Origin of the sequence: Streptomyces sp. QH1-20, from assembly GCF_041283565.1 — a bacterium.
GTDB lineage: Bacteria > Actinomycetota > Actinomycetes > Streptomycetales > Streptomycetaceae > Streptomyces > Streptomyces syringius.
On the sequence record NZ_CP166300.1, the window covers coordinates 230,305 to 282,920 of the forward strand.

At 69.4% G+C, this 52,616-nt stretch carries 68 protein-coding genes, 5 pseudogenes and 1 CRISPR repeat array (1 of these 74 running past the window's edge); of the genes and pseudogenes, 32 read left to right on the forward strand and 41 right to left on the reverse strand.

The window, feature by feature from the left end:
- Nucleotides 1–339 carry the 3' end of an ATP/GTP-binding protein gene (locus tag AB8O64_RS36455; RefSeq protein ID WP_370424256.1) on the forward strand. The gene continues 2,343 nt to the left of window position 1, outside the view, so the window shows 339 of its 2,682 coding nt (coding positions 2,344–2,682); its start codon lies beyond the left edge, outside the window; it ends in the stop codon at nt 337–339.
- Between the two features lie 36 nt (nt 340–375).
- Here AB8O64_RS36455 and AB8O64_RS36460 read toward each other — a convergent pair whose 3' ends face one another.
- From AB8O64_RS36460 to AB8O64_RS36480, 5 genes are all read right to left on the reverse strand, one after another.
- Nucleotides 376–1,263 (reverse strand): hypothetical protein, encoded by an 888-nt coding sequence (locus AB8O64_RS36460; protein ID WP_370424257.1) that lies wholly within the window; start codon nt 1,261–1,263, stop codon nt 376–378.
- Nucleotides 1,264–1,362: 99 nt separating this feature from the next.
- Nucleotides 1,363–1,569: a hypothetical protein gene (locus AB8O64_RS36465; protein ID WP_370424258.1), complete on the reverse strand. Its 207-nt coding sequence runs from the start codon at nt 1,567–1,569 to the stop codon at nt 1,363–1,365.
- Nucleotides 1,570–1,574: 5 nt separating this feature from the next.
- Nucleotides 1,575–1,874, reverse strand: a complete 300-nt coding sequence (locus tag AB8O64_RS36470; protein WP_370424259.1) for a hypothetical protein — start codon at nt 1,872–1,874, stop codon at nt 1,575–1,577.
- A gap of 243 nt (nt 1,875–2,117) precedes the next feature.
- On the reverse strand, nt 2,118–2,441 hold the full coding sequence (locus tag AB8O64_RS36475; RefSeq protein WP_370424260.1) for a hypothetical protein: 324 nt from the start codon (nt 2,439–2,441) through the stop codon (nt 2,118–2,120).
- Nucleotides 2,438–2,737 carry a hypothetical protein gene (locus AB8O64_RS36480; RefSeq protein WP_370424261.1) on the reverse strand — a complete coding sequence of 100 codons (300 nt, stop codon included), beginning with the start codon at nt 2,735–2,737 and terminating at the stop codon, nt 2,438–2,440. Before AB8O64_RS36480 ends, AB8O64_RS36475 begins: the two co-directional genes overlap by 4 nt.
- Before the next feature lie 786 nt (nt 2,738–3,523).
- Here AB8O64_RS36480 and AB8O64_RS36485 point away from each other — a divergent pair.
- Complete coding sequence (locus tag AB8O64_RS36485; protein ID WP_370424262.1) at nt 3,524–4,474, forward strand: hypothetical protein; 951 nt, start codon at nt 3,524–3,526, stop codon at nt 4,472–4,474.
- A gap of 55 nt (nt 4,475–4,529) precedes the next feature.
- Complete coding sequence (locus AB8O64_RS36490) at nt 4,530–4,832, forward strand: hypothetical protein (protein WP_370424263.1); 303 nt, start codon at nt 4,530–4,532, stop codon at nt 4,830–4,832.
- Nucleotides 4,833–5,161: 329 nt separating this feature from the next.
- Here the strand turns inward: AB8O64_RS36490 and AB8O64_RS36495 are convergent.
- The 7 genes and pseudogenes from AB8O64_RS36495 to AB8O64_RS36525 all read right to left on the reverse strand — a co-directional run bounded on the left by AB8O64_RS36495 (nt 5,162) and on the right by AB8O64_RS36525 (nt 11,159).
- Nucleotides 5,162–5,824, reverse strand: a pseudogene (locus tag AB8O64_RS36495) (HNH endonuclease family protein).
- A gap of 202 nt (nt 5,825–6,026) precedes the next feature.
- Nucleotides 6,027–7,130 carry a helix-turn-helix domain-containing protein gene (locus tag AB8O64_RS36500; RefSeq protein ID WP_370424264.1) on the reverse strand — a complete coding sequence of 368 codons (1,104 nt, stop codon included), beginning with the start codon at nt 7,128–7,130 and terminating at the stop codon, nt 6,027–6,029.
- Nucleotides 7,131–7,372: 242 nt separating this feature from the next.
- Nucleotides 7,373–7,672 (reverse strand): hypothetical protein, encoded by a 300-nt coding sequence (locus AB8O64_RS36505; RefSeq protein WP_370424265.1) that lies wholly within the window; start codon nt 7,670–7,672, stop codon nt 7,373–7,375.
- Nucleotides 7,673–8,231: 559 nt separating this feature from the next.
- On the reverse strand, nt 8,232–8,915 hold the full coding sequence (locus AB8O64_RS36510; RefSeq protein ID WP_370424266.1) for a DUF6518 family protein: 684 nt from the start codon (nt 8,913–8,915) through the stop codon (nt 8,232–8,234).
- Nucleotides 8,916–8,969: 54 nt separating this feature from the next.
- Nucleotides 8,970–10,043, reverse strand: coding sequence for a cytochrome P450 (locus AB8O64_RS36515; RefSeq protein WP_370424267.1), 1,074 nt, complete (start codon nt 10,041–10,043; stop codon nt 8,970–8,972).
- Between the two features lie 499 nt (nt 10,044–10,542).
- Nucleotides 10,543–10,920 carry a fic family toxin-antitoxin system, toxin component gene (locus AB8O64_RS36520; protein WP_370424268.1) on the reverse strand — a complete coding sequence of 126 codons (378 nt, stop codon included), beginning with the start codon at nt 10,918–10,920 and terminating at the stop codon, nt 10,543–10,545.
- Nucleotides 10,920–11,159, reverse strand: coding sequence for a hypothetical protein (locus AB8O64_RS36525; protein ID WP_370424269.1), 240 nt, complete (start codon nt 11,157–11,159; stop codon nt 10,920–10,922). Before AB8O64_RS36525 ends, AB8O64_RS36520 begins: the two co-directional genes overlap by 1 nt.
- Before the next feature lie 87 nt (nt 11,160–11,246).
- Here AB8O64_RS36525 and AB8O64_RS36530 point away from each other — a divergent pair, with 87 nt between their 5' ends.
- Nucleotides 11,247–11,762 (forward strand): hypothetical protein, encoded by a 516-nt coding sequence (locus tag AB8O64_RS36530; RefSeq protein ID WP_370424270.1) that lies wholly within the window; start codon nt 11,247–11,249, stop codon nt 11,760–11,762.
- 11 nt (nt 11,763–11,773) lie between these two features.
- Here AB8O64_RS36530 and AB8O64_RS36535 read toward each other — a convergent pair whose 3' ends face one another.
- Nucleotides 11,774–12,025: a hypothetical protein gene (locus tag AB8O64_RS36535; RefSeq protein ID WP_370424271.1), complete on the reverse strand. Its 252-nt coding sequence runs from the start codon at nt 12,023–12,025 to the stop codon at nt 11,774–11,776.
- Between the two features lie 1,128 nt (nt 12,026–13,153).
- Here AB8O64_RS36535 and AB8O64_RS36540 point away from each other — a divergent pair.
- The 5 genes and pseudogenes from AB8O64_RS36540 to AB8O64_RS36560 all read left to right on the forward strand — a co-directional run.
- Entirely contained in the window at nt 13,154–13,312 is a 159-nt protein-coding gene (locus tag AB8O64_RS36540) for a hypothetical protein (RefSeq protein WP_370424272.1), read from the forward strand.
- Nucleotides 13,309–14,046, forward strand: a complete 738-nt coding sequence (locus AB8O64_RS36545) for an RNA polymerase sigma factor (RefSeq protein WP_370424273.1) — start codon at nt 13,309–13,311, stop codon at nt 14,044–14,046. The genes AB8O64_RS36540 and AB8O64_RS36545 overlap by 4 nt, the downstream gene beginning before the upstream one ends.
- Before the next feature lie 3 nt (nt 14,047–14,049).
- Nucleotides 14,050–15,420: a M48 family metalloprotease gene (locus tag AB8O64_RS36550; protein WP_370424275.1), complete on the forward strand. Its 1,371-nt coding sequence runs from the start codon at nt 14,050–14,052 to the stop codon at nt 15,418–15,420.
- Nucleotides 15,421–15,486: 66 nt separating this feature from the next.
- Nucleotides 15,487–15,900, forward strand: coding sequence for a hypothetical protein (locus tag AB8O64_RS36555; RefSeq protein WP_370424277.1), 414 nt, complete (start codon nt 15,487–15,489; stop codon nt 15,898–15,900).
- Nucleotides 15,901–16,056: 156 nt separating this feature from the next.
- A pseudogene (locus tag AB8O64_RS36560) lies at nt 16,057–16,470 on the forward strand (pyridoxal-phosphate dependent enzyme); the annotation flags it as partial.
- Nucleotides 16,471–16,630: 160 nt separating this feature from the next.
- On the opposite strand, the gene AB8O64_RS36565 reads toward AB8O64_RS36560, so the two are convergent.
- Complete coding sequence (locus AB8O64_RS36565) at nt 16,631–17,032, reverse strand: hypothetical protein (protein ID WP_370424278.1); 402 nt, start codon at nt 17,030–17,032, stop codon at nt 16,631–16,633.
- A gap of 60 nt (nt 17,033–17,092) precedes the next feature.
- Here AB8O64_RS36565 and AB8O64_RS36570 point away from each other — a divergent pair, with 60 nt between their 5' ends.
- Nucleotides 17,093–17,308: an e9imm peptide gene (locus AB8O64_RS36570; RefSeq protein ID WP_370424279.1), complete on the forward strand. Its 216-nt coding sequence runs from the start codon at nt 17,093–17,095 to the stop codon at nt 17,306–17,308.
- 132 nt (nt 17,309–17,440) lie between these two features.
- Here the strand turns inward: AB8O64_RS36570 and AB8O64_RS36575 are convergent, their stop codons facing one another.
- The 4 genes from AB8O64_RS36575 to AB8O64_RS36590 all read right to left on the reverse strand — a co-directional run bounded on the left by AB8O64_RS36575 (nt 17,441) and on the right by AB8O64_RS36590 (nt 20,233).
- Nucleotides 17,441–17,605 carry a hypothetical protein gene (locus tag AB8O64_RS36575; RefSeq protein WP_370424280.1) on the reverse strand — a complete coding sequence of 55 codons (165 nt, stop codon included), beginning with the start codon at nt 17,603–17,605 and terminating at the stop codon, nt 17,441–17,443.
- 268 nt (nt 17,606–17,873) lie between these two features.
- The gene (locus tag AB8O64_RS36580; RefSeq protein ID WP_370424281.1) at nt 17,874–18,554 is read right to left on the reverse strand and encodes a hypothetical protein; all 681 of its coding nucleotides are present in this window, start codon (nt 18,552–18,554) and stop codon (nt 17,874–17,876) included.
- Complete coding sequence (locus AB8O64_RS36585; protein ID WP_370424283.1) at nt 18,551–19,165, reverse strand: sigma-70 family RNA polymerase sigma factor; 615 nt, start codon at nt 19,163–19,165, stop codon at nt 18,551–18,553. Before AB8O64_RS36585 ends, AB8O64_RS36580 begins: the two co-directional genes overlap by 4 nt.
- A 576-nt stretch (nt 19,166–19,741) precedes the next feature.
- A complete protein-coding gene (locus tag AB8O64_RS36590; protein WP_370424284.1) occupies nt 19,742–20,233 on the reverse strand; it encodes a hypothetical protein in 492 nt (163 codons plus the stop codon).
- A 535-nt stretch (nt 20,234–20,768) separates the two neighbouring features.
- Here AB8O64_RS36590 and AB8O64_RS36595 point away from each other — a divergent pair.
- Entirely contained in the window at nt 20,769–21,110 is a 342-nt protein-coding gene (locus AB8O64_RS36595) for a lamin tail domain-containing protein (RefSeq protein ID WP_370424285.1), read from the forward strand.
- Nucleotides 21,111–21,310: 200 nt separating this feature from the next.
- On the opposite strand, the gene AB8O64_RS36600 is transcribed toward AB8O64_RS36595, so the two are convergent.
- Nucleotides 21,311–21,757, reverse strand: coding sequence for a hypothetical protein (locus AB8O64_RS36600; protein WP_370424287.1), 447 nt, complete (start codon nt 21,755–21,757; stop codon nt 21,311–21,313).
- A gap of 261 nt (nt 21,758–22,018) precedes the next feature.
- Here AB8O64_RS36600 and AB8O64_RS36605 point away from each other — a divergent pair, with 261 nt between their 5' ends.
- Together AB8O64_RS36605 and AB8O64_RS36610 are read left to right on the forward strand one after the other, a co-directional pair.
- Entirely contained in the window at nt 22,019–22,246 is a 228-nt protein-coding gene (locus AB8O64_RS36605; RefSeq protein WP_370424386.1) for a MafI family immunity protein, read from the forward strand.
- A 39-nt stretch (nt 22,247–22,285) separates the two neighbouring features.
- Nucleotides 22,286–23,054, forward strand: a pseudogene (locus tag AB8O64_RS36610) (transposase).
- A gap of 178 nt (nt 23,055–23,232) precedes the next feature.
- Here AB8O64_RS36610 and AB8O64_RS36615 read toward each other — a convergent pair.
- On the reverse strand, nt 23,233–23,856 hold the full coding sequence (locus tag AB8O64_RS36615; RefSeq protein WP_370424288.1) for a restriction endonuclease: 624 nt from the start codon (nt 23,854–23,856) through the stop codon (nt 23,233–23,235).
- A 185-nt stretch (nt 23,857–24,041) separates the two neighbouring features.
- Here AB8O64_RS36615 and AB8O64_RS36620 point away from each other — a divergent pair, with 185 nt between their 5' ends.
- On the forward strand, nt 24,042–24,278 hold the full coding sequence (locus tag AB8O64_RS36620; RefSeq protein ID WP_370424289.1) for a hypothetical protein: 237 nt from the start codon (nt 24,042–24,044) through the stop codon (nt 24,276–24,278).
- A gap of 17 nt (nt 24,279–24,295) precedes the next feature.
- On the opposite strand, the pseudogene AB8O64_RS36625 reads toward AB8O64_RS36620, so the two are convergent.
- Together AB8O64_RS36625 and AB8O64_RS36630 are read right to left on the reverse strand one after the other, a co-directional pair.
- Nucleotides 24,296–24,667, reverse strand: a pseudogene (locus tag AB8O64_RS36625) (transposase); the annotation flags it as partial.
- Between the two features lie 698 nt (nt 24,668–25,365).
- A CRISPR array of direct repeats spans nt 25,366–25,879; the repeat unit is 29 nt; unit sequence GGGACCACCCGTGTGCGCGCGGGCCGGAC.
- Nucleotides 25,880–26,461: 582 nt separating this feature from the next.
- On the reverse strand, nt 26,462–28,042 hold the full coding sequence (locus AB8O64_RS36630; protein WP_370424290.1) for an RNA-guided endonuclease TnpB family protein: 1,581 nt from the start codon (nt 28,040–28,042) through the stop codon (nt 26,462–26,464).
- 1,153 nt (nt 28,043–29,195) lie between these two features.
- Here AB8O64_RS36630 and AB8O64_RS36635 point away from each other — a divergent pair.
- A complete protein-coding gene (locus tag AB8O64_RS36635; RefSeq protein WP_356453582.1) occupies nt 29,196–29,369 on the forward strand; it encodes a hypothetical protein in 174 nt (57 codons plus the stop codon).
- Between the two features lie 117 nt (nt 29,370–29,486).
- On the opposite strand, the gene AB8O64_RS36640 is transcribed toward AB8O64_RS36635, so the two are convergent.
- A complete protein-coding gene (locus AB8O64_RS36640) occupies nt 29,487–29,864 on the reverse strand; it encodes a toxin Doc (RefSeq protein ID WP_370424387.1) in 378 nt (125 codons plus the stop codon).
- A gap of 150 nt (nt 29,865–30,014) precedes the next feature.
- Between AB8O64_RS36640 and AB8O64_RS36645 the strand changes: the two genes are divergently transcribed.
- On the forward strand, nt 30,015–30,239 hold the full coding sequence (locus AB8O64_RS36645; protein ID WP_356453623.1) for a hypothetical protein: 225 nt from the start codon (nt 30,015–30,017) through the stop codon (nt 30,237–30,239).
- Nucleotides 30,240–30,249: 10 nt separating this feature from the next.
- Complete coding sequence (locus tag AB8O64_RS36650) at nt 30,250–30,621, forward strand: fic family toxin-antitoxin system, toxin component (protein ID WP_370424291.1); 372 nt, start codon at nt 30,250–30,252, stop codon at nt 30,619–30,621.
- Between the two features lie 138 nt (nt 30,622–30,759).
- Here the strand turns inward: AB8O64_RS36650 and AB8O64_RS36655 are convergent, their stop codons facing one another.
- Nucleotides 30,760–31,314, reverse strand: coding sequence for a hypothetical protein (locus tag AB8O64_RS36655; protein ID WP_370424292.1), 555 nt, complete (start codon nt 31,312–31,314; stop codon nt 30,760–30,762).
- 118 nt (nt 31,315–31,432) lie between these two features.
- Between AB8O64_RS36655 and AB8O64_RS36660 the strand changes: the two genes are divergently transcribed.
- From AB8O64_RS36660 to AB8O64_RS36670, 3 genes are read left to right on the forward strand one after another with little or no spacing between them, the layout of a single operon-like run.
- Nucleotides 31,433–31,591, forward strand: a complete 159-nt coding sequence (locus AB8O64_RS36660) for a hypothetical protein (RefSeq protein WP_370424293.1) — start codon at nt 31,433–31,435, stop codon at nt 31,589–31,591.
- Entirely contained in the window at nt 31,588–31,842 is a 255-nt protein-coding gene (locus AB8O64_RS36665) for a hypothetical protein (protein WP_370424294.1), read from the forward strand. Before AB8O64_RS36660 ends, AB8O64_RS36665 begins: the two co-directional genes overlap by 4 nt.
- The gene (locus tag AB8O64_RS36670) at nt 31,839–32,027 is read left to right on the forward strand and encodes a hypothetical protein (protein WP_370424295.1); all 189 of its coding nucleotides are present in this window, start codon (nt 31,839–31,841) and stop codon (nt 32,025–32,027) included. The genes AB8O64_RS36665 and AB8O64_RS36670 overlap by 4 nt, the downstream gene beginning before the upstream one ends.
- Nucleotides 32,028–32,145: 118 nt before the next feature.
- Here the strand turns inward: AB8O64_RS36670 and AB8O64_RS36675 are convergent, their stop codons facing one another.
- From AB8O64_RS36675 to AB8O64_RS36685, 3 genes are all read right to left on the reverse strand, one after another.
- The gene (locus AB8O64_RS36675) at nt 32,146–32,526 is read right to left on the reverse strand and encodes a hypothetical protein (RefSeq protein WP_370424296.1); all 381 of its coding nucleotides are present in this window, start codon (nt 32,524–32,526) and stop codon (nt 32,146–32,148) included.
- Nucleotides 32,523–32,777: a hypothetical protein gene (locus AB8O64_RS36680; protein ID WP_370424297.1), complete on the reverse strand. Its 255-nt coding sequence runs from the start codon at nt 32,775–32,777 to the stop codon at nt 32,523–32,525. Before AB8O64_RS36680 ends, AB8O64_RS36675 begins: the two co-directional genes overlap by 4 nt.
- Before the next feature lie 314 nt (nt 32,778–33,091).
- A complete protein-coding gene (locus tag AB8O64_RS36685; protein ID WP_370424299.1) occupies nt 33,092–33,244 on the reverse strand; it encodes a hypothetical protein in 153 nt (50 codons plus the stop codon).
- A gap of 67 nt (nt 33,245–33,311) precedes the next feature.
- Between AB8O64_RS36685 and AB8O64_RS36690 the strand changes: the two genes are divergently transcribed.
- Nucleotides 33,312–33,572, forward strand: coding sequence for a hypothetical protein (locus AB8O64_RS36690; RefSeq protein ID WP_370424300.1), 261 nt, complete (start codon nt 33,312–33,314; stop codon nt 33,570–33,572).
- 26 nt (nt 33,573–33,598) lie between these two features.
- On the opposite strand, the gene AB8O64_RS36695 is transcribed toward AB8O64_RS36690, so the two are convergent.
- The 6 genes from AB8O64_RS36695 to AB8O64_RS36720 form a co-directional block, all read right to left on the reverse strand.
- Entirely contained in the window at nt 33,599–33,802 is a 204-nt protein-coding gene (locus tag AB8O64_RS36695; protein WP_370424301.1) for a hypothetical protein, read from the reverse strand.
- Nucleotides 33,803–33,839: 37 nt separating this feature from the next.
- Entirely contained in the window at nt 33,840–35,756 is a 1,917-nt protein-coding gene (locus tag AB8O64_RS36700) for a hypothetical protein (protein ID WP_370424303.1), read from the reverse strand.
- Nucleotides 35,757–36,158: 402 nt separating this feature from the next.
- Nucleotides 36,159–36,374 (reverse strand): hypothetical protein, encoded by a 216-nt coding sequence (locus AB8O64_RS36705; protein ID WP_370424305.1) that lies wholly within the window; start codon nt 36,372–36,374, stop codon nt 36,159–36,161.
- Nucleotides 36,371–36,808, reverse strand: coding sequence for a hypothetical protein (locus AB8O64_RS36710; protein WP_370424306.1), 438 nt, complete (start codon nt 36,806–36,808; stop codon nt 36,371–36,373). Before AB8O64_RS36710 ends, AB8O64_RS36705 begins: the two co-directional genes overlap by 4 nt.
- A gap of 151 nt (nt 36,809–36,959) precedes the next feature.
- Complete coding sequence (locus tag AB8O64_RS36715; RefSeq protein WP_370424307.1) at nt 36,960–37,478, reverse strand: DciA family protein; 519 nt, start codon at nt 37,476–37,478, stop codon at nt 36,960–36,962.
- On the reverse strand, nt 37,475–39,487 hold the full coding sequence (locus AB8O64_RS36720; protein WP_370424308.1) for a hypothetical protein: 2,013 nt from the start codon (nt 39,485–39,487) through the stop codon (nt 37,475–37,477). Before AB8O64_RS36720 ends, AB8O64_RS36715 begins: the two co-directional genes overlap by 4 nt.
- A gap of 263 nt (nt 39,488–39,750) precedes the next feature.
- Here AB8O64_RS36720 and AB8O64_RS36725 point away from each other — a divergent pair, with 263 nt between their 5' ends.
- Nucleotides 39,751–40,278: a hypothetical protein gene (locus AB8O64_RS36725; protein ID WP_370424309.1), complete on the forward strand. Its 528-nt coding sequence runs from the start codon at nt 39,751–39,753 to the stop codon at nt 40,276–40,278.
- A 976-nt stretch (nt 40,279–41,254) separates the two neighbouring features.
- Here AB8O64_RS36725 and AB8O64_RS36730 read toward each other — a convergent pair.
- From AB8O64_RS36730 to AB8O64_RS36765, 8 genes and pseudogenes are all read right to left on the reverse strand, one after another.
- Nucleotides 41,255–41,560 carry a helix-turn-helix transcriptional regulator gene (locus AB8O64_RS36730; RefSeq protein ID WP_370424310.1) on the reverse strand — a complete coding sequence of 102 codons (306 nt, stop codon included), beginning with the start codon at nt 41,558–41,560 and terminating at the stop codon, nt 41,255–41,257.
- Nucleotides 41,561–41,669: 109 nt separating this feature from the next.
- On the reverse strand, nt 41,670–42,200 hold the full coding sequence (locus AB8O64_RS36735; protein WP_370424311.1) for a GIY-YIG nuclease family protein: 531 nt from the start codon (nt 42,198–42,200) through the stop codon (nt 41,670–41,672).
- Nucleotides 42,197–42,664 carry a deaminase gene (locus AB8O64_RS36740; protein WP_370424312.1) on the reverse strand — a complete coding sequence of 156 codons (468 nt, stop codon included), beginning with the start codon at nt 42,662–42,664 and terminating at the stop codon, nt 42,197–42,199. Before AB8O64_RS36740 ends, AB8O64_RS36735 begins: the two co-directional genes overlap by 4 nt.
- Nucleotides 42,664–43,344 (reverse strand): RibD family protein, encoded by a 681-nt coding sequence (locus tag AB8O64_RS36745; protein ID WP_370424388.1) that lies wholly within the window; start codon nt 43,342–43,344, stop codon nt 42,664–42,666. The genes AB8O64_RS36740 and AB8O64_RS36745 overlap by 1 nt, the downstream gene beginning before the upstream one ends.
- 4 nt (nt 43,345–43,348) lie before the next feature.
- Complete coding sequence (locus tag AB8O64_RS36750) at nt 43,349–44,389, reverse strand: DNA-binding protein (RefSeq protein WP_370424389.1); 1,041 nt, start codon at nt 44,387–44,389, stop codon at nt 43,349–43,351.
- 222 nt (nt 44,390–44,611) lie between these two features.
- Nucleotides 44,612–44,782 (reverse strand): annotated as a pseudogene (locus AB8O64_RS36755) (helix-turn-helix domain-containing protein); the annotation flags it as partial.
- A 116-nt stretch (nt 44,783–44,898) separates the two neighbouring features.
- Nucleotides 44,899–45,486, reverse strand: a complete 588-nt coding sequence (locus AB8O64_RS36760; RefSeq protein WP_370424313.1) for an AAA family ATPase — start codon at nt 45,484–45,486, stop codon at nt 44,899–44,901.
- On the reverse strand, nt 45,483–46,232 hold the full coding sequence (locus tag AB8O64_RS36765; RefSeq protein WP_370424314.1) for a GntR family transcriptional regulator: 750 nt from the start codon (nt 46,230–46,232) through the stop codon (nt 45,483–45,485). Before AB8O64_RS36765 ends, AB8O64_RS36760 begins: the two co-directional genes overlap by 4 nt.
- Nucleotides 46,233–46,586: 354 nt before the next feature.
- Here AB8O64_RS36765 and AB8O64_RS36770 point away from each other — a divergent pair, with 354 nt between their 5' ends.
- From AB8O64_RS36770 to AB8O64_RS36815, 10 genes are all read left to right on the forward strand, one after another.
- The gene (locus AB8O64_RS36770) at nt 46,587–47,447 is read left to right on the forward strand and encodes a hypothetical protein (RefSeq protein WP_370424315.1); all 861 of its coding nucleotides are present in this window, start codon (nt 46,587–46,589) and stop codon (nt 47,445–47,447) included.
- Nucleotides 47,448–47,554: 107 nt separating this feature from the next.
- Nucleotides 47,555–47,686 carry a hypothetical protein gene (locus AB8O64_RS36775; RefSeq protein ID WP_370424316.1) on the forward strand — a complete coding sequence of 44 codons (132 nt, stop codon included), beginning with the start codon at nt 47,555–47,557 and terminating at the stop codon, nt 47,684–47,686.
- 171 nt (nt 47,687–47,857) lie between these two features.
- Nucleotides 47,858–48,292 (forward strand): hypothetical protein, encoded by a 435-nt coding sequence (locus AB8O64_RS36780; protein WP_370424317.1) that lies wholly within the window; start codon nt 47,858–47,860, stop codon nt 48,290–48,292.
- 5 nt (nt 48,293–48,297) lie between these two features.
- On the forward strand, nt 48,298–48,555 hold the full coding sequence (locus tag AB8O64_RS36785; protein ID WP_370424318.1) for a WhiB family transcriptional regulator: 258 nt from the start codon (nt 48,298–48,300) through the stop codon (nt 48,553–48,555).
- 75 nt (nt 48,556–48,630) lie between these two features.
- On the forward strand, nt 48,631–48,804 hold the full coding sequence (locus AB8O64_RS36790) for a hypothetical protein (RefSeq protein ID WP_370424319.1): 174 nt from the start codon (nt 48,631–48,633) through the stop codon (nt 48,802–48,804).
- A gap of 141 nt (nt 48,805–48,945) precedes the next feature.
- The gene (locus tag AB8O64_RS36795; protein WP_370424320.1) at nt 48,946–49,149 is read left to right on the forward strand and encodes a hypothetical protein; all 204 of its coding nucleotides are present in this window, start codon (nt 48,946–48,948) and stop codon (nt 49,147–49,149) included.
- A 100-nt stretch (nt 49,150–49,249) separates the two neighbouring features.
- A complete protein-coding gene (locus tag AB8O64_RS36800; RefSeq protein WP_370424321.1) occupies nt 49,250–49,516 on the forward strand; it encodes a hypothetical protein in 267 nt (88 codons plus the stop codon).
- Between the two features lie 332 nt (nt 49,517–49,848).
- A complete protein-coding gene (locus tag AB8O64_RS36805; protein WP_370424322.1) occupies nt 49,849–51,561 on the forward strand; it encodes a DUF2637 domain-containing protein in 1,713 nt (570 codons plus the stop codon).
- A gap of 171 nt (nt 51,562–51,732) precedes the next feature.
- Nucleotides 51,733–52,371, forward strand: coding sequence for a hypothetical protein (locus AB8O64_RS36810; RefSeq protein WP_370424323.1), 639 nt, complete (start codon nt 51,733–51,735; stop codon nt 52,369–52,371).
- Nucleotide 52,372: 1 nt separating this feature from the next.
- On the forward strand, nt 52,373–52,591 hold the full coding sequence (locus AB8O64_RS36815; protein ID WP_229868326.1) for a hypothetical protein: 219 nt from the start codon (nt 52,373–52,375) through the stop codon (nt 52,589–52,591).
- The last annotated feature ends 25 nt before the right edge of the window (nt 52,592–52,616 follow it).

A 52,616-nucleotide genomic window follows, 5' to 3' on the forward strand; every position in this document is an offset into this window, starting at 1 on the left:
GACGCCGGAACCCCCGGCGTCACCGACCGCGCCCAGAACCTGCACACCGACATCGACAACGCCGGGCTCCCCTACCTGATCCGGTTCCTGGAACTCGGCCTTGCCTTCCACCACGCCGTCCGCGGCGCCGGCGACGACCTGGCTGCCACCGTCGAACGGCTGAACAGCCTCACTGCCGACGGCGACTTCGCGTACTTCACGGACATTGCCGCCGCCATGGGAGACATCTCCCGCACGCCCTCCCCTCACGTCCGCTGGCTGACCAGCCACGGCGCCGTAGAAGAAGGCTGGCGCACCCTCGTCACCGCCCGCCGGGCTCACCTGAACACGCCGTCCTAGCCGCCAGGGCCGCCCTCACGTCTGGGAGTTGGGTCCTCAGCGCCGGATTCCCCTGGCCAGGGGCAGGGCACAGTCACGATCCGCGGGCGGGGCGAGGCGGGACAGCCACAGGCGAAGTCGCAGCGGTGGGTGGGACCGCAGTGCCAGGAACGCGAAGAACAGGCGCCGGACCGGCGGGACAAGGCGGGCGTCCTCCAGCTCCTGCTGCCAGGACGCGACCGCCATCTCGCGGCCGCAGCGGCGGGCCGCGGCCCGGTCACAGGCCAGCTCGGACCACCACAGGTACGCCACCCGCAGCACACCCAGCCCGGCCAGCGCGGCGGTGGCCCGGTCCAGTGGGAGCAGGGCCGTGCACAGCACCATGAGCACCACCCCGAGGACGGCGGCGGCGGTCCTGGTGTGGGAGTCGCGCCGCCGCAGATGGGCGAGCTCGTGCTCCAGGATGTACGGCATCACGGCATTGCGCTCGGGCCACAGCCAGATGTGCCCCAGGGTGACATGCCCGCGCCGTCCGAAGCGGACAGAGGACGCCGCGTTCCACGTGCCGATCCGCCCACCGGCGACCGAAAGCGAGATCCGCTCCATGCCGGTCTCCCCGGCGAATGCCTCCACCCGCTCTTCGACCCGGCGCATCTGGCTGATCAGGAACTCGGAGTCCTTGTCGCGGATCCTGTCCTTTGCCACCGCCACGTCGGGGTCGCGGTAGGTGCGCCAGGTCATGTCCTGCCCGACGCTGCCCGCCCACACCGTGTTGCCCAGCCCGGAGAACCCGGACCATGCCCGCAGTACCCCGACCACGACCGCAAGCATGATCACACCAGCGGCGCGCGGTTCCGTCCACCAGCGCAATGCCGCCAGCACACAGCCCACCGCCACCGTCATGCCCTCCACCCAGTACCGGTACAGCAGCGTGTTCATGTCCATGGCGGATGACGGTAGCTGCGGGCACCCCGCCGCGCTGCAGAAAGGCCCAGCGAGAGCCGCCTCGCCGGGCCTTTCGTTGCTCTTGATCGCGCAGCGTGCCTACGCGGTACCGGGATCCCTGCCCACCAGCGCCGTCAGCAGCTCGATGATCTGGGTCTGGTTCCGGTCGATCTTCTTGTCGAGAGCTTCGATCTTCCCCTCAAGGGCGTCGAAACGGCCGTTGATCTTGGCGAAGCCTTCCCGCACCTCCCGGCGCAGCGCGGCCTGGGTGTCGATGACCGCTGCGGCTGTTTGCGGCGCCAGCACGGTGATCAGCTGGCGTCCGTGCTCTTGTCGACCAGGCGCGTGAGCAGCTCGACGATCTTTGTCTGGTTGCGGTCGACCTTCGCGCTCAGGTGGCCGAACTTTTCGCTCAGGCCGCGCATCTCGTCGGCGAGCTCGTCCACCTTCGAGCCGAGAGTGCTGATCCTCTGATCAAAATTGCTGACCTGGAGCCGCAACGCGGTGAGGTCGCCCTTGACGATCCCGAACTCACGGTCGGTCCGCTCCCCTGCTAGCTCGAAACTGCGCGTGAGAGTGCAGATCTCGCTCTGCGCGGGTTCACCGGGCACGCGGGGAGCTCCTGCCGGATCATGAAAAACGGCGGTCATCAGGGCGTCCACGCTATCGCGCCCGAGGGGCTGATGCGCGGGCTCGCGAACCGGAGTTCATGTACCAGTCAGACTGCTCACCAGTCCAGCACCTCACTCTCCGGGCCTGGAACTCAAAAGCGGTCCGGCGGGAGGAAGCTCCCGCCGGACCGCCTTCTGATCTTCATCGCGGGCTCATGGCCCTGTTGCCGTCGTCGCGCCTGTTCAGAAATCGGGCCAGTCGTCCGAGATCACGATACGGGCGACGTAGATCCGCGGGCCGTCGTCGCCCGGTTCACCCTCACGCACGTGGTACTCGGCCAGGCCGGCGTCCCGGGCAAGCGGGGCCGAGAACCAGCCCGGACGCCCCGGGACCGGCCGCGCCAGCGGCGGCACCGGATGCTCACGCAATTCCACCATCAGGTTCATAACGGCGGAGAAAACCGAGGCCGAGACCTCGGGGGAAAGCAGCGGGAGCGCGGCGGGCGAAAGCTGGATCCGGTCGTCTTCGCCTTCGCCGTCGTCCTGCTTGTGGTACTCATCGCTCACCGGCTGTCCGCCTCGCGCGCGGCCAGAGCCTCGCTGATCACTGCGGCCGCAGGGCGGCCGGGTGCAGTCCCGTTCTCAACAGCGGTGCGGACCGACTCCGGCAGCGGGTCGGCGTACATCGTCGCCCGCAGCCACCAGCGGCGCAGTACGCCCAGCAGCTCGTGCTCGTCCGCCTGTCCGATCTCCCGGTAGAACTCCATCCGGTCCGCCGGCGGCAGCGCCTCCGCTACACCGTTCTGGGTGCGCGGGATCGACGGCGCCCCGCTGTCGCCGTAGTGCACCGGTTGTGCGCTCATCGCTGTACCCCTTCCGTCTCCCCCCGAGTCTGCCGCCTCCAAGGTGCTCCAGTCGACCTGCCTCGGTGGGCGAGCCCGCTCGAAGGATGCCTGTCAGGCGTTCCGGGCAGACATATCCGCTCCACCCGCGAAATCCAGCCACTCCCCTGTTGTATGGCTGATTCCAGTGCCATGCTGAGTCAGCGGTGATCTCCCGCCTCCCCCAGGCGGAGAACCCCCGCTCGCCCCCGCCCATGGGCTGTCTCACGGGCGGGGGCCGCGCCGCCCTCCCGGCCCTCCCCACGGGAGGGCCGACGCACGCCCGGAATCCGGGCGGCCACCTCGAGGCAGCCTGCCACGTGGCCCCACCAGGGGAAGGTTCACGGCGCGGGGCCGTCCAGGCTCTCGGCGCTTCGCAGCTGGTGTGGCGTAGGGCAAGGGGCAGCATCTGCGGCGACCGTCTTCCGGCCAAGTCAGGCAGAGGCCGTGGTCGCCGTGCGTGCTCGGGGGGATGTTCAGGGCGCCAGGTAGTTACGGGACGCGATCTCTCAAGCGCCGTCTGTGATGGGGGTGTTGCCTTCCAGTCTGGGGCTCGCCGTACGCACCACTCATCTCAAACCGCCCAGGCGTTTTTCTGCTATGCCCAGAATGGGCCGGGTTGTGTCTGGAGGGAATGCTGGCGTGTAAGTGGTTTTTGGGTATTGGGGCGCTACGGCCGCCGTCTAGCTTCTTGATCGTCAACGCGAGCAATCACCCGCCACCGGGTGCTTTGCAGTGATTCGCGGCATCGAGAATCTGGAGAAACTTGTGCGTACGGTCCGGAGAACTGCCGTCAACAGCGTCATATCCTGCGTTTCCCTCGCGACGGCCCTGACCCTGCTGGGCTCTGCCTCGCCGGCTTTTGCCGAGGCGGACGGTGCCGCGCGCGCCGCTGCCGTCGTCGAGCAGGCCACCGGCACCGGCGACCTCGCCCCCTCCGAGCAGGCCACCGACAGCGCCGCCAAGGCCACCACCAGCACCGAAGCGGGCACGGTCACCGTCACCGCTCCCCGCGCCTCCTCCGGGGACGTCAAGGCGACCGCCGCCGACGGCACCTCCCTGAGCCTGCAGATGGCGAAGGCCAAGGACGTGACCGGCGTCAAGGCCGGCTCGGGCACCGTCGTCTACTCCGACGTCGCCACGTCCACCGACCTCGCCGTCCAGCCCACCACCGACGGCGGCGCCCGCACCCTCGTCACCCTCAAGAACGCCGCCGCGCCCACCGAGCAGCGCTTCACCCTCAACCTGCCCAAGGACGCCCGGGTCATCCCGGACGCCACCGGCGGCTACCACGTCGTCAAGCCGGCCGGCCAGGGCGTCAGCATGACCGTCGGCGCGATCGAGGCCCCCTGGGCCAAGGACGCCCACGGCAAGCCCGTCGCCACCAGCTACAAGCTGGACGGCAACCAGCTCGTCCAGCAGATCGAGACGAACAAGGACACCGCCTTCCCCGTCGTGGCCGACCCCAAGATCACCTGGGGCAACGTCACCGGCACCGCGTACTTCACCAAGGGCGAGACCAAGAGCATCGCCATCTACGGAGCGACCGCTGCCCTGTCGGTGGGCCTTCTCCCGCCGCCGCTGAACGTCCTGTACCGGGTCAACGCCGCCATGGTGACCGCCAAGGCGGTTGAGGCGAACTCGGACGGGTACTGCCTGAAGATCAAGTTCGCGGCGGGAATCTTCGTCCCCGGCGTGTACAGCGGCGGCTGCAACTGATAACCCTCGTGCCCGACACCACAACGGTGGCGTGCGGCAGTGAAAGGAGCGTCCAGTGAACTGGTGGCTGTGGACAGGCGTAGCGGCGTTCTGCGCGGCAACCGTGTGCACGGAGGTATACCTCTCCCACCGCGGCACACGCAGCCGAAGCGACAGGCTCGGCGCCTACACCGATACCTTCGCGCTCTTCGCGGGAGTCCTCACCCTGGTTCTCCTCCAGGTGCTGGCCGCCACCTCGCACTCCGACGGAGTGTCGGCATGGGCCTCCGCCGTCTTCTGGGGGCTCGCCGTCACCGAGACGGTCCACCTCGGCCGCCTCAAGTACCAGAACCGATCCCGCCACACGGCCCACAGCTGACACTCGGGCCACGGTCAGAAACAGACCGCCCGGAAAGCCAGCTCCGGGCCTGCCGCTGAGCCGAAGTCCCCCAACGTCTCGCGTTGGGGGACTTCGCGCGCCCCTCGCCCCCCACGCCCGTTACCCGGCGGTGAGACGACGAAGCTGGCACCACGGGCCTCACGCGGCTCAGCCACCCCGCCCCTGACTCCCCCCCCCAGGAAGCGCGCGGGTGATGGCCGGAGCGCAGGCGGTGAGAGCCGCCCCGGCGGTGGGAAGGTGCACGGCTGTCGGCGGAGCAACAGGGCGCGGGGAGCAAGTTCGGGAGCGTGTCCTTGCGCAGCAAGGGGTCAGGCTCGGGGGCTCACGGTGACGGGTGCGTTGGGACACTCAGCTGCGTAGCCGGTGAGGGCCTGCTTCTCGGCCGGGTCCACGGTAAGGGACCAGCGGATCTTCACCGACGTCCACTCGGTGATGTAGCGGCACCTTGCTTCGGCGACCACGCGTAGCCATTCGGCGGGGTCCTGGTCGGCCTTCTACCGGTTGGACCGCGCGGTGACCGCGACCAGGTGGCGTGGGTCGGAGAGGTCGTTGGCGTAGGCGACGCGCTGCTCGCGGGGCCACTTCGAGGCGCCGGAGTCCCAGGCCTCGGCGAGAGGCACCATGTGGTCGATGTCCAGACCGGCGGGGCCGGTGACGTACTGGTCGTCGTAGTAGGAGTACCACTGGCCGCCGGCGATCTGACAGCGACCGCTGACGGTGGGCGCCTGGACGGCCTCCTCGAGCAGCACCTCCTGACGGGTGTTGCATCCGTCGTGATCGGCATCGGTCCAGCCGCCGAACTCCCGCGCCCGGTCGTACCCCGCCCGCGACTCCGGCGCCTCTGGCAGCGAGGCGACCGCCTCCCGCAGGGGCACCGACACATCCGCCGCTGCCCCTGCCGAGGGAGCACACCACAGCGACGCGACCGCCAGTGCAACGGCCAGCCCACCACGCACGCAACGCATCCTCATATGCCCCTTGGTATCCACCACCCCGTACACCGCAGGGGGGAACAGCCTTTACGCCACTCGGACCAGCGAATAGTCACACCGGAACGTCGACGGCGTGCCCCGCAGAGGGCGACCGGCGCGTCGAGACCGTCGGGGGACATGGGAAGTCAGGTGGCTCGACCTCGGTCCCGCCCGTCGTTGGTGCCCGGCCTCCGTCCACTGGTCAGGCGGAGGCGGCCGTAGAACAGGGGATGCCGCGGCCCGGGGTGAGGTGAGTGCGGTCGGGTGGCTGGGTGCAGCGGGCGTTGTCCCAGAGCGGGCGGATGGTGCTGGGTTTGCTGTGGAGGGCGTGGACGAGGCGGTCGACGGTGGTCCATTCGGGGACTCGGTGTCCGCGGAGGGCGGCGGTGATCTCGCCCAGGCTCAGCAGTCCGTGGCTGGAGAGGTGGAGGGTGGCGGGGTCGGGGCAGGCGGCTGACAGGTACAGGCCCCGCAGCGCGGCGTGGAACGCGCCGGGTTCCTCGGGGGCGCTGGTGACGCGGCCACGGGCCACTTCCCACAGTCGGCGGATCTCGGCGGGGTCGCCGTCGCAGGCGGTGACCAGCTTCCGGGCGATCTTCCACGAGGGGCGCCGTTCGCCGGACAGGACACGGGAGACGTAGGACCCGCTGACGCCGGCTTCCGCTCCCAGCGCGCGCAGGGACTTGTTGCACGAGCGCTGGAGGTGGGAAAGGGCGCGGGCCAGCGTCGCCCCGTCGCCCTTGCCCGGTGGTCCCTCGGTGGAGTCGTCCCCGTACTGGGGGATGTCCGGGTCCGCCGCACGGTGGTGGGCGGGAAGGAAGAAGCCCGCCTCCGGGAGGCCCGGGATACCCGTCAGGCCGCTGGGGTGCTGGCGGGTGCGCTGCCGACGCTGGTTCATGCGCCGGTCGATGCTGTCGGCCGGCCAGTCCCGGCTGACCTTGTCGACGCTGACGCTGCGGGTGCTGGCGATATCGCTGACCTTGACGCCCCGGTCACGCGCCTGCTGCGCGAGGGCTGCGTCCAGGTCCTGGAGGTCCTTGGCCACCTCGGCCGATTTTTGGAGCAGGGCGAGGGAGAGTACGCGTAGGTAGTCGGGCTCGGTGAGCTCGGTGAGCTCAGTGCGGTCAGCGTGCGCGAGATTACGGAGCCGGTCGACCTTCTGGGACAGCTCGTCCAGGATCTGCTGGACGTAGCCGTCGTGGCGCTCGGCTTCGGGCGAGGCGGTGCTGGTGGCACGGTAGAAGGACTTGCGGCACTCATCGCTGCAGTACTTCCTCGGCCGCCCCGACCCGGTGGACGGCGCCACGCGGTTATGGCATGCAGGGTTGTGGCAGGCAGCCGCCCTGCCCGCGCCGTTGGTCATCAGGAGGTAACCCTCTCGGGGGGTGTGCTGGTGCGGGGTTTCATCGCGGGCAGCAGGAACATCTGCGGCATGCCGGAACGAATTCTCCGGCACGGCGATGCCCTGCGCGGTCCGGCCGGAACGGCCGCTGATCACAGGGCTGCCGGGCTGGTGCACCACGCACCAGCCCGGCAGCCGATACCACGTCACCTACCGTGCAAGCGCCGGTATCGCAGGTGGGAGCGGCTCACCGACGGCAGCAGGACGAGCAGCGCAACCCCCGCGAACGGCCGCGCGGCAGGCGCATAGACCACCACCGCCACCAGCCCCAGCAGCAAGATGAGCGCACCCAGCTGGATGTTGACCGTCAAGTCATGAACTTCCCAGGTTTCACCACGCCTGAGCTGCGGGATGTTAACGTCGAGCCGCTGCGGAACAAGCCCCTGCAGGGACTGAGGCAGTACACGGTCAGGAGGCATAGAGCCCTCCAGGATCGAAGCGAACAAGAAGAGAAGGCCCTGGCACCGGTTGACGCCCCGCCAGGGCTTATCTCATGCCTCAGGACGCTACCGGCTGAACGCTGCGGTACGCCAACATTACGAACGGTAATGGGCACCGTGGCCCGATCGGCCAACGAATCCCCATACCCCGCCCCAGGAGCAGCCAACTCCGGACACGCATTCCCTCCGTGTGCTCACCCGGTGAACAGAAGGCGTCACCCGTCCTAAGCGGCGCTGTCCGCCCCCTCGCTCACTCCCGCCAACTTTGCGCCAGCAACCCGCCGGGGCGGATCCGGAGTGCGGTCAGGCGCGGCTGCCCCCAATGGGGCAACCGGCCGTTCTCGTTTCCTCAGGTCCCGCGACGAAACCCGCCCCTTCAGGCGCCGACGAGGAACATGCATCCTGCGGCGCGCTGGAGCCGCGAGGCACAGCGCGGGACGGGCTGGACACGGAAGTTACTGGTCGGTATCCCCTCGGGTGCGCCGACGTCACGCAGAGAAGTGCTGGAAAGGAAGCTCGATGGCTGCATAGGCCAGGAGGGAGAAGGCGGCGGCAGTACCGAGGGTCAGCGCCCGCTCCTTGTGGCTGCGGCCATCAGCAGCGAGGCCAGGAGCGCCACCGCCAGGCAGGCCCACGCCTGGGAGGTGTAGTGCAAGGTCCACGCGTAGTCGATGCCCTCCATGCCGAAAACGCCCGCGAGCGAGGCCAGCCCGGTCACACGGCGCCGTACGGTGCGGCTTCGCCGCCACCAGACGCCCGCAACACCGAAGAGCGGTCCGGCGACGCAGGCCAGCGTCAGCCACAGCAGGGGAAAGGTGAGATCGCCCATGCCGTCGCGGCCGAACTCCGCGTAGCCGTAGTACCCGGCTACCAGGCCGACCTCGGCCAGCAGGCCGGCTACAGCCGCCACGCGCAGGGACGCCCACCTGGCCAGCAGGGCTCCGGCGATGAACGCGACGGTAGACCAGACGGCACCTGAATTGGGGATTTGATCCCAGGGGGCGGGGAGCCAGCCCTGGGCGAGATTGGTCAGGACTCCGAGAACGAGCCCCCGCCCAGTACCCCCACCGTCGCGTATCTCCACCCTCGCGCGACACTGACGGGGGCGGCTGCGGGGAAAGACGTCTCGTTCATAGCAGCGATTCTCACCTGCTGGCGCTTCATCTCGATAACTCCCGTATGTGTCTTGTGGGCGGAACCGCACGAGCCGCCCCCTCGCCTCGGCTGGGTCTGCTATTGGGGCTGCCACCAGACGAGGGCTCTCTTGGGTGTGGTGCGCCGGTCGAACGGTAGGCAGGGTTGGTTACCAGCGGACGGCAAGGTGTTGCAGTCCTCCGCCGGGGAATCGGTCGGTGTGCCAGCTGAGCGTGTGCAGTGGGACCGCAGGGTGCAGGCCGGGGAGGCGGAGGAGCAGCTCGGCCAGGGCCGTCTCGACCATGGTGGTGGCCAGCGTGGCGCCCAGGCAGGCATGCGGGCCGTGGCCGAAGACGAAGTCCGATGGGCCTTCCCCGCCACGGCGGATGTCGAGGGAGCCGGCGGCCGGGAAGCGCACCGGGTCGCGCTGGGCGGCCCAGGTCAGCGGCATCACTCCGTCGCCGCGTTTGATCGTCACCCCGGCGAACTGGAAGTCGCCGCGTGCCAGCAGGACGCGGTAGTAGGGAGTGGCCAGCTGCGAGCGCATGAGTGCGCGGACCGCGTTGGGCACCAGCTCCGGTGACGTGCGCAGGAGGCTGAGCTGTCGGGGCTGGCGCAGCAGTCCGTAGACGCATGCGCTGATGGCGGCGGCGGTGGACTCGTAACCCGCGAACAGGACGCTGAAGGCGAGTTGGACGATCTCCATGTCGGTGAGCCGGTCGTCGGCTTCCTGGGCTGTCAGCCAGGCGCTGAGCAGATCCTGCTCGGGGTGTGCGCGCTTGTGCTCCAGGTGCTCGGTCAGGTAGCCGAACATCGTGTGGAGTGCGGTGAGGGTCTCCTCCTCGGGCACCGCCTCGATGGTCGTCATGCGGTCGGCCCACCGGCGGAACGCCGGCCCGTCGTCGGCGGGGATCCCCAGAAGGTCGCACAGCACGGCCAGCGGCAGGGGGAACGCCAAGTCGGACACCAGGTCTGCCGGGGCTCCCGTCTCCTCGATGCTGTCGAGGAGACGATGTGTCAGTGTCCGGATGCGGGGGCGTAGCTCGGCCACTCGGCCGGCCGTCAGGGGCTTTGCCGCGAGCCGGCGCAGCTGGGCGTGGGCGGGACCGTCCAGCAGGAGCGTACGGTCGCGCAGGGCGCCGGTCAGCGAGGCTTCGACGCCCATGTGGGGGTCGTCCGCCGTAAGGTCGCGTCCGAGCTGGGGGTGGTTGAGTGCGGCCCGCACTTCCTCGTATCCGGTCACGATCCATACCACGTCTCCCCGGGGCAGCCTGGCCCGGAAGACCGGACCGTCGGGCAGTGTGGGGGGTTCGCCCGTAAATGGGCAGGAGGGGAAGGGGTACACGATCTCGTCCAGGACGACTCCTCGCTTTCCACTTGCATCAGATGCGGTCAAGCCGGCAAATGACGAAGGTCTCGAAGGGAATGGAGCGTCGTGCGACACTTCGGGCCCGGAAGCCAGCCTGTTCGATGAGGGTGCCCAAGGTGGGCGAGGTCCGAGTGGGTGGACAGCAGGATGTAGAAACTTCCCTGGTCGGTAAGGCGTTCGCGGGCCTGGTTAAACAGGTTCTTGAGGTCCCGGTAACCGGGGCCCGCGAGCCACCCCACCCCTCCCCCAGCCGGGCACCAGGCTTGGGGGCCCGCCGCCCGACGGCGTACGGCTCGCCCGGAAAGGCGACGCCCTCGGCCGTGCTCGCGACCATTTCCGGGAGTGCCCCGCGGTGGTTCTGCCGGTGGGGCGTTCAGCTTGCGGTGGGCCAGGAGCGCAGGAGCGTTGCGATCTGGGGTGCGGTGCAGTTGGGGTTGAGGAGTAGGTCGCGGAGGGCGGTGGCGTCGGTGCGGGTGGGTTTGACGGAGATGCCGGAGGCTTCGAGGTACATCACGCCGCTGGCGGCGGCGACGGTGAGGTTCGAGCGCTCCAGCCAGCGGCACCGGCCCAGCGTGTGGACCAGGGCGGCAGCGCGCGCGTAAGGGCCGTCATAGACGGGGTGGTCGAGAAGCTCGGCCTGGTGGCGGGCGCACGCGGCGACCGGCACCCCGTAATCGTCGGGTGAGGGGTCTCGGACGCCGGCGATCTGGGCGACCTGCAGGATCCAGGCCACATCGATATGCAGTTCCATCAGGCGGCGCGCGCCCCCGGCCCAGCCTGCTGCGCCTCTTCTGCCTCATCGAAAACAGCGCCGTGATCCTCGAGGAACCGCGCGGCCGCGGCCATGGCACGCTCACGGATCCCGCTCGCGTCCTCCATCACCAGCTGCGCCAGGTAGTCGCCGAGCGACAGGTTGCGGTCCGCTGCCCGTCGGCGGGCCAGTTCCGCGACCTCTTCGTCGACCCGAGCTCCGAGTTGTGTCTTCGCCATCCTTATACGGTAACAGGTGTTACCACCTCGGGGACGGTTTCTGACTGACGGCGGCATCACGGCCAGTGCTGTCCCCCTGATCACCTGGTGGCGGGTGCTGTCGCTGCGGTACTTCAACCCAGTGGGGCCGACCCCGAGCTGCGTACCGGTCTCCAGCTCAAGCGGCCTAGCCACGCCCTGGGTGTGCTCATCCAGGCGCACCAGGAAGGCCGCCCGTTCCCCATCACCGGGACGGGCTACCCGACGCGCGACGGCACGGGCATCCGGGAGGACGTGCACGTCTGGGACCTCGCCGCCGCCCACATCGCGGCGATCGAGCGCTTCGACTCCATCCTCACGGAGACCACGCGCTCGATCGCAATCAATCTCGGCACCGGCCCTGGCACCACGGTCCGGGAGCTGTGCGACGCCTTCAACCACGTTGTCAGCACACCCCTGCAGACCATCGATGCCGACCCACGGCCCGGTGACGTGGCCGGCGGCTACACCAAGAGCGACCGGGCGGCCGAACTGCTGGGGTGGGCGCCGAAGCTGTCCCTGGAGGACGGCATCCGGTCCGCCCTGGACTGGATCCCGGTGCGCGACAAGATGTTGAAGGACTGAGTGCCTGGCAGTCACGAGCCCCGCAGTGCTTGGACGGCGGCCATGTGCGGCGCCACGAAGGTGCGCAGCTGCTGCTCGGCTCGTGCGCGTTCGTCCGTGCTCAGCGCGCGCCGTGCGCACAGCTCGGTGATCTCGATCGGGTAGGTCCGGTAGTCCCCGGCCGGCCGGGGCAGCGGCACGGAGTACAGGTGCCATCCCCGGACGGTGGCCCGCCAGAGCTCCCGGTCGGCCTCCAGGAGGGTGCCGAAGTGGTCGACGAACATCGCGACCACGTCGGTGGTGAAGTAGGTCGAGGCCCGGCCGCCCGCCGCGCACCCCTCACACCCTTCCCCGCTGCAGGCCGCCAGCCGCTCCTCGTAGCGCGGGACACACGCCGCGGGTGCGCTCTGCGCTGCCGGTAGCTGCGCCCCGCGTCCATCCGCTGGACCTCAACAAGACCGTCGGCCTCCAGGCGGCGCAGGGCGCGGCGCACGGAGGCCCGCTGCGCGTCGGTGGGCTCCTCCACCGCGTAGACGCGACGTGCCAGCGTGGTCACCGGGGCGAACAGCGGAGCACCGTCCACCTCGTTGCGGCCCCCTGGCTCCCCGCGCAGGATGGCGAGAACAGCCCGCTGAATGCGTCCCGGTCCACGCGACATACCACCAGAATGAGCTCCGGACCCCCCTCTGAGCAACGAGCACATACTTCCGGACGCGGGCTGTGCCCGTCGAAGCGGCCCGGGTCTGAGCTACGAACGCTTATCCGCTCCGTGATCCCCGCGGGGTGCCGGGCGGAACGCGCTCCACCTGGCTGTTCGTGATCGCTCGCTGCCTGAACGGTGTGGAGGCCGTCCACGCACGCTCCGAGACGAGCGGGCGCCGTCGACGCGTGACCGGACCGGCGCCCGCTACCCATCATCTGTGAGTGCACCCGCGGCCCGTTCCCGAGCTCCCCGGAGCCGGGGGCGGGCGACGTACTGTGCTGCGTATCCGCGGTCGCCCATGGGGTGCTGCTGGCCGGGCGGCTTGCGGATCTCAGCGCCGACGTCGAGGCCGGCGGGACCGTCCTGCTGGAGGCGGACCGCGAAGCCCGCCTCGCGATCGACCAGGCCCCCGACCTAGTGCGGGGCCCTACGCCGCCAGGGCGGCCCGATCGTCGCGCACCTAGCGCACCTGAAGGCGGACCAGCTGGCGTACATCCGAGACGTGCTCGTCACCCGACGATCTCGCAGCCGGGCTGTGGGATACGGCCGACCCCGGCCCCCGCGCCTCACGAGGAAGAGCAGCACCGCGGGCCACGGTCTGGGAACCTGACCGATTCGCCGGAAAACCTGATCAGGGGTAAGGGGTAAACGTATCGGGTTCTCGGGGGTGTCTCCCTGTGTCCGTGCACGCGATCCTGGGAGGCAGCCAGTGCTGTCCATACTCAAAGAACCGACTGTCGTGCCGGCGTTGCTCGGCATCATCGTCGAGGTGGTGCGGCTGCTGAACTCGGTGCGATCCACGCCGCCTCCGCAGCCGGTAGTCATCGTTGTGGATCAGGAGCTGCGCGGCAGGGGGGAGAAAGAATGACGGGCCACGACAACGGGGGGCCGGGGCCGGGCGAGTCGATGCGTGACTTCTATGAGCGGATGTGCCCGAAGCTCATCGCCCGCGCCTACATGATGTGCGGGAACCAGCATGATGCCGAGGACGTCGTGCAGGACGCGTTCGCGGCGGTTCTGCCCCGATGGGCGCAGTACAGCAGGTACGAAACGCCCGAAGCCGTCGTGCACCGTGCCATGGTCCAACGAGTGTGGAAGATGCAGCAGCGGCGCGCTCGTTGGCTCGAACGTCTCAAGGACGTGGCCCCGTCTGGAGCCGTCTCCGACCCGCAGGTCAGCGCGGAGGCCAGCGAGCTGCTCGAGGCGTTGCGCGAGCTTTCGTACCGACAGCGCACGGTTCTGGTCCTGCACGCGCTGGAAGGGTTCTCGTCTCGGGAGATCGCGGACCAGCTTGAGATCTCCGTCGACACGGTGAGGGGCCACAAGCACAAGGCGCGAGCGAACCTCAAACGAAGGCTTGGAATGGAGGGGTGGGACGCCGATCGCCCTGAGTTCCTTCCGGCAGTCCCCGAGATGGCCCTCAGCATGCTGCCCCCGAACATGGATCAGGGCGGAGAGGAGGAGGCCTTGGCTGCTGTCCGCCGGGCCGAGGAAGAGCTTCGTCGCCACTTCGGAACAGACCACACGGCCCAAGAACGGATCCTGGCGGCCCTGGAGGCTGCCGCCGCCCGACAGGGATGGTCTCTAGAGGGAGAGGAGTGATCTGTGGCGTCGACACGGCTCTGGACAGCCCGGCTGTCGAACGCACTGCGTACGTCGACCGCCCGCCTGCTGCTCCTTGGGCTGCATGCGATCGTCCTCGGCATGGCGCTCGGATACCTATTGGGCTGGATCGGGCTATTGATGGCAACGATCGAGAGCAATGCGGACTCGAAGTCCGACGGCGTAGGTCCGACATCCTCCGGGATCGGCGTTTTCATGTGGCTGGTGGTCTTCTCCATTGTTTACGCGGCCATAGTGGGGCCCGCCGTTGGTCCGCTCATCAGCGCGATCCGCATGACCCGTGCGGGAGGGAACACCCATCCGCCGGGTTCCGTGCGGCTTGAGCGGACAGACGCTCCGGAGCTGTGGAGCATGGTTGCGGAGCTTGACGCACACCTCCGCACCGACATGAACACCCGGATCTGGCTTACCCCCCACCCCAATGCCGCAGTGGCGGTCTGGCCACCGCGAGGTCGCCCCCGTAGTAAGACCATCTACCTTGGCGTGCCGCTCCTAGCGGGGGTGGACCACGAGGAGCTGCGCGCCATTCTGTGCCACGAGCTCGCCCACTGTGCAGGACGGCATCACAGCTTTGGCGTTCTGGCCCACCGAGGCTCCAGAATCCTGCATGACGCAGGTGAGGGATTGCGTCGCGCGCTGGCAATCACGACGGACATATCCACCGTCAATCGCCTGCTGCGGTGGAACACGCGCATGCTGATCAGGCTGTTCTCCTGCTACACGGTGATGTACGACGGGCTCACGAGATCTGCTCGCCACCGGCAGGAGTACGAAGCCGACCGGATCGCAGCCCAGCATGTGGGACCCCGGCTGATGGGACGGGCTCTGGTACGAGCTGTGGAGGCGGCCGAGGCATGGGAGGCACCCCGCCCGGCAGCACCCGCCAAGGCGCACCCGGGGCGCATGACTCTGCACGAACTGGCCCAATCCCTGAGCGACGCGCCGCCCACTGACACCGATCAGCGAACGCGCCGTCGAAGGGGCAAAGGCACACCGTCACACCCCACACCCGAAAAGCGCCTGGCAGCCCTCGGTGTGGACCAGACACGCGACCTTGAGCGAGCAGGTGTGCCCAGCCTGCGGCTTCTGCCTTCGACCACGGAAAGTACCGAGGCTCAATGGCCAGAACTGCCGCATCCAGCGTCACACAGTCTGACTCCGTCCACACCAGCTCGGGGCCAGTCACAGCCCGTTCGACTGAAGAGACCTCTCATCGCGATCGCAGTGAGCCTGGCCGTGTTCGCCTGCGTCACCAACGTCGCCGAGAGCTGGAATTCCCCCCACCCCGCGGACGAGATGCCGCCGGCGGTCCCCACCTCTCACATCTCTCCTGAGCGGTGGGGAGAGGACTGACGGAGTCAGCGTTACGAGGTGCCTGAGCAGGGCGAGCGACGACACGGATCAAGGAGGACAGAGAACATGTCTCAGGGCGGAATACCGGAGCCGAACACATCGGCTCTGCCACCGGCGCCGCGTGCGGTGACCACCACCAGGATCATCGGCTACCTGGTCGGAGCGGTGACGCTCGCTGGCGCCATCTCGGTAGGTTTCATTCCCAGTCGTTCGTATGTGGGCCCGGTGGCTCTCCTGTTCGCCTTGCCGATGGTGGTGTTCGTTGTTCTGTCGTTCTGGTTCCGTGCCAACAGGCGCGGTGTTCAAAGAGCCGCCAACCTGTGTTTGGCCGTCTACGTGTTGGAGGGCGTCGTCGTCCTGGCCGGAGGTACTGGTAGCGGGCTGGGGGCCATCGCGATGGGGGCCGTGATGGGCCTCCTGCTGAACACCGACGACGCGAAGGCATGGTTCAGCTACCGGTCGGCTCCTCAGCGACGGTAGCAAGTCCCCGAAGGTCGAAGGCGTCCGCGCGCTGGGTGGCAGGGTCGTCACCTACCGCCGGGACTCCGAGAACCGCGACGCCCTCGTGGCCGAGATCGCCGCCCGTGACGGCCTGGCCGTCGTCCCCTCGGCGAATCCCGGCACAAGCACCTCCATCCCGGCATCAAGGTCATCGGCGTGGAACCACAGGAGGGCGCCGACACCCTGCTGTCCCTGCGCTGCGGCCAGCGCATCGCCCTCCCAGAGGTCCCCGCCACCATCGCCGACGGCCTCGGACACACCAGCCCCTCGCCGCTGACCTGGGCCGTCAACTCCCGGCTCGTCAACGCCGTCGTGACCGTGACCGACCAGGACATCACCAACGCCATAACATTCGCATTCCGGCACCTGAAGGTCGTAGCCGAACCGAGCGGCGCCTGCGCCCTGGCCGCCGTCCTCGCCGGCCTCGTCCCGCACGAGTCGGACCAGGGACGATACCCGGCATCACCGACACGTCCTCAGCCTGGCCACTCCGGCCCGAGGCGCATTACAGCCCCCCATCGCCATCACCTCCCCGTCGGCGGGGGCTGATGAAGGTCGCGGCACCAGAGCGATTAACCCGCCCGCTGATGCGGCTGATCGGTGACGGGCGAGTCAGTCGACGCCGCCCTCCCCATACAGGCAGCGCGCTCCTCGAGTGCCTGGCGGTCGTCGCTGAACGGCATCTCGGCTCCCTTGCCTGCTCCCGGGCCTACCGCTGGGTTCGGCGAGCCCGGCCAGCGCGTGCCACCCCGCCCAGCCGCACCGCGGCGGACTCACTGCCCAACTGGGAGACGGCGGTGGTGAAGCGCTCGGTGTGCAGCCGGGTGGCCTCCCGTAGCGCACCGTCCTCGTCCACCCGCTGGCGGCGGTAGGCCACCACCAGGGCGACCAGCGCCCCGGCCCTGGCCACCACCCCGAAGGAGAGCTTCACCAAGTCGAAGAGCGTCTTGGAGGTGAGCCGCCGCTCCGGTTTCAGCTCCCGGGCGCCGAGCAGATCCCACCCGGCGAAGAACACTCCGGCGGCAACCATGACCGCGAGGACGAAGGTTGCGGCCAGTACCACGCCGACCGGCCACAGGTTGTTGCGGACGTTGTTGACCGCGGTGGTCACCGCGCGTACGTCGAGGTGGCCCAGATGGCGAGGAGGGATGGCCCTGATGGGGTGGTGGGGATGAGCCGCGAGGAGGCCGTGGCTCTTGTGCGGCGAATCATGGGCCCGGAGGACGCCTCCGAAGCAGAGATCGACGACTGGCTGGACATGCTCGATAAGGCCCTGGCATGTCCGGGCGGATACGTGAGTGGCCTGATCTTCTGGCCGCCAGGGCGGGAGCTCTCGGCGGAGGAAGTAGTCGATCACGCCCTGGCTTACCGGCCGATTGCCTTGTGACTCGTCCCAAGCCAGACAGCCCCTGAGCCCTTCATCCTGGCAACGGGTTGCTCAAGAGGCGAGAGTCGTTGTCGTCGCCATCGAGGGCCTGCGGGCCCCGGGGGTTGCGGAACCCCCGGGGCCCGCATCGGTTTACCGGCGGATGTTGACCGTCACCCGGATGCCGCCGGCGGCGCTTGCGGCGCCGCCGGCCAGGCCGACCGCCGATGCGGCGGAGGTGTGGCCGGTCAGGGCGAGCAGTACGACCGCGATTACGGACAGGAGTCCGGTCACGGCGGTGAACCACATCAGGTACATGGGGGGCTCTGGAGGTTCTGGGGTACGTTCGGTGGGCGCCATACGCACTGTCTCCGTTCTGTTGGACGTGCCCGACGGCGCAGGTGAGGGGGACTCGCGGCATGCTTTGGACGGCTTCTGCGGGTCTCCCTCCGTCGCGCTTCGGAGGGCAGTTGCTCGCACCCTAGAGGGCGCAACCGGCGGTTGCGCGCCGCCACCCACCTCGACACGAACACATGTTCTCTCGTGTGGGTGGCAGGGCGGTGGTGCTCGTCAGCCGGTGGTTTGGTCAGCGACGGCCAGTGAACTCGTACAGCTCGGCCGCCAGGCGGCGGTCGGGCCGGCTGACGATGCCGCAGCCGCCGCTGGAGGCGAGGCGGTCGACCTCGGCCTCCAGGGATTTGGTGGGGACGCCGCTGGCGTTACTGCCGTGCCGGCGGACGTACTGGGTGAAGACCGACAGCAGGTTGAACAGGCCGTCGACGGGCGGTGCCCCGGCCTCCGACGGTTCACGGTTGGCCTGGTTGAACCAGTGCTGGGCCTCGCGGAGCTCACCGCGGCCGGCGTGGTGCAGGTGCAGGCAGTAGTCCGCGGCGCGCAGGCCCGCGCCGGCGGCGAGCTGCCACCAGAATTGCGCGCTGTCGCAGTGGCCGGTCAGGTGCAGCAGGCAGGCGAAGACCAGGGCGCCCTCGATGTCGAGGAAGTCCTCGGCGCGCTGGGGGCTGGGGGATGACTGGCCGCGTGCCAGCCGGTCGACGTGGGCGGCGGCGTTGGGCTCGTGGAGGACCCAGCGGCAGACCACGCCGAGGCGCTGGCGGGAGAGGCGGGCCTGGGCGAGTTCGGGGGCGCGGCGGGGGCGGGCGGCTTCGGCTGCCAGGCGGCGCAGTCCGGCGGCTGGGTCGAAGGCGTGGGCTGCGGTCGTCGGCACGGCGACGTCGGTCATGAGGTCGTCGATGCTGGCGGGGGTCACTTCTTGTTCCTCTCCTTGCCAGAGGGTGAGCGTGGGGGTGTGCCGGGGATGCCGAGCTGGACGCGCAGGCGTTCTTTGGCGTTGCGGCCGTGGTAGTCCACGACGCTTTCGCTCAGGCCCATGAACCAGGCGATGCGGCTGGTGGGGTAGCCCAGGACGTGGCGCAGGACGATGACGTCGAACTGTTTGGGGGGCAGGTCCGCTATCGCGGTGAACAGGCCGCGGCTGCTTTCCATGATCTTGAACTGGTCCTGGCTGGCCCGCAGGGCCCGGGCGACGGCCCCGTCTGCGATGAAGGATGGCCGGCGGTCCTCGGCCTTGAGCTGCAACCCGATCGCCTGCCGCAGGATCGCCCAGGCGGCCTTCTCGAAATTCCCCTCCCCCATGAGCGCCTGCCAGGCGTCCTGGATCTCGGAGAACACCTGGTGCACCAGCTCTATGGCGCTGCGCGCGTCACCGAGCTGGGCTTCGGCGTAATCGAGGTAGAGCTTGATGTGCCCGATGTAGAAGGCCTGGAAGTCCAGCGGGAGCTGCGCCAGGGCGTCCACCGGGCGCCTGGGGCCGGCGAACGCGTCGGACAGGGCGTCGTAGAAGTCGTCGTCACCCGTCATACGGGTGCTCCGCCGCGCAGCCCGGCCGGTGTGTCGATGGGGACTGCCGGCGGCGGCGCCGCCGTGTGCCCGGGCCGCGTGAGGCGGTCCGTGTCGAACGTGGTGCTCATCCGTTCTCGTCATCCGTTCACTCAAGGCGGCCAGCTCAACTGGCCTGCACGGGAAGCTGGTTGGTCCCCCGGCTCCCACTTAAGTGATTTCTGCCGCCTGTCGCTCAACCGCCCCCCGGGAGAAATCCCGGCGGCCTGCGGGGTCGTGGGTGATCGTTGAATCGGCACAGACCCGACAGGTCTACACCACATGCCCCACCTGCATATATATGCACCCGCTCACCTAAGGCCACCCCGACCCCGAACATTTGAGTGACGCACATCACATTCGGGTGCGCCGGTGGTGTAACGATTCGTCAGGACGACCTTCCCGGAAGGCCACGCCGCGTCGGCGAGGCCGGAGTCAAGGGGGACGACCTGCAAGAGGGCCTCACCGGCGGGCGCAGCCCCCTCCTGGCCCCACCGAGCCGCCTCCTCTTCGCTAACGCCGGGCGACGGCCGCCTCGACGCACCGCCGCGGTCAGCGTCAGGGGGCAGGTCGCCACGGCTCGGCCAGCAGCTCGACCTGGCCGGTCGCCACGTCGAATCCGAGCACCGGATGCCCGTAGTCGCCTTCCGGGTCCATCAGCACCGGCTTGCCCAGTCGCTCCCCGATCGCCTGCAGAAAGCCGCAGAAGACCTCGAGCCGCTCTTGTCCTTGCAGCTCCCGCAGGTCGACTTCGAAGCTGACCTCCTCCGGCGCGTAGAAGCGGAAGATCGCCAGGACCTCGGCCGCCGGCCAGACCCGCAGCTCCCCGTGCTCGGCGCCAGCCGGGCGGGACAGCACCGCCTCTGCTGCGGGCACCGGCATCACGGCACCGCCCTCGGAGTACTGACACCTCCAGCCCCTCACGATGACGAGGTCAAGGACCGCCTGCCAGTCCTGGGCCGAGGCGTCAGGGACACGTACCTCCGGCAGCGCCCCCATCAGCTCGGGGTCGAAGAAACACTTCACGTCATCCCACAGCAGCTCAGACACCCCCTTATCCTCCCCGGCACCCACCGTGCCGCCCACTTCGCCTCGGTGCGGACTCATCGCGGGCCCCGGGCGTTCGCCTCGGTGCGGACTCATCGCGGGCCCCGGGCGGCGGGCCGGAGGCGGTCGCCGAGACCGGCTACTTCGCCCCCTCAGATGCCTGGCGGGGAACACGCGTGGTGCCCTGCGGCACTCTGGAGTCGCGAGGCGCAGCGCGGGGCGAGTGGTGTGCGCTGGGGCGTGTGCGCGGGGCACCGTCGGGTGGTGTGAATGTTCGCCTCGTGTAACACGTGCTGGGACTTTCAACTTTGGGGCACCGGGTGGCGCACAGTGATGGTCCTCGGCACTTCGCCGGGACCTCCAGAAACTCGGCGCAGCCGGCTGGGCTGCGCCTGAAAGCAAGGGTTTTGGTATGTCTTCAGCTGTTATGGCTCGTGTTGCTGCCACCGCCGTCGCGTGCGGCGCTGTCCTGGCCACCGCGGTCCTCCCCGCAACCGCGGCCACCCATGCCGACCTCGGCCGTACACACTCCCCAGTCGTGATCGGGAAGATCCAGTACGACAGCCCGCGCAAGGACGACCGCAGCAACTGGAGCCTCAACGCCGAGTGGGTCGAGGTCGTCAACACTGGCCACCACCCGGTGAACCTCAAGAACTGGACCTTGACGGACGCCGACCGGCACAGCTATCGATTCGGTCACCTGCGCCTGGCGGGCCACCAGAAGGTCCGTGTTCACACCGGCATCGGCCGCGACACCGTCCGCGACGTCTACCAGAACCGCCGCGCCTACGTCTGGGACAACTACCGCGACACCGCCACCCTCCGCAACAACCACGGCCGCGTCATCGACACCGAGTCCTGGGGTCACCGCGGACGCTGACCGGTAAACCGAAGCCGCCCCTCACCCGAGGCGGCTTCACCCCCCTGACGGTGCGCCCCGGGCCCAGATGTGGCCCGGGGCGCACCGCTGCTGCAGAACCACCCCGCGACAGCCTGCTCCGCAACGGCCCGGCCGCATGGATCACCACAAGGGCGCCGGCGAGGTTCTCAACGCCCGCGCCGACCTCGCCGCCTGTCTCGTCATCCGCCGCCATGCCCGACGGCGTTGCTCCGTCCGGGCTGCTGCGGCGGACGGTGCCGCGGGCGCGGCCGACCCGGCCAGGTCGCCCAGCGTAGGCTGTCGGCCTCCTCCGGCGGCAGCAGCCCGGCGCTGATGAGCGCGGCCCGGCCCGCCTGATGCCCGGCGATCTCGTAGCCGCGCGCACAGGAGTCCACCTCGTGGAACGAGCCGTCCGTCAGCAGGACCGCGGCCGCCACGCCACCGAGCCCCTCCAGCAGACCCGCCCGCAACGCCGGGAGGTACTCAGCGGGCAGCCGCTCCCCCGGCACTACGTTGAGCAGATCCAGCCCACCGCCTGGGCCTGACGGTTCGAAGTCCGCGACAATGTGCGCGTACGGCCCGCAGCCACCGATGTTCAGTTTTACCCGGACGCACACGCCGGGCACGGGAACGGGAAGACCGGTCATGGCCGCCACCGTACGATCGCCCACACCCGGCCTACCAGCGCTTGACCTGCCAGGCTCCGCTGTGTGCCCCGCCCCACGAGGGGTGGAACGACACGGACGTAGCCCAGTCACCAGACCCGTCGGACACTACCTAAGCGCTGTCCCGTTAAGGGCAGGTGAGTCGACAGGTCCCCGGCTGGAGGCGAGGATGTCGGATGTCATCGGTCCGTTGAGTTCTGGCACGGGGGACAGCTCGTGAGCCTTTCGTATCGAGCACGTGTGGTGGCGCTCCTGGAGGAGTCGCCGCTCACTGGGGAGGCTGTCATTACGGACGTTCGCCACCTGCTCTCGCATGGTGAGGAGACTTTGGCGTTCGACACGATGTGCTCGTGGATCTATGAGGACGCCCTGCCCATCACCCAGCAGTACCACGCTCTGCTGGTGGCCATGGCAGACGAGATGGACATCCCGAGGTCCGTCCAGCGCCTTGACGAGCTGCTGATCGACTGACACTTACCCCTGGCGATCTTCTCGGGGATGATCTTTTCCGTGGTAGGTGTGATCACGGCGTCGGAGCCGTCTTGGATAGCCCCCGTTCACCGGGCTGAGCCCTCGTCTTTTCGGCAGGCTGGTGACCGTACTGCGACGCGCGGGTGCAGATGCGGTCCGCAGGGGCCGGCCGTGGAGCCTTCCGCTGGAGGATCGGGCCCTGCTGGTCGCCGCCTACTGGCGAACGAACTTGACGATGCGCCAGCTCGCTCCGCTTTTCGGAGTGTCCAAGTCAGCGGCGGACCGCATCATTGACCACCTTGGGCCAATGCTTGCGCTGCAGTCCCGCAAGCGCTTCGCAAAAGGCACAGTGCTCATCGTGGACGGCACCCTGGTTCCGACCCGGGACCACACGGTGGCGGAGCAGTCCAAGAACTACCGGTACTCGACCAACCACCAGGTCGTCATCGACGCCGACATCCGCCTGGTGGTCGTGGTGGGCCGGCCTCTCGCCGGGAACCGCAACGACTGCAAGGCGTGGGAGGAATCCGGTGCCAAAGACGCCCTCGGCAGGACCATGATGATCGCCGACGGCGGCTATCCCGGCACCGGGCTCGTCATGCCGCACCGCGTCCGCAAGGGCGAAGACCTATCGGACTGGAAGGAAGCACACAACAAGTCCCACAAGCAGGTCCGCGCCCGCGTCGAGCACGTCTTCGCACGCATGAAGACCTGGAAGATCCTCCGCGACTGCCGCCTGAAGGGCGACGGCGTTCACCACGCCATGCTCGGCATCGCTCGGATGCACAACCTCGCCCTCGCCGGATAGACGAGCGGCGTACGACGGCCGACTACGCCCGAGGTGACCCGGAGATCATTTACGGGCCCGCCTTAGGCCGGGCGGCGACCGTCGGGGCGGTGTCGACCGCGCGCGGTACCGGGCCCGCCACCGCACCGTTGGGCAGGACCCGGACCGTGCAGAGGCAGCCCGGCCGCCGCGGGGCTGCTCAGGAGAGGGCGGTCGGTTTGCGAGGCGGCGGGAGAGCTCGGAGCAGCTCCCATAAGGGGTGCGAGCCGGATGCCCACACGGCGAGGGTGTGGCGGTCGACCACATGGAGGCGTTGCTGCTTGGCGAAGGCCACGGCGGGCGCGGTCACCCGGCCGTTCGTCACCATCACTGCGACGTCGGCGCCGTGGACCTGACGGGCGGTGCCGTTGAGTACCTGGAGATCCGGCGTGCCGACCGCGGAGCCGGCGAGACCGTTGCGGCGGTGTTTGCACTGGATCACCCAGCGCCGCCCGTAGGGGTCGGTGGCCTTGACATCAGCGCCCAGGTCCCCGCTGCCCCCGACTCGGACCGCGTCCGGGCAGCCGTCACGGCGCATCAGGTCCCGCACTGCGTCCTCGAACCGGGAATGGTGCAGGGCGTCCAGCTGGGACAGGCCGTAGCGCAGGCCCTGCGCGCGTACTGCCTCCCACCGGGCCCTCTGCTGCTTCTGATAGAGCCAGCCGCCGCCGGCCACAACCGCGAGCGCGCCGATGACGATCAGGACCCACCAGTGGGCCAGCAGCCAACCAACGACGGCCACCACCAGGCCGATGGCCAAGGCCGCAGCGACGAGGAGACCCATCAACCGGTCAGCCGCGTGTTGCCGCCGCTTGCCCGGCCTCCGAGTGCGCCGTCGGGCCGACGGGCGCCTGGTCGTCGCCCCCACCCGCCGTTTACGGGGCGGGGGGGTGCCCCTATGCGTTTGGTCAAGGTCGAAGGCCAGTAGGTTCGTGTGGTCGAGGACGGGGTCGAGCCGTAGGGGTGTGCATGGGTGATAGCCAGGTCACGATCAAGCTCACGAGTGACGAGGCGCTGGTTTTGTCGGACTGGCTGGAGAAGTTGCAGATGACGGACCTGAGCCGGGTTGTCGACGATCCGGCGGTCTGGGCGCCGATCCATCGCATCGCCGGGACGCTGGACAAGTCACTTGCTGGGCTGTTCGCGCCTGACTATGACCAGCGGCTCGAGGCCGCTCGCCGACGGCTTCGGCCGGAGATGGACTGACTGGTGAGTCTGAACCGTCACCTGGCACCTGCGGGTTGGGGTTCGTAGAAGGTTCCGTCGCGGAGCATCGCGGAGAGGACGTCGGCCCGGCGCCTGGCGAGACAGAGCAGGGCCTGGGTGTGGTGCTTGCCCTGGGCGATCTTCTTGTCGTAGTAGGCCCGCGAGGCCGGGTCGCCCAGTACGGCGAACGCGGAGAGGAAGAAAGCCCGTTTGAGCTGCTTGTTTCCTCTCCGGGAGGGTTCTTCGCCGCGGATCGATGAGCCCGAGCTCCTGGTCGCGGGTGCGAGTCCTGCGTAGGCGGCGAGGTGGCCGGCGGTCGGGAAGGTGCTGCCGTCGCCGACCTCGATCAGGATCCGGGCTCCGGTCCTGACGCCGACCCCCGGCATCGAGGCTCTCGCCCACTCGTGATCGTCTGCGCGTCGGACGGGCAGACGGCTGACCGTCGCCAGAGGCTGGTGGCCGGCTCTGGGGCTGACCGACGCGCCGGAGGTGAAGGCGCGTGCAACCCCGGGTGAAGAGGCCAGGCACCGGGTTCTCGCGGCGGCACTTCCGGCCTGAGGCCGGCCTGGGCTTGAACTCCACCCGGGGCACCGCCCCTCACACGTCTGCCCCCTCCCTCACCCCAGGTGCGCTCCGGGGCGAGGGAGGGGGCCAGCACTCGCAAGGACCTCCGCATACAAGGGTGGCCGGAGGATCACTCCTCCGGGATGGCCCAGCATCAGCTGGGTCTTCCCGCTTCACCGAGGACTGCCTCCCGCCCATACAGGCGATCGGTCTTCTGCCCCTCCACGGGCGTTTCACGTCTCCCCTCGTCCAGAGGCGACAAACTCACGCACTTTCTCTTCCCGCCCGACAACGAGCGGACTTCGACTACTCAACCCCCAACCCCCTCACCACACCGGCAAGCCACGGACCGGGGGCGCAGAGCACTCTTGGTGATCGGACCACCCGGTACACCTCTACCGGACCACCCCCACTCACCCACCACACAAAAGCCACACACACCAAACCCAACAGACAAGTCCCCCCATACAGCCCACCCAAGCCCGGCAGCCCCGGCCAGAGCCCTTCACGTATAGAAGGAGACAAGACCACCCTCGTGCGCATGGGCCGGACGCCTTCGGCGCGCTCCCCGGCCCTATCCAGACGGGACCACCCGTGTACGCGTGGGCCGGACTGCTCACCACACGGTAGGAGGAGAAGCGATGGGACCACCCGTGTGCGCGCGGGCCGGACCCGGACGACCAAAGGCCTGATGAACACCATCTGGGACCACCCGTGTGCGCGCGGGCCGGACGGGCGAGTGCGGGCCGCAGGCTGCCGACGACGGGGACCACCCGTGTGCGCGCGGGCCGGACGGGGGACCCACCATGACGATCTATCCGCCAGAGGGACCACCCGTGTGCGCGCGGGCCGGACTAGCGGTGCGGGCGTACTTCATGGTGATGTTGGGACCACCCGTGTGCGCGCGGGCCGGACCGAGCGGTGTTGCCGAAGTCGCCGAGACCGTCGGGACCACCCGTGTGCGCGCGGGCCGGACCTGACGGAGCTGGCCGAGGAACTGCGCGGACAGGGACCACCCGTGTGCGCGCGGGCCGGACCCTTCGCGACCTGGCACTTTGTGCGCTCTGTTGAGTTATTCCTGCTAGTTGAGCGACAGAGGTCAGGCGGTCTTCTTACGCGCGTTGAGGGTGGCCGGAGGATCACTCCTCCGGGATGGCCCAGCAGCTGCAGGGTCTTCCCGCTTCACCAGGGACTACCTCCCGCCCTACGGGCGATCGGACTCACATCCCCTCCACGGGCGTTTCACGTCTCCCCTCATCCAGAGGCGACGACTCGAAACCGACAGAAATTCAGAAGCCAAGCTCCGCGCTTCGTAGCGGGCAGTTCAGTTGGTTGGGGGCCGCCCCTGGTGCGCACGGGCCGGACGCGCTCCTTGGTCAGGGCAGGGCAGGGTTTCGAGTGGTTCTCGGGACCACCCTCGTGCGCGTGGGCCGGACACCAGGCTCAGGCGGACGTGGCTGTCGTTGAGGCGACCACCCTCGTGCGCGTGGGCCGGACAAGGCCCTGGAAACCGCAGATGCCGATGGGGCGGGACCACCCTCGTGCGCGTGGGCCGGACCTTCGCGACCTGGCACTTTGTGCACACTATTGAGTTGTTGCCGGTAGTTGGCCCACGGGGGTCAGGCGGTCTTCTTACGCGCGTTGAGGGTGGCCGGAGGATCACTCCTCCGGGATGGCCCAGCATCAGCTGGGTCTTCCCGCTTCACCGAGGACTGCCTCCCGCCCTTGCGGACGGTCGGGCTTGTGTCCCCTCCACGGGCGTTTCGCTTCCTTCCTCCAAGGGAGGAAGGCGTCTCCCCTCTTCCAGGGGCGACGGATTGTGCGTGGGCGGCGATGTTGCGGGCCGCGTTGAGGTCTCGGTCGATGACCAGTCCGCATTTCTTGCACCGGAATACCCGGTCGGCGAGGGTCAGGTCAGGGTCGGCCCAGTCGCAGCCCGGTGCCGAACACTTTCTGCTCGACGGGAACCGTCGTGCACAGATGGCGATGCTGGAGCCGTACCAGGCGGCCTTGTAGGTGAGCTGGCGGCGCACTTCGCCGAAGGAGGCGTCGAGGATGCTGCGGTTGAGGCCGGCTTTCTGGCGGACCTTGCGTCCGGGCTTCTCCGTGGTACCGCGGGCGGAGCCGGTCATGCCCTTGACGTGGAGGTCCTCGATCGCGATGGTCGCGAAGCTGGTGGTGAGCCGTTTGGTGAGGAGGTGGAGTGTGGTGGCCCGGTGTTCCGCGAGGGTGTGCTGGATCCGGCCGATCCGCCGGGCTGCCTTCACTCGGCCTTGTGAGCCTTTGGTGGTGCGGGCGTAGGCGCGCTGGGCCCGGGTGAGTTTGCGCCGTGCGGCTTTGCCGTGCCGTTCGTTGGGGATGGCGTGCTGTTCCGGGGTTCCGGGGGTGACCGTGAAGGGCTTGTCGAGGGTGGCGAGGACCTTGACGCCGAGGTCGACGCCGACGCGGCCGCGTTCGCGTTGCGCGCGGGTGGGGCGTGCGGGGAGTTCCTGTCTGACGGAGCACAGGACGGAGGCGTACCAGCGGTGGCCGCCGCGGGCGACGGTGACGGACTGGATCGTGGCGTCGCCCTTGTCGACGAGGCGGGCGAGGCGTTTGCCGGACTCGTGGAGGCGGACGGAGCCGATGCGGGGCATGAGCAGGCGCCGGTAGCCGTCGAGGCGGATGGTGGGGTTCTTGATGTCGTGGTGGAGGCGGAAGGAGTCGCGGCAGCGACCCCTCGGCTTGAAGCGGGGGTATCCGATCTTCTGGCCGGCGCGTTGGCCGGTGAGGGAGTCCATCCAGTTCTGGAACGCCACGTCGGCGTCGGCGAAGGCTGACTGGAAGGCGTAGGTGGAGTACTGCCACCACCAGGGGCAGGGACGGTGCGGGCCGAGCATGCCCTCGGGGACGTCGATGCGGCGGCTGTCGCCCTTGACGGCGTTGAGGGTTCTCTGGATCTCCGGCTTCTTGGGCACCTTCACGGTGACGGTCTTGCGGGCCTCCTTCTCGTCCATGCCCGAGGCGACGAGCGCGTCGACCTCCCGGCGCCACTCCCGGTGGGCTGCCGACTTGACGGCCAGGGCGTGATTGAAGGCCCAGCGGGCCGCGCCGGCATGGCCGTTGAGCGCGACCAGCTGGCTGCCCGTCGGGTCAAGAGCGAACCGGTAGGCGCGCAGCAGGCGGGGGTCTTCTGACGCTTCCTGTGTCTCGGTCGTCATGCGGTCGTTCCTCGGGTCAGTGGTCGGCGGGGAGTTCGGGCTTCCCTTGCCAAGATCTGACCATGGCTTGAAATGTCTGTCTGGTTGTCGGTGCGCGTGTTGTCCGAAGATCACCAAGATGGCCGAGCCAGCTCGGCGGGCGGCTGGGCGGGGTCAGTCCCATTCGAGGCGGACAGCTCCATCGGGCAGCCAGCCGCCCGCGTAGCCCTCGGCGAGGCGCCGCAGTTCCGCCCACCGCGCACAGCCGGAAGGCAGGTCCGGGAGCGGAGCCCATCGCCGTCGGCGGGGATCCCGACACACGTGGTCGATGCGCACCCGGACCAGGTGAAGGTGGTGCTCCTCCCGCGGGCCGGGGCGCGGTGGCGCCCAGCGGTGCCCGGACAGGGCGCTGCGGCGCAGTACTTGCAGTCCTGGTACCGAGCGGGCCAGGCGGTCGGCAGCCCGGGCAGAGGAGAGCCCCGGCCGCAGCGTGCAGGACGGCGGCGCCCACCCCGCAGCGGCGGGCACGCGGCACAGCAGGAGCCGGTCGTCCTCACTGAGCGCCAGAAGGTGGGCGATACGCCGGAGACGAGGTGCCGGAACCGGCGCAGTCTGTACGGATTTGTCCATGCACTGAAGCAGAACATGCCCCACTGACAACGCGGCTGACCAGGGCAAATGCCAGGATTCCGTCCGCCTTGGAGTGCGCTGCGGCGGACGTGGTCGACTCGTGCTCGGCGGTCGGCTGGCGGGGCAGGCCTCCGGGCCCTCGCCGATGGCCCCGCCCACCTGCCGCCGCCACGCTGTGGAGGCCTCACACGCGAAGCGTGCGCACACGGGGCGCACACCCGAGGCGTGCGAGGAAACCACCGTTTTGTCTGTGCTGTGGAGGCCTCACACGCGAAGCGTGCGCACACGGGGCGCACACCCGAGGCGTGCGAGGAAACCACCGTTTTGTCTGTCGCCAATCCGGGCCGTCGGAGATTGGCGACAGCGGGTGTCTGTCGGCGCGGGTGCTGTCCCGGTCGAGTAGACGGTGGGCGGGGGTTGCGCGGCTAACCGCTGCGCGCTCCAGAGTGCTGCCTGTCTCGCACCCGGCGACACAAGGGGTGCGGGGTGCCCATGCTCCGCCGACCGCATGCCAGCCCGGCATGCCCGACCGAACGGAACACCCATGTCGACCCTGCTCCTGCTCGTGCTGCTGCTCTTCGTCCTCGTCATCCTCCTGGTGGCCGGCGCCCTCGCTTACCTTGCGCACCGGCGTCCGGCGCTGGTGGCTCCGCTGACGCTCGCCATGGGTGGCGTGACGGTGGTGGTCACGGTCGTGGGCGTCATCGTCAGCCGGTGACGCCGGCTCGCGGCCGTCGCAACAGGTACGCGACTGTGCGGCCAGGGGGCCGGAGGACCTCGGGTGGCCGCGGCGGCGCTGCGCCATGCACCGACCGCCGGCGGTGGCTCGATTGGTTCAGATGCGCCAGGAGCGGATGCGGTCGGCGGCGTCGTAGGCGTCGGTCCGGCCGGTGTCGATGTTGCGGGCGAGGTCGATCAGCCCGCCGTACGGGGCGTCGATGCCTTCGCCGGAGGCCGCCATGTACGCCACGACGACGCCCGCGCCGAACAGTGCGTTGCGGGCCGGGAGCGGGCGCAGCCGGATGATGGCGTGCATGAGGGCGGCCGCGCGCCAGGCGGTGTCGACCGTTGCGCCGACTTTGGGGGTGTTGACGCGGTGCCGGCCGACCGCGGCCACGAGGCTGGAGAAATCATGGACGTGCGGGTGCTTGGGCAGGACCTCCGCCTGGCGCTCCAGGAGCCAGCGGATGTCGATGTAGAGCTCCGCTGTCAGGCGGCCCGTCCCGGCGCGTCGAGCCGGTCCGCTCTGCCCCCCTATTACCAGGCGCAGGCCGTGCCGGTCAGCTGATGATCGCCTCGGTGAGCCAGCCTCGCCCTGGCCGTTCCTCTGCCGTCTGTGGCGGCGGACCGCTACGGTGGTCGCATGGCTCGGGAAATCCGTATCGAGATCAGCGATGAGGCGTACGAGCAGCTGCAGCGCGCGGCTGCCGAGAAGCGTGTGCCCGCCGAGGCGTATGCAGGCCAGGTGCTGGACGCTGATCTGACCAGGATCCGCTTCGTCGAGGGCGCCCGCTCCTTCATCGGCCAGCATGCCGAGGGCTTCGCCGAGCGCTTCGGTGGCCCCGCCGGCCGCGCCGACGCCGCCTGAGCCGCGCCGCATGTTCCTTCAGATCGATGTGCCCTGGCTGCTCGACATCGCGCACCAAGAGCTTCCCGGTGACCCGGAGGTCGTGGACTGGGGCTCGCTCGAGGCCGCCCGCGCCCGGCACTGCTTCCGCGTGATGGACACACCCGTCTACGACCAGGCTCATCACCGGGCCGCGGCGCTGTTGCACCAGCTCGTCCGGGTCCCGGCCCTGGAACACTCGAACGAGCTGTTCGCGGCCGCCGTGGCCGCGGCCTACCTGCACGCCTCCGGGCATCCGGTCAGCGCAACGACCAAGGAAGTCGTGGACCTTGTCGAGCAGGTCGAAAACGGGCAGCTCGGCGTCCGCCACATCGCCTCTTCACTCAAGGAGTGGACCCGCTGACCGTACGGTCCGGGCCCCAACCCGGCCATGTGCGGGCACACGGGCTCTCTCCGTTGCCCGAGCCTTGTCCGCGTCAGAACCCCCGAGCGCGGCGTCGTCTCCATGCGCCGCGCCCCCTGCACAAAATGAGCGCCTGACTCATTTCGTTCTCAGCTTGCGGCTTCCGGCTCGGTTCTTCGCGATGTTACGTGTCTTCTTCCTGTTGCCTGACTCAGCGAGCAGGGCGAGTACCGCTGGCGACGCCGACTCCTCGGCGAGGACGCGCTGCATCCAGTCCGTGACCTTCGCCAACTCGACCGGTGTCGGCACGTGGCCGTCCTCGATGGACAGGTAGAACAGCCAGTCGTGGATGCGGCGGCGGATGAACTCGCGATACCCCTCCGTCTTGAGCTGGTCGACCTCTGGCAGTAGTTCGGCCGACCACTGCTGGAACTCGGCAGGACTGGTCACCTTCATCGCGATCCTGTCCACGAGGGCGACCACCGCTGTCTTGGACACAATGTCGATGGGATCGCGCAGGATCGTTGCCACGATCGCGCGGTCTCGGTCGCGGCTCCGCGAGGAAACGGTCACCGAGACGACGCGTCGGTACGCGGACGATCGCACGTGCTCGTCCGCGACGGCATCGTCGACGTCCACGTCGAGGATGCCGGCCCCCGCTAGCAACTCGGCCACATCGGAATGCAATGTCATCGCTTCATCCCTTCTCGGCCGCCCCGGCTGTCAGTGGCAAGTGCGACTCTGTACCCCCGAACCCGCAGCTCAGCCCCGGAAACAGCGGCTGGCGCCGAACATGAGGAGAACGACCGCCATGCTGATCAACTACAAGGTCCACTGGACCCCCGCCGACAGCACCGCACGCCGCACCTCGGCCGTCTCGTACAGCCTGTCCGTCGCGCACGAGCGACAGGCAGAACTCGAGCGCGACGGAGTCCTCGACGTGGAGATCGAGAAGATCACACTCAGATGACCGTCCCAGACGAGGCGCCCCTTCCCGACGCCGAGCAGTACCACCTGACCGTACGCTTCCGCCCCGGCGGCCCAGCCGTAGAGGGCACGTGGGCCAGCGGCACCACCGCACTACGCAAGTACCGCAGCTGGATCGGCACCCACGGCAGCGTCAACGGCGTCACCATCACCCTCGAAACGGAGACCGGCGGCATCAGGAGAAGCGTCAAACGATGGCCCCTGGCACCGAGCGAGAGGAACAAGCGGGCATGAAATCGGCGCTCCAGATGACCATCAGCGTGTGTGGAGGGACAGGGGTGGGACTGGCGGTACAGGACGCCACAGGCCACGGGTCGTGGCCATATCTCGGAGCCCTCTCCGGTCTCCTGTTCGGCTCCTGCCTCGCCTACCTCGACCACTACGTCGACACCCGGCGCGCGGGCACTCCGGGAGATTGACATGAGGCACCTGCCCGCGAAGCCGTCGTGACGGCGAGCCATCCAGGACATCTCGGGCCGCGATCACACCAGCCACAGCAAGATCATCTGACCCTGATCAGTCGTTACGGGACAACCCTTAGGGATTGAGATCCAGAACGCGGACCGGTTCATCTTGCCAGCGCTTCGGGGCGGTGGTGGCGATGACTGCGCCGTCGGGGCGGTCGGCCGTGGGCTGCGCTGCGAACTGGCTGTGCGCGGCGGCCCATGATGCCTGGCGTGCGACGGCCAAGGCGGCGGGAAGATCGAGGTCGAGCACGGTGGCGCCGGGCATCGCCGCCAAGTGCTCAGCCGTGCCCGGGCGGGCACGGTCGGCCTCCACCAGGGCGCATGCCGGTGCGTACAAGTACCAGCCCGCCTCGGCATGGGCCCGGTGAATGAGACGGGAGGCAAGGACGTTGCCCTGGCCGGCCGCGGTCATGGCGGTCTCGTCCAGGACAATGTGCATGACATCGGTCACCGGGCGGTCACCTGAGCCAAGCGCCGGTCCAGCTCACTGTCCAGGTCACGCTGCTCGGCAGCAGTGGGGGCATAGCCGTTCCACTCCTGAAGTGCCGCCCGGGCCTTCTCGGCGCGCTCGGCGCGGGCCGGGGTGAGCAGCGTCTCGGACAAGCGGGCCAGATAGGCGCGCAGCGACAGGCCCTCGGCGGCCGCGATGGCGGCAAGCCGGTCCTTGGCCTCCTCAGGGAGGCGGATGTTGGCGTCAGGCATCGTCGTACTCCTTCCCATACCGACAGCATACGGGTACGTACCCGTACCCATAGTCTTCGCGGGAGACGAAACAGGAACGCTTTGGCTTGTCGCTCCGCCGCCCGCGGCGAGGCCCGGCGCGGCCTCGCCGCGGGTTTCGAGGGCGCACCGGTAGCACTCCGGCGGGGCCCGTCGCTGCACCGGCGCAGCGGGCGCGGTCGGCTGCGGGTCCGGCTCGGCGGCCGCCGTGGCGGGGACAGCCTTCACGGGCGCGGCCGCCAGGAGATGCGGGGCGCGGACGTTCTCGCCCCGCACCCGCTCGGTGGCCGCCGCGATCACTTCGGCCCACTCCAGCGCAGCTTCTTGCCGCAAGACGGGGCGTCGGGGACGAACTCCAGGCGGCCAGCGTCCGCGTCGAACGCCACGGCCCGGACGTGATCAGCGAGCTCGGGCGGGACCAGCGTCCGGCCACGTTGCTGGACCGGCACGGTCGCTCCACGCGCGCCCGGGCGGGACCGTGGTCGAGCCGGAACTCACCCAGGAGGGCTCCGGTTCATGCGCATCGCGCTCGGCGCAGAGCCTGCGGAGAACGTTGCGGAGGCGGCGCAGCAGCTCGCCTGCGACGTGTACAACCGCCAGCCGTCCCCGGATGAGGACGGACCGGACGCGTTGGTCAGCCTCTTCACCGCGCTGGCGTGCTACTCAGTCGTGGCGATCGAGCACCTGGCCGAGGCCTGCGGCATGCCGCAGGCGCAGCTCCGGATGCTGCTGAGCACCGACTTTGATGACCAGGGCGCTTTCTGCAACGAGCGGTAGGGCAAGCTGAGCAGCTTGTGGAGACCTCATGTGGACTGGCGCTGCGAGCGCCGCGCCGCGAGGCTGCTGACACCGAGGACTCCGCCTGCGCCACTGCCGAGGACCAGGCCGATCGCCATGTTGTCGAAGACAGCCAGCCCGAGCACGAGCCCAACTGCAATGCCGACCAGCATGCCTACAACAAGCCCTGTGCTGATGGACGGTACTCCGAAGCTCTCGTTGTTGGTCACACGATCATTGTGCCGAACGAGCCCCTGGAGGCGAGCTTCAATACGGCCAACCTGGAGTCCTCCCAGGCTCCTGAAGCTGTCCCCCACCCGCCGTGACAGGAGGCCGGGCTTCAGCCCGTGCAGGCGGCGGAGGCACTACGTCGACGGCCTGTTGCTGGCGTTCGTCGCGGGCACCCTTGTGCTGCTCGCCGGGGCCAATGCGGTCGTCGCTCTGCAGGACGCGGAGCAGGCGTTCGTCGTGGGGAAGCTGTCGCTTCTCGCTGGGGCCGAGGCGGTCGTCGTTGTCGCACAGCTTGCCCGGTCCAGCATGGCATCGCGGGCATATCACTCGGTACCAGTCGCCGCGTGGCACCTGATGGTGCAGCCGGGCCGCGGTCTTCTTACCCGCCTCCTTCGCCTGGCCCTCCCGGTCGTCCTTCGGTCGTTGCTGCTGGGACGGACGTGTGGGGTTGGCTTCACGCTCGCGCGCCTTTGGGGCCGGCCGCATCGGCTCGGCAGGGCCCTCGACCTCTTGCCGAGCCTTCTTCTGTCGCCGGGTCACCTTTCGTGCGGCTTTCCGCTCGTCCAGCTCCAGCTGCAGCCGCTCGTTGTGGCCGTCCTTGCGCGGTTTCCCGCTGCTGGGCCCCTCGACCAGCACACAGTCCTTGCCTTGCTGCGCGTTGCATCGCGGACAGCTTCGCAGTATCCAGTACCGCCGCGCTACGCGCAGCTGCTCCTGCGGTCCTAGCGCCGCCCGCTTCTTCCAGACCTCCACACGACGCGCTTCACCACGGGTCAGCAGTTCTCCGGCCGAGGCCGCGGACTGCAGAAGCTCCTCGACCTGAGGGCGCAGATCGAACGTGTACGCGTCGTGCCCGCGAAGGCGATGAAGAGCGCTGCGGACCCGAGCCGCAGCTCTTTGTGCTTCCTTCTCCGTGTCAGCTTCCGCTTCGACCGCGTCCCGCGAGTGGTCGTCCAGGCTCTCGAAGTACGTGCTGGCCCGCTCGTAGACGGCGGATTCGGCGTCCGTGCGATCCTCAGCTGCCGTCGCGTTGACGCGCATCAGAAGCCTGCGCACCCGCCCAGGCTTCTGCTCCTCCACCGCCCTGTTCAGGTTGTCGAACAGCTTGCGGCGCGCCTCGCCCTGCTCGACCAGCCAGATCCTCGCGTGGCGAACGGCAGCCTCGAGCTGCTCCTGGAGCTCCCCGTCCACACCGGTCAGATCCTCGACGTCCCCGCACACCTGCTTCACCACGGGCACGGACTCGATCCGACGCGCATACACCAGCCGGCGCAGCAGGGCCTGGGCGCGCGCCTCCGGCTCCGGCACCTTCCTCGCCTTGCCGGGCGACCACAGCGAAGGGCGCGGCGCTGTGCGGCCCTGAACGATCTCCTCAACCGCCGGCGTCGACAACCCACGCTCCGTCATCTCGCACTCGTCCAGAGCGAACCATTCGATCGGCCGGGCGAACGCCTCGGTCCCGATCTGCACGCGACGCACGGTGCCCACGCTGTTCAGGCGGATCCGATGCACGTACCAGCGGCGGACCAGTGTGTCGCGGTCGACCGGCACCATCGTCCCGAGGACCGGCTCGACACCGTCATCCCACACCGGCGTCACCGCCTGGTCCAGATGCACCCGCAGAGCGCCATGCCGCCAGCGCACATCCACGACGGACCCGATCGGTGCCCCTTCGGTGCGGGTGTACTCGAAGGTCGCCTGCTCCCCGCGGCCGACGAGCCAGGCCGCGGCCGCCGACCGCACATAGAGGTGGTCCGCGCTGTCCACGCCACGGGAGCGACGCCCGCACACGTGCGGCAGCCCGTCCGGATCCGGGTGATGTGCGAAATGACAGGCCCGGTCCGTGTACAGCTTCGTGGTCAGCTGGCCGCCGCAGCCGCCGAGCAGATTCCCGCACCAGAAAGTGTCGTCCTCGTGGACACGGCGGAATGCATCCAGCTCGATCGCTTCCATCGGCAACATCAACGGCTCATCCGAGTCCGCCCCGCCGAGCACCGCCGTCTGAATCCGTCGCCTGTCCGCGCGCACAAACTCCCCCCGTCTCCACCCGCCAACACATCCTGTCACCAGCGGAGTCCACCAACCAGATCACCTCTCGGCTCGACTCAGGCCGTACGCCCCAGATGTGATGCCCCCGCCGCCCTGCCGATCACACCGTCCGCAGCCTGCTCCTTCCGGACAGCGCGCTCGGCTCGGGCCCGGCGCAGTGCGGCCGCCTCTTCAAGATCCGGTCGCTCACGCGCGCCCGGGCCGGATCCTTACGGGGTCCAGCCAAGGTAAGCCGAAAAGGTGCAGTGGGATGATCTTGGTCCCGTGCTGGCCAGATGTCGGCGCAGGCCAGCGGGGTGCCCCCCGTTAGAAGGTGCGGTGTTGGCCGGGTACGAGTCGCCAGTGGCCGGGGTACTCGGCGTCGCAGGTCGCGCAGCGGGCCCGGTAGAGGGCGGCGGCCGGTCCGAGGGTCGCGGCGGGCCGGGCGTGCAGGGTCTGGCCCTCGATGACGGTGACGAGCGTCTCCCACGGTTTCGGGCAGGTGCAGGCGGCCGGTAACGCGTCGTCAGCCGGTGCGGTCATGCAGTGCTCCCGTCCTCGGTGGAGTCATCGGGGCTGGTGGCGCGCCATTCGCGGGTTTTGAGGCCGGTGGCTTTCTGGACGTCGGCGACTTCGGCGTGGTCGTAGGCGGTGCGGACGCCGGAGATGGACATGCCGGCCGCCGCGGCGAGGTCGGCGAGCTTGTAGGGACGGGGCCGGGTGAACTCGCGTCCGTACGCGATGAGGCGGCGGATGTCGGCTTCGGCTTCCTCGCGGCGGCGCCGGGCGCCGGCGAGGGCGGACAGCAGGGGCTCGGCGTCCTCGCCGTGGGCGTCCCAGGCGGCTTCGAGGTTGAAGGCGGTCTGCTCGCGGGCTTCGGTGATGTCTGCCCAGACGTCGCTGCGGATCTCCTCGGGGATGTCGTCGGGTTCGGGGGCGGGGTGGAGGATCGCGGCAATCTCTTCGTACACGCTCATGCTCTACAGTCTGCGCAATATTTTGCGGTGAGCGCAACGAATTTCATTGAGCGAAACCAGTCAGGCTTGGGCGGCACTTCCATCGGTTTCTCCAAGGCGCTCGCGCTGGCCCACCAGTTCAAGGAGGCCGCCCCCGAGACGCCCGTCATCTTCACCGTCCACGGGAAGCCGTCTCCCTGGTTCTGACCGGGCCCGTGGACACGGCCGGGGCGACGTCAGCCGGCTTCGAGGCGGGCACCGAACCGGGCGCGAGGACCCGTAACGCGCGCACGACCGTTCGCCCTGCCGAGATGTTGGCCGCTTCGATGACGCGAGCCTGCTCAAGACGCGCCTTCGCCGCCCAGGCCGTCGACTCCGGGCACACCGTGAGCTGACCGGAGTCCGGGTCGAACGCCACGGCGGCGACGTGTCCGGCGAGGTCGGGGGCAATTACCGCCCACCGGTCCCGCAGCGTCGCGCCGACGGCCGGGAGCTCCCAGGCTCGCTCGGTGACCAGCGCGCCGATCGCCGCTCCGAGGCCCATCGGCTCGCGCCCATCCCGGCCCACCGGACGCACCGGCCGCGGCTTCGACTTCGCCTTCTGGCCGCCGCCGTTACGCCGGGCCTGCTCCCTCGCGGCCCGCAGCGCCACCCGGGCCAGGTCCACGCCGGACACCTCGCCGCCACTCATGCCTGCCCCCACGGGATGTAGCCGAGGTCCAGATGGCCGAGACCGGACAGGCGCCGCACCGTCGCGACGAACGCCCGGGTGAACAGGCGCTGCGCCGATGCCTCGCCGTACCGGTCGATGTGGTCGAACACCAGCTGGTGGTCGGCAGCGGCGCGGTTGCGCCAGTCCAGGACCTGCTCGCGGGTGAGTTCCTCGAGGACGAGTTCCTGGCCGCCGTCGACGTCGACGGGCTCCGGTGCCGGAGCAGGGACGGCTGCCGGACGGGCCGTGGGTGGCACGACCGGGGCCACCAGCGCGGCCAGAACGCCGTCGGCCGGCTGCGCGGTCGCGGCTTCGGCACGGGCCTGGACGGCGGCAGCCTGCCGGGCACGGACCTGCTCCCACCGGCGCGCCTTGGCCCAGGCATCGGCGGTCACGTCCTGGTGGAGCTGCTGCTCGGCAGCTGCACGGCGCTCGGTCTCGGAGGCACCGGGCATCGCCGCGTCGACGGCGGCCGCGACCGCGCGACGCTGGGCGCGGCGGTCGGCCTGCCTTTCCTCGCAGCGCGGGCAGTCCCGGCCGGAGTCGAGCAGCATCCGGTCATCGCACCGCACGTCACCGCACTGCTGACGCTGCGGCAGGGCGAAGCCGATCAGCCAGCCCACCGGGTCCGTGATCGGACCGCCCAGCCGCATCTGTTCCTCCAAGCGCCGGGAGATGCGGTCGGCGAGGACCTGCGGCGCATCCGTGCGACCGGCGAAGCCGACCACCCGAACCAGCTCGCTGCGGGCCGCGGCCTCCACCAATTTCCGGGCGACCGGACGGTTCAGGCGCGCCCACACCAGGTCAACCGAACTCAGGACGGCTCGCAGATCCTCCGGCGGCAGGGGCACCCTCCCCCGCTGCTGCCTGCCCTGACCCACACCGTCCACGGCCTGCACCGGAGTACCGGCCACTGGCCTGCGGCCAGGCTTCTCGCTGCTGATGGACATCGACGGGAACTTCTTCGGCTGTTCCCCGCGGAGCGGGCCGCCGTCCTCGCGCGGGCACGCGCGGTCCGGCAGACCACCGGTCCCACGACGGCCTTCGCCGGAAAAACTACCAGAGAGCGAGAGGGGATGGACTGGAGTAACCACAGGAGAGTGGTCAGTGTGAAGGGCTGCTGCAACATCGGGGTCTGCAACCTGAGCCTCATCCGCCATTGGCACGTCGCTGACCTGCGGCTCTCCTTCCGGCGCCGGTGCCTCAACAGGCCCTGCCACAACGTCGGGCTCTGAAAACACGGGCTGCGGGGCCTCCACAAGGTTCTCCGGGACATCACCGGCACCGGTACGGCCGTGCGCGGCGGCGACCGACGGCACCATCAGCCGCGTACGGTGCGCGAGCCCGGACCCCGTCTCCAGACGCACCCGGCGCACCAGGCCCCGCCCCTCCAGGCGCTCCAGCACCCGCTCCCCCGCCGACGCCGTGCACCCCAGCAGCCGGGCCACCGTCGCCGCCGCGCGCCCGCGCTTGGTGTCCACCGCGCCGCCGCATTGCCGCCCCCGACCGGTCTCCCGCGCCTCCAGCACCAGAAGAAGCAGCGCGAGACGGTCCGTCGCCGCGCCCCGACCAGTACGCGTACCGATCAGCCCAGCCGGAGTGACCCGCCCGTCCCGGTGCGCCCAGCCCGGCGCCATCACGGCCTCCACCAGCCGCCACAGGGTGGCGTACTCCTTCTTCGCGAGGTTCAGCGGGTGCCCGACGACGTCCTGCGCCGCCCACAGGGGCAGCACCTTGCACTTCAGGCCGGCGTCCTCGCGGTACTCGCCCTTCGCCGTCCCCACGGAGACCACGCCCGAGCGGCGCAGCACCGGCACCACGTTGGAGGCCGTGTACGACGCGGACAGCCCGAGCCACCGCCCGAGCTCACCGGTGCGGATCTCCACCACACCGGTCTCCGACGGCGTCCGCGACGCCAGCACCAGCACCGCCAGACGCACCGCATCCGACGCACCGTCCAGGCCGGCGACATCCAGCAGCGCACGCACCGCCCCACCCAGACGGGCGCGAGCGTCTCGACCGAGCGACAGCGGATGGCCCGCGGACCGCTCTGGTACCGGCCCGGCCGGGACGGCCCGCAGCCGCCGCCGACTCCCGCCCGATACCTCGCCGACGGACCTGTCGATCGGCTTTCCGCCGGGGTGGGGCGGTGCGGCGACTGCCGCCCGCGCCATCACAGGAACTCCCCCGTGCCCGAACGACGCACCGACGACACCGGGAACCGGCCACCACACCGCTCGTTGTGATGGATATGGCAGCCAAGAAGGATCCCGCCGCACGGCGCGCCCGCGAGGCCGCGCGCCGCGCCGCCGCAGCCGAGCGCCTCGGCCCCCGCCCCATCAAGACGCCCCGCCCGCGCACCCTCTACAGCCTCAACCCGCCGGGGCTCTACTACCAGGAGTGGGACAAGCCGACCGGCACGGATGAGGAGGTGATGGGCAAGGTGATCGAGGCGTTCGGCACCGAATCCGGCGAGGCCGCCACCATGCGCCTCCTGCTGGAATACCGCGGGATCTACGGCCCGCACGTCCCGCTCGCAGCCGCCGGCCACCTCGACGTGATTGTGCAGGACACTGACCTCGCGGGCGAGCTCACCAAATCGATGGGCTCCACGCCGGACGACGTCCGAGAATCGCTCCACTCCCTGCACGCACAGGGCATGCTCCTCGTCGCGGACGACGGATCCCTCTGGATGACCATCCCCCCTGGCACGCCGTACTCCGCAGCAGGAGGCCAGTGGGCGTTCGTGGAACAAAAGGTGGCGGCACCAACCAGCTGAGCGCCCCGCCTTCTCCGAAGAGTCCAACTCGCCGCTTCGGTCCTCGACGCGCCCTGTCGGGGGGTGCACCGGCCGGGCGGCCGACGCTGCAACCCCCAGTCCGGCTGAGAACTGGTCGATAGAGATCATCTCGATACCCTGGCGCGGACTGCCTGTGGACAGAGCCCGAGCAGCGGCAAGACCCCGGACCGCTCCCGCCCGACGGGCAGAAACCTCGGATCGCGTCCCGTCACACGGGACGTCGCCCTCGCGGGCACCGCCGTCGACGGAGTTGTCGACGACCTCCGAGAGCGGGTGCACGAGCGGGGTAGCGGACGTCGCGACCGCGCTCATCGATCCCGCCCCGAAAGCGCTGCGCTTGTGCGTTCCTACAGGAAATGAAACTTTCGGCACAGAAGGCGAATACCGGAACAAACCGGAAGCCGATCCCGTCACACGGGAAGCCTGACACTCCCGAACCGGGGCGAAATGGACAAGCTCAAGCTGACAAGGGGCACTGACCTCAGGCACTATGAAAACGACCTGCTCTCCATATGCATGGACCGACCGAGCCCGTCAGGGCTGGCCGAGCCGAACGTGTGGATATGCCGGGTGACGCCCCCTCCGTGAGGAGCGGGCAGCCACAACGGGCGGGGGGAGATTTCTCCTTTCCTCGGGGTGGTGCTGAATCGCGATGCCCCTGTGGTGGGGGCCCGCGGTGAGGCGGGTAGTACGCCGACCGTCAGGCCGGGGTGCTGCTCAATGCGCAGCTGGTGCTGCTGCGGCTGTGGTGGCCGTGGTTAGTGGCCGGGTTGTGCTGTGGTGGCCCTGATGAGGGGCCGGTGGATATGAGCGGCTTGATGAGCCGCAGCTCGGAACCGGCTGCAACCGGGACCTGAGCGACCGACACGGGTAATGAGCCCGATCGGAGACGGGCCGCGCGAGGCCAGCGGGAGGTTAGTCCGCTTCTTGGCGCGCGCGGCCGATGGCCACTAGGTCATCCCGACCCCCCTTCGGAGGCCGGCGTCGGCATGCCCTCATTCAGTTCAGCGGCTTGGGGAAAGCGCTCCGCTAGCCGCTTGAGCAGGTGGATGTAGGCATCGCGCTGCGGGCGCCGGGGGGTGCTCTTCCCCAGCTCCCATCGCACGACGGCAAGGCGCTTTACGCCCACCGCGTCGGCGACGTCCTGCTGCGTGAGGTTCGCGGCGAGGCGCAGTTGCGCGCGCACGTGCGGCGGCGGGAGAACATCGTCCAGGCCGTCCAACAGGGCATCGACCTGCTTCAAGCGGTCCGGGTCGGACATAGCGCAGCCTCTCAAGATCGATCGATCTCTGAAACATACACTGTTTGATTCCCGGTGAGGCAGTGCGTTTTCTTTCCATGGGGGCGCAGTTTGACTGTCTGGCAGGCCGTCATGCCGGCCTCCGAACGGTGAACAGCTGACGAGACCGGTCACTTCGAATAGGTGGCCGTTGACGCGCACGTCCCTTGGCAACTAACGAGTCCAGGTGCGCGAGCATCGTCGGGAGCGTGTACCCGAGCCGGTCGGCGGCTTCGAGGGCGGTGAACCGAGAATCGGTGAAGGCGGTCCAGGCCAGTTGATGAGCCAGCTGGTCCAGATCGAGAGGCGGCGGCTGCCTGTAAGGGCGCTTCACCGGGGGCGAGGGAGGCGGCACCACGATTGAGCCGCCCTCGACGGCCGCCCGCACGGCCTGGACCGGATCTGATGTGAACGTGAACCATTCGCCATGCGACCGGATCTCAGCGAAGTGATCATGTAGTGCCTGCTCAAGAGCGGGACCCCCCGGGGCACTCCACAGGACCTTGAGTTCCACAGGAGACATGTTCTGGATCTCTCGCAGCCGCCGAACGAGATCGACGGACACGCCGATCTTCACGGTCTGGCTGTTAGCTGATCCGATCACGTACACCTGCTCTGTCATGCGAGGTCCCCCAGATGTGCGTTGACAGCCTTCGCGGCCGCCGTCAACTCGGGCAGCTCCACCACGATCACCCCAGCCTCCACCAGCTGCTCGTAGCCGATGCAGTCGTCGACGAACAGTGACGGCTCCCGCCAGGCGATGACCACGCGTGGGATGCCGGCCTCGAGGATCCTCCGCGCGCACGGCGTACGGGAGGCACTGCGCTGGGAGCAGGGCTCCAGCGTGCTGTAGATCGTCGCCCCCGCGAGACGCGGGTCATCCTGAGGGAGTTGGGCGAGGGCGACCTCTTCTGCATGCTCGCGGGGTCCGGTCGCGCGGGAGTATCCGGACGCCAGCTCGGTTCCGTCCTCGCCGACGATGACCGCGCCGACCGAGTATGCGCCTGCGGCCGGAGGGCACAGCGCGGCAAGGTCGATTGCGCGCTGTATCCAACGGAGGTCCTGGTCTCGGTCGGGCGCGTACATCAGCCACGCTCCTTCGGGGCGTAGCGCAGCAGCACGACGTCGCCGATCGCGCGGGCCTCCAGCAGCCGCATACGGGAGGTCGACCCGCCCGGGTAGTCGGCGGCGCCCAGGAACTTCGGGGCGTCGGCCTGGCCCACCAGCAGCGGGGCGACGGCGAGGTGGACCTCGTCAGCCAGGTCCTGGGCCATGAGCTGGGTGTGGATCGTGCCGCCGCCCTCCACCATGAGCCGACCGATGCCTCGGCGGCCGAGCTCGTCGAGGACCAGTCCCCAGTCGAGCTCGGGGCCGACGCTGACCACGTCCGCGAGGTCCGCGAGCGTCGCCTTCACCTTGTCCATGGCGGAGTCGACCGTGAAGACCAGCTTCTGGCCGCCGAAGTGCCAGAACTTCAGATCTGCGTTGAGATCGCCGGAGGCAGTCACCGTCACCTTCAGCGGGTACTCCGACCGGCCCTCCGCGAGCCGCTTCGCGCGGCGCTCCTCGGAGTTGACCAGCAGCCTCGGATTGTCCTTCCGCATGGTCGTTGCGCCGATCAGGATCGCGTCGCAGGAGGCGCGCACCTCGTCCACGCGGTCGAAGTCCTCAGCGTTGGAGAGCAGCAGCCGCTCGGGGCTGGTGTCGTCCAGGTAGCCGTCGACCGACGTGGCGGCGGATAGTAGAACGTACGGGCGGGCAGTCATCTGCTCAGGCATCCGTTTCTGTCTCGTGGAAGAGGGTGGAGTCGAAGATGGCGCGGAACTCGGCTACGGCCGGCTCGCGCTGCCAGGGAATCAGGGCCTTGTCGAGCCGCGCGAGCTCGTTCGTGATCCGACCGGAGCCCGTGTCCTCCGCGACGGTCAGCGCGTGCATTCCGAGCGCGGCGGCCTGGTCCGGTGCGCGGGCGCCGGCCAACGCCACGGCCTGCCGCGCCACGTAGACGCCCCGGTCGCGGTGGTAGCCGTCCGGCATCAGCCGGATGGCCGCGCCGAACGCGTCCGCGGCCTGGTCGTGCTTGCCGAGCGCCTCGAGGCCCTGGGCGCGATGAACTTCCACGTACGAGGCGTTCAGCCACACGCCCCACGGGGTGGGGTCGGCGGCGGCGCCATCGAGGGCGTTGCGGACGTCGTCGATCGCCCGCTCGCTCTCGTCGGCGTCACCGCGCAGCGCGTGTCCGTACGCCTCGTAGGTGCGCGCGACGGCGGCGAGGCGGCTGCGCGGACGGGCAATGCGTTGGGCGGCTTCGGCGAGGTCGACCACGTCGACCAGGTCGGCCGTGTCACCGGCCAGCTGTGCCTTGCGGGCCATGACGTACGTGGTCAGGTCGTTGTCGCCGACGGTGTGGGACCACTGCATGGCCCGGTCCAGCCAGTACGACGCCGCCTGCGGGTTGCCCAGGTCCTGATAGAGCCAGGACAGGAACTCGCCGTACTGCGTCTGGAGCTCCATCAGGTCGCGCCGGTCGGCGCCCTTCGCGTCCCGGCGTAGCTCCTGGATGACCTGGATGTGGTCGCGCACTGCGGCGACGGCGTGCCGGGGCCCGAGCAGGTTGTCGTTGTCGATCAGCAGGCGGCGGGTGCGACGCAGGTGCTCCACCGGCGTTGAGCCGTACGCGTACGCGGCCCGGGCCTTGCGGATCAGACCGGGAACGGCACCCGAGTCCGCGAAGGCAGGCGAACCGACGCCGACTGCGGCCGCAGCCCCGAGCCCCATTCCGGTGCGCAGCAGCGCGCGCCGATTCAGAGCCACCCAAACCACCGACCCATCAGCTAGACGACACGGGACCGAGATCCCCTCACCGTCCGACGCTGCCTGGTCAGCCACGGCAAAAGCCAGATCCACCGATGATCTGGCCACATGCGCCGGGGGATTGGCCACATGGCCACGCTCGTCACCGATCCGCTCCCACAGGCGGAGCAGCATGCCGCTGGCACCCAGCTTGTCGTCCAGGACCATCGCCTGCGACCGGTCGGGCGTTCGCTCCGCGCGCTCGAATCGTCCCAGGTGGCTGTGGTCGATACGAGTACGTCGACCGAGCTCGCGCAGGCTGAGTCCCCGTGAGGTCCGCAGCTCCCGCAGCTGGTACCCCCAGTTGTGCAAGGGCGACACCCAGGGCGTCAGCTCCCTCGGCTTCTGCGCCATCCCGCCCCCAACCTCGTGGCCTATGTGGCCAGATGATCCGGCCACATGTCAGATCTGGAACTCCCAAGTCGGCGGACCTAGAACCGAAATGGACGGTCCGCCGACTCGGGAGGCTCTCAGTGTTCTACGATTCCATCCACATCCGGCTGCTGCGCACGGCAGAGCAGGGCGAGGACGCTGTCCGGATGACCGTCGTACACAAGGTGCGGCTCGTCATCGGTCGGCGGGGAGAATCGTCCCGCATGCCGAAGGAGGTCCTCCTCGCTGAACTCGATGCTGTTCGCGTCGATCAGCGATTGCTCGTTGCGTTTCCGGATCCGGTCCCAGCGCACCTCGTGCGGGAGCGGCAGGTAGATCAGTATGGGCTCACCGCCAGCCTTGATCACGGTCGCTGCCCACTGGGCCCGCTCCTCCGGAGTCCAGAAGCCGTGGTCGACCACGGCGTCGTGTCCGGCCGCCAGGAGCCTTTCGAGCTCAAGGGCGATGTCCTTGAGCACGGGGGCCTCTCTAGTCCTGAACTGCCCGCGGGGGAAGTCCCGGCCGTAGTGGCCGTAGCGGCGGAACATCTCCTCGTCGGGGCAGAGGCGCCGGAAGCCAGCCTTCTCCAGGGCCCGAGCGAGGGTCGTTTTGCCCGCGCCCTGCAGGCCCGACATGAGGATCGCGCGAGGCGTGGGGACCGGGCGGCCGGTGTTGCGCCCGGTCATCGCAGAACCTCTGACGTGGTACGCCGGGTGCGGCCGGGTGCGCCCAGGTCCACGCCGTACTCCAGTAGCTCGCCATTCGAGTCAAGGAACCGTGCGGTCAGCACCAGGATGGCCGCCACGGTGCCAGCCTCCAGCTCCAGGAGCTCGAGGTCGTGCGTTGTGGCGATGCGAGCGGTCTCCTCGTCTATGCGGCGTACAGCGTGCCGCCCTGTCACCCGAGCGATCAAGTCCAGCGAAATGCCTCCTTTGAGGCGCTCGCTGCGGGCTAGGTCCGGGATCTCCACGGCGAACCTGACGGGGATCCACGAGGTCGAGTGGGAGACGATTCCGTGCGCATCACGGTAAACGCGACTCCGGCGAATCACGTCGGCACCAGGCGCGATTCCCATGGCCTCGGCGACATCGACCGGGGCTGGCACCACACCAGCCGTGTGACCGGACGACTTCTCCCCGACGCCCCAGGACGACTGGGTCCTGCTGCTGCGGTCGTGTCGTTCAGCTCCAGAGGAGAGGGACACCTGCGTGCCGAGCACTTCCGTGCCAATGCCGTGAATACCAGCAACCAGGCGTTCCTCCTTGAGGACGCGCAGGGCCTTCTCGACCGTGGCTGTGCTGACGGACCACTCCTCCGACAGGTTCTTGATGCTCGGCAGGAGTGTGCCGGCGACCAGCGCGCCGGACTCGATCAGATCTCGATAGTGACCTGCGATCCGTGCGTACGGCGGTCTGTTGTCGGCCCGGCTCACGTCTGCCTCCTCGGTGGCTCGTCGCTTCAAATCTTAGGTTTCTTACCGTACCGCTTGACAGCTTAGGGGACCCTAGGGAACCTTAGGCATGCGAGGTGACAGCCGGTAGGCAACGCCTCACATTGCACATGCACCACCGCAGTTTCTGCAGCTCGTCTCTTCGGAGGTGGGCAGGTGGTCGGAGGCGGTAGCACAACCAAACCCCCCGGCCGGCAGGACTGCTTGTACGACCCCAGCGCTGATGCGCTGTCTATCCGCCGGGATTCGGGCCGTTGGCTCGTGGACCTGGTGGGTGGAGAGAGCATCCTCCCCCCGCGAACACCCCTCCTTCTCTCTTCCTGCCGAGGAGTCGCCATGCCTGAGTTCGCCGTGCCCAAGGCCGCTAGGCGCAAGGGCCGCACCCGTACCTCCCGCGTCAGCCCCCTCGACGCGATCGCCCTCTCGACGCTGTCGCCCGGACACATCGACATGCGGACCGTGGAAACCACGCAGACCCGCCGCATCTCGGTGGTGTGTCCGGAATGCGGCACCTGGGTGGCCCTGACCCCCAACCGCGGCACCTACCTGCTCAAGCTCGTCCCGCACCACACCGGCAAGGCCGGCGTCGCCGCCGCGATCCGCTGCCGCTCCAGCAACCGCCTCGTCGACGTGGACATCACCGACTACGCCTGGCGCCGCCAGTACAACGACTGGGCGCGCGAGGAGCGCCTCGCCGTCGACCTCACCCGCCACCGCCGCGCCACCGTCCAGACCCTCAAGGTCAGCTGGCCCCAGGAGCGCCCCGCCGACCGGCGAGCGCAGTGGGAGCGTGCGGTGCCCGCTGCCCGCCGGGGCGACGCCGCCCGTACGGTTCCTGCTGACGCGATCTCCACGGCTCGCGGTGCGGCCGTCGACGGACCCGCCGGCGCCCCGCTGGCCATGCTCCCCCAGACCGCCGGGGACCGCCGCTCCGTCCGCGCCCTGGCCACCGGCACCCTCCGCGCCCTGGCCGACGCCGACCAGGACCGGTCCGCGAGCGATGTCCTCGAGGAGCACCTCACCCGCGCCGCCTACACGCATCTGGCCACGGTCTGGCGCCGTCCCCTGACCCCGGCAGACCAGCCCGCGCACACCGCCCTGGTGGCTGAGGTCAGGGCCGCGCTGCCCGCCCCGACCCCGGGCGAGACCGCTGCCGCGTACGCCGCCCGCTGCAACAGGTCCGCACTCGCCGCCTGACCCGCACAACCACCCACGGCCCCGGCCCCGACTCCCGCTCCGCGCGGGGACGAGGTCGGGGCCTTCTGCTCCCGTCCCGCCTGACTCACCGCAACCTGGAGGCCCTGATGCCTGCCACCCCGGCCCTGGCGCCCCACCGGATCAGCACCGACGAGGTGGTCGACGCCGAGACGCTCGCGCTCCTGGACGAGCTCGACGTCCCGCTCCCCACCCTTCACCCCAAGCGCCCGGCTCGCTGAATCATCCCCGCACGAACGACCTCGGCCCCGGCCATCCCGAATACAGCGGGGTGGCCGGGGCCGTGGCTGCTCGTACGGGCAGTCAGATGAACGCAGCAGCCCCGGGGACCGTAATTCCCCGGGGCTGATCTCACGCACTGGACCCAATGGGAGGCCCAGATGACTGTCAGCATGACACAACGCATCCCCGTAGCCGCGACCCAACCCGACCCGCTGATTCTCGAGGGCTTACGGCGGGTCATCGAGGATCAGATCGGACCGCGCCGCACGGGTGCGATCTACCAGAACTCGGACGGCGCGTTCGAGGTCCTCGCCCTGGTCCTCAACCCGGAGGAGGCCCGCGCCCTGCTTCGACGCCGCAGTGCGCAGTGGGCGGTGATTGTGCGGGACGTGCTGCGTCCGGACAGTCAGCCCGTCGCCGTCGGGTCGGTGTGGACGACGTCGGACCAGCTGGTCCGTGAGGCGGCCACTCGGGTCTCGGCCGGCCGGAAGTGCGCCAGCTGCCGTGGGAAGGGCGGCAGGATGGTCGACACCAGCAGTGACGGCGTGACCCGGCAGACCTGGCAGACCTGCACCGCGTGCGGCGGCAGCGGAGAGGCCGGGTGATGGCCGTGGACTGGCGCCATAACGCGGTCTGCCGCGAAGAGGACCCCGACCTGTTCTTCCCCGTCGGCAACACCGGCCCGGCCCTCCTGCAGATCGAGGAGGCCAAGGCTGTCTGCCGTCGCTGCCCCGTCATGAAGCAGTGCCTGCAGTGGGCGCTCGGGTCCGGCCAGGACTTCGGCGTCTGGGGTGGGCTGTCGGAGGACGAGCGGCGGTCGCTGAAGCGCCGCGCCGCGCGCAACCGAGCCAGGAACGCGACGGCATGACCGACTCCGAGCACCAGCGGCTGGAGGACGAGGTCCGCAGGGTCAACCAGCAGTCCGCGAACGATCGGCGGGCCCGTGGCTGACGACCTGTACGAGCGGTACATGAAGGCGGCGGCCGCGGTCCGCAAGCATGGTGAGGACTGCACGGACTGCTCGCCGGAACAGCGATGCGCGGCCGGGGAGCGGCTGTACGAGTCGTTCTCCCGGCTCCAGGACGCGTACAACAACCAGCTCCGGAAGCGGCGCTGACGGTAGCGCGGGGCGGAGACCCAGGTCGGCCTGCCCCGCGCTCTTCAAGGCCGGTCGCCCGCCGTATGGGAAACCCGCCTGCCTCCTCCCCCTCGGCCCGCGCACAGCCCAGGGCCACACATCCGTAAGGAAGAGGAACAGATGACTCCTGCCCAGTTCCGTAACCAGCACGGCGACAGCGACACCTGGTCGGCCGCGGACTTCGAGTCTTACGAGCACCTGGTCGAGGCCGCCGACCCGGATCTCACCCGTGCGACGCGCGACCGCCTGATCATCATCGGCCGTCACGTCCACGGTGGTCGCGTCGTCGTCGGCCTCGCCACCGTCCCGCTGCTCGCCGCGTAGCCCCGGTCTGACGTCTGCCTGATCCGCCCGCCCCGGCCGTGTGCCGGGTCGGGCGGTGAAGGGGAGCCGGACAGGCCGGCTGTAAGAGAGGAGAGCACTGATGATCAAGATGTTGCGGGCCAGGAAGGCCAGGATCCAGGCGAGGCAGCGGCACAGCTACTTGATGAGCGTGGCCGAAGACCTGGTGCGGCAGGCGACGCTGAGGCCGACGGCCTCGCCGGAGCAGGTCACCGCGACGCAGGTTGCCTGCCTGGCCTTCGCCCGGCACGAGATCCGCCTTCGGGAAGACGAGGCCGCCGACTACCTGGCTGCCGCCCTGGTCGCCCGCGGGTATACCACTGACCACATGCCCGCCGGCTCCGCCTGACGCGCCGCTCCCACGAGAGGAGTGGCGCGGAGACCGCATGCGTGAGGTTCGCCGACCTCCGCCGGAGCGGCGCGCGGTTCCCCGAGAGCTGATTTCGTTTCCGCCCGGCGGGAGTGGGAGGCAGTTCCGTTCCCGCCTCGCATCGTTGCCCCGCACCGGTCGCCCGCTTGCCGGGAGGCCGGCCTTTTCGTGCGCCCGGAGCGGGTAGAGCCGGTGCCGGTTTCGTGATCAACCGTCCGCACCGACTGCCGTTTCGGGAACGCACCCCCGCGTTTCGGGAACACCGGCCGCCGTTTCGACCCCGCCCTGAACGACCCCTTCCGGAGACCCCCATGGCGATCACTGACATGCCGCAGACTGCGGCTCCCGACCCCCCCGTTTCGCGCCCGCCGGTCGCAGCTTCGGACGCACCCGAGAAGGTTTCGGAAGCGGCTCGGGGCGTTTCGCGACCGGATAAGCGGAAGGCGATCAAGCCCAAGCGCGACCGCTTCGTCGCGGTCCTGCCGTACTTCGCGGCGATCTTCGGCACGCTGGTCGGCGGCATCGGCTTCGCCACCTCGTACCACACCCTCGCCAACCAGGCACTGAGCTGGGGGTTCGAAGACCTGTCGCGCTGGTTCCCCATCGGCGTGGACGCCTCGATCCTCGCGTTCCTCGCGCTGGACCTGTACCTGATCCTCAAGGGCATCCCGTGGCCGGTGCTGCGCATGGCCGCGCACGGGATGACCTGCGCGACGATCTGGTTCAACGCCAGTGTCCAGGGCGAGATGAGCGCCGACCCGGTCAAGTCCGCCAGTCACGGCGTCATGCCGATCCTCTTCGTGATCGGAGTGGAGGCCGCCCGGCGCCTGTTCATCCAGAAAGCCCAGCTCGAAGCGGGTACGGTCACCGACCGGATCCCGTTGCACCGCTGGATCCTCTCCCCCGTCGCCACGCCGCGGTTCTACCGCCGGATGCGGCTGTACAGGGTCACCAGCTACCCCGAGATGATTCAGCGCCAGCAGGACCTCATCGCCTACGAGCAGTGGCTCAAGCGCAAGTACGACGGCGACCTGAGCAAGGCGAGTGAGGATGAGCGGCTGCCGATGACGATGGCTCCCTACGGCTACACCGTCGCGCAGGCCCTCGCGATGCCTGAGCAGCAGGAACGCGAGGCGGAGGCCCGCGCGGAGGAAGCCGAGCGCCGGCGCCTGGACGCGGAGACGCGCCAGGAGCTCGCCCGGAAGCAGGCGGAGGCCGACCGGCTGGAGGCGGAGGGCAAGCTCGAAGCCGTCCGCGCCCGGGTGGAAGGCGAGACCGGCCAGGCCCGCGCGCACGCCCGAGCCCAGGTCAGCGCCGCAGAGCGGGCCGCTGAGCTGGAGGAGGCAGCGCTGGAGACCGCGCTCGTCGCCGAAGCCCGCGCCCGCGAGGCTGAGGCGGAGCGCAAGGAGGCCGACGAGTGCGAGGCGAAGGCCGCTGCGGATGTCCGCGCGGCGGAGCTGGAGCGCCAGGCGGCGGAGAAGCGGAGGCTCGCGGCGGAGGCCGACCGGGTCGCCGCGGCGGAGGCTCAGGCGGTCGAGACGGTGGAGATCGCGGAGGCCCGGCAGCGTGCTGCCGAAGCCGACCGGGTCGCTGCCGAAGCGGAGAAGGCCGCTGCCGAAACCCGCCGCCGCGCTGCCGAAGCCGACCGGCTCACGGCGGAGGAGGACGAGCGCAGGGCGACCGCCGACGCCAATACGCAGGCGGCCCGGAAGCGTGAGGCCGAAACTGAACTCGCCGCTGCCGAAGCCCGGCTCGCTGCCGCCGAAGTCGAGCGGCGCGCGGTCGAAATCGAGGACGAGGCCAAGTTGACCTCGCGGCAGCGCGCGGTCCGCAAGGTCGCCCGCATGGCGCTCGCGGCCGGCCTCGTGCCCGACGGCCTGGCGTACGACGACATCCACCACGAGCTGTGCGAGCGGATCTCGATCGCTGACGTCCGGCACGCGTTCGACGTGTCGTCCACGGACACCGCGTCCAAGTACCGCCAGGAGGCCGTCGCGCTGCTCGCTGGCGGCTACCGCCCCTGACCACATCGTCCGGCACACACCAAGGAGGGCCAGCCCGCGGGATTCGGGCTGGCCCTCCTTGCGACTGCCGGAAGCAGCCACCCGTCCAGTACAGCACGTTTCCCCTGATCAGAACCCGCTTCCGGCATGCCTGGGCGGGCTCGAACCACATCGAAAAGGAGCCAGCCGCCCATGTCCGGAATCGACTGGGACAAGGAGTTCAGCCGCATGGACCCCCAGAGCGCCCAGGCCCCCCAGACACCGGAGAAGCCGGAGAAGCCCGCGACCTCGCGTTTGTCCGCCGCGGTCGGCGGGATGCGCCGCAACACCGCTGCGCTCGCCGTGTGCGGCACGATCGCCGTCGTCGCCGTGTGCGCCACGGTCGTCGCCGTCACCAGCATGCAGGCCGAGCAAGCCGCCCAGGAGCGTGCGCGCGCCAAGGAGAAGGCCGCGAACGCCCTGGTCGAGACGGAGGCCGACAAGCAGCGGTCGCAGACCGAGGAGGCCGCGGCCAAGGCCGTGTACGAGCGGGAGATGACCGTCTACCGCGAGTGCATGAAGCTCCGCGCGGCGGCGGTCGCCAAAGCGGCCTCGTACGACATCGCGAAGATCCCCACCTGCGACGCCCCGACCCTCGGCGGTGCGGCCCCCAAGGCCCAGAAGTCCGCCGGTGACGGTTCCGGCGGTGGCATCACCTCCAGCCCGTGGCTGTGGGTGGCGCTCGTCGGAGGCGGCGGATTCATCGCCTACAAAAAGCTCTCCGCACCCTCCGGTTCGGGCGCGGTAACCCCCATGAACGATAAGGGATTCACCTTCGAGAAGGGTGCATGACATGACGCTTCAGTTCTTCGCTCTCGCCCTGTTCTGCTGGGCCCTGTTCTTCACCTTCAAGAAGACGAAGGGAAAGCAGATGGTGATCTGCATCATGCTGATCGTCTCCGGGATCTTCCTGCCGTACACGCCGTTCAGCGAGCAGATCCGGACCACGCTGGAGTCGGTGTTCAACACGGCGAACACGACCGTGAACAACATCAGCTCGTCGTCACGCTGAGTACGCGCCAACGGTTACCGGTTAC

Coding starts and splice junctions, on each gene's coding strand:
- AB8O64_RS36460 (WP_370424257.1), bottom strand. CDS start 1,263: ATGGACATGAACACGCTGCTGTACCGGTACTGGGTGGAGGGCATGACG.
- AB8O64_RS36480 (WP_370424261.1), bottom strand. CDS start 2,737: ATGAGCGCACAACCGGTGCACTACGGCGACAGCGGGGCGCCGTCGATC.
- AB8O64_RS36520 (WP_370424268.1), bottom strand. CDS start 10,920: ATGGAACTGCATATCGATGTGGCCTGGATCCTGCAGGTCGCCCAGATC.
- AB8O64_RS36525 (WP_370424269.1), bottom strand. CDS start 11,159: ATGGCGAAGACACAACTCGGAGCTCGGGTCGACGAAGAGGTCGCGGAA.
- AB8O64_RS36535 (WP_370424271.1), bottom strand. CDS start 12,025: ATGTTCGTCGACCACTTCGGCACCCTCCTGGAGGCCGACCGGGAGCTC.
- AB8O64_RS36545 (WP_370424273.1), top strand. CDS start 13,309: ATGACGGGCCACGACAACGGGGGGCCGGGGCCGGGCGAGTCGATGCGT.
- AB8O64_RS36555 (WP_370424277.1), top strand. CDS start 15,487: ATGTCTCAGGGCGGAATACCGGAGCCGAACACATCGGCTCTGCCACCG.
- AB8O64_RS36570 (WP_370424279.1), top strand. CDS start 17,093: ATGAGCCGCGAGGAGGCCGTGGCTCTTGTGCGGCGAATCATGGGCCCG.
- AB8O64_RS36575 (WP_370424280.1), bottom strand. CDS start 17,605: ATGTACCTGATGTGGTTCACCGCCGTGACCGGACTCCTGTCCGTAATC.
- AB8O64_RS36585 (WP_370424283.1), bottom strand. CDS start 19,165: ATGACGGGTGACGACGACTTCTACGACGCCCTGTCCGACGCGTTCGCC.
- AB8O64_RS36600 (WP_370424287.1), bottom strand. CDS start 21,757: ATGACCGGTCTTCCCGTTCCCGTGCCCGGCGTGTGCGTCCGGGTAAAA.
- AB8O64_RS36615 (WP_370424288.1), bottom strand. CDS start 23,856: ATGGGTCTCCTCGTCGCTGCGGCCTTGGCCATCGGCCTGGTGGTGGCC.
- AB8O64_RS36620 (WP_370424289.1), top strand. CDS start 24,042: ATGGGTGATAGCCAGGTCACGATCAAGCTCACGAGTGACGAGGCGCTG.
- AB8O64_RS36630 (WP_370424290.1), bottom strand. CDS start 28,042: ATGACGACCGAGACACAGGAAGCGTCAGAAGACCCCCGCCTGCTGCGC.
- AB8O64_RS36635 (WP_356453582.1), top strand. CDS start 29,196: ATGTCGACCCTGCTCCTGCTCGTGCTGCTGCTCTTCGTCCTCGTCATC.
- AB8O64_RS36645 (WP_356453623.1), top strand. CDS start 30,015: ATGGCTCGGGAAATCCGTATCGAGATCAGCGATGAGGCGTACGAGCAG.
- AB8O64_RS36650 (WP_370424291.1), top strand. CDS start 30,250: ATGTTCCTTCAGATCGATGTGCCCTGGCTGCTCGACATCGCGCACCAA.
- AB8O64_RS36655 (WP_370424292.1), bottom strand. CDS start 31,314: ATGACATTGCATTCCGATGTGGCCGAGTTGCTAGCGGGGGCCGGCATC.
- AB8O64_RS36660 (WP_370424293.1), top strand. CDS start 31,433: ATGCTGATCAACTACAAGGTCCACTGGACCCCCGCCGACAGCACCGCA.
- AB8O64_RS36665 (WP_370424294.1), top strand. CDS start 31,588: ATGACCGTCCCAGACGAGGCGCCCCTTCCCGACGCCGAGCAGTACCAC.
- AB8O64_RS36670 (WP_370424295.1), top strand. CDS start 31,839: ATGAAATCGGCGCTCCAGATGACCATCAGCGTGTGTGGAGGGACAGGG.
- AB8O64_RS36680 (WP_370424297.1), bottom strand. CDS start 32,777: ATGCCTGACGCCAACATCCGCCTCCCTGAGGAGGCCAAGGACCGGCTT.
- AB8O64_RS36690 (WP_370424300.1), top strand. CDS start 33,312: ATGCGCATCGCGCTCGGCGCAGAGCCTGCGGAGAACGTTGCGGAGGCG.
- AB8O64_RS36700 (WP_370424303.1), bottom strand. CDS start 35,756: ATGGAAGCGATCGAGCTGGATGCATTCCGCCGTGTCCACGAGGACGAC.
- AB8O64_RS36705 (WP_370424305.1), bottom strand. CDS start 36,374: ATGACCGCACCGGCTGACGACGCGTTACCGGCCGCCTGCACCTGCCCG.
- AB8O64_RS36710 (WP_370424306.1), bottom strand. CDS start 36,808: ATGAGCGTGTACGAAGAGATTGCCGCGATCCTCCACCCCGCCCCCGAA.
- AB8O64_RS36715 (WP_370424307.1), bottom strand. CDS start 37,478: ATGAGTGGCGGCGAGGTGTCCGGCGTGGACCTGGCCCGGGTGGCGCTG.
- AB8O64_RS36725 (WP_370424309.1), top strand. CDS start 39,751: ATGGCAGCCAAGAAGGATCCCGCCGCACGGCGCGCCCGCGAGGCCGCG.
- AB8O64_RS36730 (WP_370424310.1), bottom strand. CDS start 41,560: ATGTCCGACCCGGACCGCTTGAAGCAGGTCGATGCCCTGTTGGACGGC.
- AB8O64_RS36735 (WP_370424311.1), bottom strand. CDS start 42,200: ATGACAGAGCAGGTGTACGTGATCGGATCAGCTAACAGCCAGACCGTG.
- AB8O64_RS36740 (WP_370424312.1), bottom strand. CDS start 42,664: ATGTACGCGCCCGACCGAGACCAGGACCTCCGTTGGATACAGCGCGCA.
- AB8O64_RS36745 (WP_370424388.1), bottom strand. CDS start 43,344: ATGACTGCCCGCCCGTACGTTCTACTATCCGCCGCCACGTCGGTCGAC.
- AB8O64_RS36760 (WP_370424313.1), bottom strand. CDS start 45,486: ATGACCGGGCGCAACACCGGCCGCCCGGTCCCCACGCCTCGCGCGATC.
- AB8O64_RS36770 (WP_370424315.1), top strand. CDS start 46,587: ATGCCTGAGTTCGCCGTGCCCAAGGCCGCTAGGCGCAAGGGCCGCACC.
- AB8O64_RS36775 (WP_370424316.1), top strand. CDS start 47,555: ATGCCTGCCACCCCGGCCCTGGCGCCCCACCGGATCAGCACCGACGAG.
- AB8O64_RS36780 (WP_370424317.1), top strand. CDS start 47,858: ATGACACAACGCATCCCCGTAGCCGCGACCCAACCCGACCCGCTGATT.
- AB8O64_RS36795 (WP_370424320.1), top strand. CDS start 48,946: ATGACTCCTGCCCAGTTCCGTAACCAGCACGGCGACAGCGACACCTGG.
- AB8O64_RS36800 (WP_370424321.1), top strand. CDS start 49,250: ATGATCAAGATGTTGCGGGCCAGGAAGGCCAGGATCCAGGCGAGGCAG.
- AB8O64_RS36805 (WP_370424322.1), top strand. CDS start 49,849: ATGGCGATCACTGACATGCCGCAGACTGCGGCTCCCGACCCCCCCGTT.
- AB8O64_RS36810 (WP_370424323.1), top strand. CDS start 51,733: ATGTCCGGAATCGACTGGGACAAGGAGTTCAGCCGCATGGACCCCCAG.
- AB8O64_RS36815 (WP_229868326.1), top strand. CDS start 52,373: ATGACGCTTCAGTTCTTCGCTCTCGCCCTGTTCTGCTGGGCCCTGTTC.